The organism is Adhaeribacter sp., assembly GCF_057359045.1.
In genome coordinates this window covers 57,672-115,342 of the sequence record NZ_JBMQUD010000128.1, presented here as the reverse complement: position 1 = coordinate 115,342, position 57,671 = coordinate 57,672, and the positions used below count along the sequence as shown (strand labels likewise).

The following is a 57,671-nucleotide window of genomic DNA, read 5'->3' as shown; positions in this document are numbered from 1 at the left end:
GAGTTTATTGGCTGGGTTACAGCCGCCGAAGGCTTTGTTTTTGTATCTGGTTTAACCGCCGGCATTGTATACTCTCGCAAGTTGGTAGAAAAAGGTGAAACCTTTATTTCTATAGCCGCCAAGAAAAGAACCTGGACCATTTATAAGTATCATTTGGGTTTGTTTATCCTGGTTACGCTCCTCTTTTTCTCGCATTCAGCCATGAAAGCGTATTGGTTTACAAACTACGCCGATTATAAATTGCTTTATCAGAAACCGGGCCTATCGGTAATATTGGGTAGTTTTTTACTTTACCAACCCATTTACATGGATATTTTGCCCATGTACGCGCTCTTTATTCTGCTCCTGCCGGTTTGTTTAAAATATTTCCAACAGGGTAAGCACCTAATTATTCTAACCTGCTCCTTTCTGGTGTATTTTGTAGGCACTTTAGATGTGGTACCCAGCATACTCGAATTATTAACAGTTATGCGCAAGGTAGATACTGGGTTCTTTAACTTGCTTAGCTGGCAAATATTGTTTATTGGGGGCTTATACCTGGGTTATTTAACTTACCAGAATAAAACAGGATCCATTTTGCACAACAGAAAGTTGTTTTATGCCGCTGTAGCTATTAGCCTGCTTTTGTTCTGCGGCCGACGAGTATACACCCATGTAGATTATTTCTCCATCGATTGGGTTTACTGGACAAGCAAAGACAACTTAGGTCCGCTCCGGCTTCTTAATTTTGCGGCACTTTTAATGGTAATTAGTAATCTGGCAGCCCGCTACAAGCGCTGGTTTTCGTTTGAGCCCCTTTGCTATTTAGGGAAATACTCTTTAGAGGTGTTTTCGCTGCATATTTTGCTTATTATTATTTTTAAACCCGTAAAAGAAATGCTGAACGATCATCATACCATTAAGTTAATGGATGGTGTGCACTTTTCGCCCTGGGCTACGTTTATGCTGCTGTTTATCCTTATTCCGGCTTTGTTTTTAGCCCCCTACTTTAAAAAACGCTTTACCCAGCCTAAGGTAAACTTTAAAGCGCCCCTTTAAAGTAAAAGTAGTAGCATAATATTTTTACTTCAGCCAAATTTAATCTTGGCAATCATTCAATATTTTAAAATTGGTGTTTAATATTATAACGTTAGCTGTGGTAGAATTTACCGCAACTCTCCCCTTTCTTAAGGCTAACTAAGATGGCTCGCTATTTAACATAATATGCAATATTTGAAAAATAGCCTCTACCTCAAGCATAAAAAAGCTTAGTAGCAGCGTTTTAAAAAGAATGCTGCTCATTTTGCAACTTCTAAATGTGCTGTCTTTAAAATTTTATTCCAGGAAGATTATTTTATTAAGGTTAATTTTGCGCTGCCTTTCTAAATTGTCAGGCTAAATACAAACAAATTTAAATACCTAAGCCCATTTTTCCGTTTAGGAAAATAACCAACAGCCGTTCTAAATTTGCTCCATGGAAGTAATTGTAATATTAATATTAACCTTGTTAAATGGTTTTTTTGCCCTTTCCGAAATTTCCATTATATCGGTTAGGCGCAACCGCATCGAACAAAAAGCTAATCAGGGTAACAAAAACGCGCAAACCTTACTACAGCTAATTAAAGAACCCGAAGGATTTTTATCGGCGGTGCAAGTAGGTATTACCTTAATTGGCATTGTGGCGGGTGCTTATGGTGGGGCCGCCCTCTCCGACGATGTAAAAGGGTTACTAGTGCAAGTTCCGTTCCTAGCCGACTACGCCGATACCTTGGCCATTATTCTGGTAATTGGCTCTATTACGTATTTTTCTATTGTTATCGGCGAATTGATTCCTAAAACGCTGGCCATGGGCAATGCCGAAACAATTGCGCTTTTTGTAGCGCCTATTATTAAAGGGTTTACTTCACTTACTATGCCTTTGGTAAAAGTACTTTCCTTTTCAACCAATGCCATTATCAAGCTTTTTGGTATTAAAGAAGCCCCCGAAGAAACCATTTCGGAAGAAGAGTTGCGCCAAATTATTAAAACCGCCGGCAAACAAGGCGTGTTGGCCAAAGAAGAAACCGAACTCCACCAGAATATATTTCGGTATTCGCAACAGCGGGCCAAACACCTTTTAACCCACCGCAACCAGGTAGAATGGCTTAACATAAACGACACTACAGAAAATATTAAGGCTAAAATTAAAAGCAGCGCCCATTCTAAATTTCCGGTAGCCGATGGCCAATTTGATAAAATTATAGGAATTTTAAATACCAAAGACTTTTACGAAATCATGGTTGGCCAGCACCAGACGCTGGAAACGGTGCTTAAACCGGCTATTTATGTTTCGGAGACCATGTATGCCCATGCTATTTTAAACCTGTTTAAAAAGAACAAACAGTATATGGGCATTGTGGTAGATGAGTTTGGCTCGCCGCAAGGCGTAATTACGCTTCACGATATTCTGGAAGCCATTGTGGGCGATTTGCCGGATGTAGATGAAAGCGATGAACCTGAAATTATTAAAAGAGAAAACAACTCTTACCTGGTTAACGGCTCCATTAATATTTACGACTTAAACAAAGAACTGAAGCAGGAGTTCATTAAAAGAGATGTAGAAGATTATTCTACTTTAGCAGGTTTTATTATTTATTACCTGAACCGGCTACCGGCCACCGGCGAAAAATTTGAGCATCGCGGTTTTGAAATTGAAATTGTAGATATGGACGGAATAAAAATTGACAAAGTCCTGCTGAAGAAGATAGCAACTACCCGTAGCCTGCTTTAAAAAATAGCCATTTAGGTTCAGGTTAAAAGTATTGCTCCTATTTATATAGGTGCAATACTTACTATATTTCCGAATAAATAACGATATAAATGATGTCATCTTGAGCTTTTCGAAACATCTAAGTACTACCTGATTAAGAATACTCGAGAACCTCTAAATAACTAAATTATATACTTACTTTATACCCTGTACTTAGTTTAACAGCCAATACTCATTTGGCATTTAGCTATCTAATTTCAAAATATTTGGATCTACTGGGTTTTACTTCTGCAGGCGCAAAACTGCGGGGCTACTTTTTCTCTGTTTGGCTAAGGGCCAATGTACTTTTGGTTGGCTGTTAATTCTGCTTTTTTTCCGGCGCCCCCACCATATTAAGAAACCGGTTACGGGCATACTGGCGGCCAGCAAGCTGGCTAAAAAAGCAATTATTTTACCGGTTAAACCGGCAATTGCTCCCACGTGAATATCGTAGTTCATGCGATAAAGTTTATCGGCGGCACCGGCATTCGCGAACTTACCATATTGGTGCTTTACTTCTATTTCTTTAAAGGTGTACTGGTCGTAATACCGGTAATCAGTTTTCCAATAAGTATCGGTGTCGGGGTTAAGCGCTACTTCAATAGCAGCTTTTGGGCTGTCGGGCACATGTACATCTAAACTGCCGGTAAACCCCGGATTGGCAGCCCGCGCCCGGCGCCAAAGCAAATCCATGGCGGGCTGGTTTGTATTGGCTTGTTGGGTAAGAGTAGTATCGGAAAAAGTTTCTTCAAAAACAGTTAACGTTTTGCCGCCGGAAGCCACCCAATAAGCCGATTGGGCAAACCACTGAAAGCCCCAAACCAAACCGGTAAACGCGATAAATATAATTACCCAGGTCATGTAAAAACCTAATACACCGTGTAAATCATAATTAACGCGGCGCCATTTGGCATTCCATTTTATAGCAAATCGCTGTTTACGCGCCGCTTTATTTCTGGGCCACCAAAGCACCAACCCCGATAGTAACAACACTACAAATATTAAAGTACCGGTGGCTACTATGGGTTGACCTATGGTCGGCGGCAGCCACAAATAATAATGCCCCATTACGATAATCCGGAAAAAATCTTTATCCATATTTTTAACCCGCAGTACTTTACCGGTATATGGGTTTAAAAATATGCTGTAATAATACGCGGGCTCTTCGCTAAAATATACCACTTGCGCCGATTTGCCGGGCTCGTAACTAACACTGTGGGCGTGCTTGCCCGGCAAAGCCTGGTCGGCAATATGTTTTAAAACTGAGGGCGGCAATAAGGGGTTTTGCTGCACCGCCGAGAATTGGTACGGTTGGGTAATATCTTTTATTTCCCGTTCAAAAGCGAGAATACAGCCGGTAATACCCAGAAAAAGAACTAGCAATCCCGATGCCAGGCCCAGCCACAAATGCAGTTGTCTTACCCAATATTTAAATTTTCTTTTCTCTGGTTGCATAAGTTTTAAAAGATAAAAACGGCACCTGGTGTTACAAACCAGGAACCGTTTAATTTTTGCCTGACTAAAATTTATAAGATATACTGCCTACCACGCTTCTTAACTTCTGCGGATTCATGGTGGTATAGCCTATCCAGTAGCGTTGGTTTGTTAAATTATCTACTTTTAAGCCTACCCGATACTTGGGCTGTTCGTAAAAGGCGGTGGCATTTAATATGGTGTAGGCCGGCAAAACAAATTCACCCATCGATACACTGTTCAATATTTTATTATCGCTGGCGTAATTTCCGCCAAAACCCAGGCCTAAACCTTTAACAGCCGTTTCGGGTAGCCGGTAACTTAACCAGAAATTAGCCAGGTACGGCGATGACGCGGTGGTAGGCCTGCGCCCGTTTACATCGGCATCGGCTTTATCTAATTCTGAGTGGTTATAACTAAAACCCGCAATAGCATTAAAACCTTTAAACGGATTCGAAATTAATTCTAGTTCTACGCCTTTGCTTAATTGCGTTCCGTCCTGGATTTGTGCCACGGCCGGGGCGCGCTGGTCGGTGCGTAAAATATTTTTTACCCGGATATTGTAATAACTAATAGTGCTGCTGAGCTTACCGGCTAGTAAATCTAATTTTATCCCGCTTTCTAGTTGGTTGGCTTGTTCCAGTTCGGCCATTTGGGCTAATCCTTTGCTTGGTTCGGCGGCATTGTAAGCGTTATAGGTACCCTGGTTGTTAAAGCTGTTTTGGTAATTGGCAAATAAGGCCACCCGGTCTTGCAGTGGCTGGTAAACAATGCCAAATTTGGGCGAAAAAGCCGTTTGTTTATACCCCTCCGTGGTTAGGCTGCCGGTTTTTCCCCCTTTATTATCAAACCGGTCGAGGCGCAGCGCGGCCAATACACTCAGATTATCGGTTACGTTTAAAACATCTGATACAAAAGCACTGTAAGTATTGGTTTTATTTACCAGCGGATAGGTAAAATCGGGCGGAGCAGCCGCATATTTAGCCGCCAGATTGGTACCGTTAAAAGTACTGTAGTCGAAGTCCGGTACATTTAAAGGGGCCGTATCGTAAACGCTGCCAAAGAAATTCTGGTCCGAATCGGTTTTTAAAAAATCGAACCCGACAACTACCCGGTTGCGCAAACGACCTAACCTAAAATCGCCATTAAAATTTTGTTGTATTTCCAGGGTTTTGCTCTTGCTGTTACCGGTAGATTGATCGGCACGGGTAATGTAATTAGCCTGACCGGCATCGGCTTCGTTTTGCGTTACCACGTTATCGGGTACTAAATAATAGTAGGCGCCAAATCCATCGGAGAAGCTCTGGCCGGCGGTAATATTGGTAGAAGAGGTAAATTGTTCCGAAAGTTTATAGTTAACCTGCCCAAAGAAATTGGTACTTCTTGATTTTTGGGTAAGCCCTTTGCCACGGTAAGAATTTTTATAATCTACTTTTAATTCGTCGGCGCGGGTGGCACCCAAGGCGCTGGCCGGAAAGTAAAAGAAAAGGGCTTGTTTACCGGTATTGCGACTATTAAAGATCTCAGCATCTAAATGTACCGATAAGCGCTCGGTGGGTTTGTATAACAAACTGGGTGCAACGGCTACATTGCGGGCAAAAGTATTTTCCTGGAAGCTGCCTTCGTAATGATAAGCGGTATTTATCCGGAATAATAATTTCCGGGCAGCATCTAAAGGCGTGTTTACATCGGCACTTACCCGCTTTAAATCGTAACTACCACCCGATACGGCCACTTCGCCTCCAAATTTCTCGAAAGGCTTTTTGGTTACCCGGTTTAGTAAGCCACCATAAGAGGTAAGCGAACTGCCAAACAGCGTGGCCGACGGGCCTTTTATTACTTCCAGCCTTTCCAGGTTAACGGCATCGGTTTCGCTGCTAACAATACCGGCAATACCGTTGCGTAAGTTGCTTTGTAAAATAAAGCCGCGCGCGTTGTAATAGCTGCCGCCATCGCCACTCCGGCCGGTCGCTTCCCACATTTTTTGTATGCCCGGGGCATTACGCACGGCCTCATCGGCGGTAAAAAGTAACTGCTCGTTTAATAAATCTTTTGTAACCACGCTATAAACCTGCGGGTTTTCCAAGCTCTTTAAAGGCATTTTCGAAACAAACGGGCTTTCGGTTTTAGCAAATTTGTTTGGTTTGCTGCCCTCCACAATTACCTCCTGCAACTGAGCAGCATTTTCCTGCAAAGTAAAATCTACAGTTAAGATTTGGCCAGCAGTTAAAGTAACTGAATTTTCCTGCGCTTCGAGTCCAATGGCACTTACCCGTAAGGTGTAATTACCGGCTTTTACCCGGTTAATCCGATAATTACCATTCTCATCAGAAATAGTACCTAGTGCCAAGCCTTTAAGTCCTACAGACACAAAGCTCGCGGGTTTACCATCGGCAGTATAAATTTGGCCCCTAATAGCCCCATTTTGCTGTGCTTGCACTGTGGTACTAAAAAATAAAGTAAGAAATAAAGAAAGTAGTAGATGGTGTTTTATTTTCATAGCTTATTTAGATTTATTCTAAACTGCTACAAACATAAAACTTAAATTTTAATATCAAAAAATTTATTTAGAATTAATCTAAATAGAAACGAAGCACATTTCACTCCTACTATATTAAATTCTAAATTTTAACTTGGATTAAACAAACACAATTTAAGCTTGAATACCATAATAAATGGACAGAAATCCCCAATAGAAAGAGTTGAGGATATTATCTAGTTATACTAGAATTGATAGCAATTGTAAAAATTTAAATATTACAGTGTAATAAAAGAGTTTAAGGCAAGTAAATTTAAGACTATATTAGTTTAGTATTTTAAACTTAAGGCACTTACTATGTTTTTTACCGGCTGGATATATTACTTTCTTAGTCTTACACGTGCTATCTGCTTCAAAAATAAAAAAGGCCGGTTTATAAGCATGAGCTCATAAACAGGCCTTACAAAAATCAGCTTAAACTTTTAAATTAAAAGTGGGTCCAGCCTTGGGCTTGTACCGGGAAAGTATTGCCGCTGGGCGTTACCAACCGCACGCCTTCCGAAGCTTCGGTCATTTTACCGATAATGGTTATATCGGGATGATTCCGGATTTTGTCGTAATCGTTTAGGTTAACGGTAAACAGCAGTTCGTAATCTTCGCCGCCGTTCAGAATGCACATGACCGGGTCTAGTTGAAATTCTTCGGCGGTGTTCAGTACTTGCTGGTCGGCGGGCAGTTTGTCCTGGTAAATGGCCGCCCCGGTTTTAGATTGCGAACAAATATGCAGTAACTCCGAGGCCAAACCATCCGAAATATCGATCATGGCGGTTGGCTTAACCTGCAGTTCTTTTAGTTCGTGAATAAAATCCATCCGGGCTTCGGGTTTAAGCTGCCGCTGCACCAAATATTCTTTATCTTGTAAATCAGGCTGCATTTCGGGATTGTCCAAAAAAACTTGCTTTTCCCGTTCCAGCACTTGTAAACCCAAATAAGCAGCGCCTAAATCGCCGGTTACACAAATTAAATCGTTGGGTTTGGCGGTGCTCCGCAACACCGCTTCACCGGGCGCTACTTCGCCAATGGCGGTAATGCTAATAATTAAACCCGATTTAGATGACGTGGTATCGCCGCCAACTAAATCTACTTTATAATTTTCGCAGGCGAACCGGATTCCTTCGTACAAATCGTCGATGGCTTCTACGGTGTAGCGGGCGCTAATGCCTAAACTAACGGTAATTTGCGTGGGTATGGCATTCATGGCCGCAATATCCGATACGTTTACCGCTACCGCTTTATAACCCAGGTGCCGCATGGGGCAAAAAGATAAATCGAAATGCACGCCCTCTACAAGCATATCCGTAGAAACAACCATATTTTTTTGGCCGGGATGCAGCACGGCGGCATCATCACCAATGCCCACCAGGGTAGATGCATTTTGGAGGGTAATTGTTTCTTTTATTTTACGAATCAGGCCAAACTCCCCTAACTTATCTAAAGATGTAAATTCACTCATCGGTATTTTCTTTCCGGTTAAAACTACCTAAGCTTTAGGTTTAGTACGGCAAAGTTACTATTTAATCTTAGCGTTAACACAACTCCCGCAGGGTTTATCAATTCCAACTTTACTAAAACCTAAATAACGTTTAACTAACGGACATTATACTTCAATCATTTATCAGCCTTTAAAAGTTTGGCCGCACCCTAAACCGATGTTTAATAAGCCAACATCAGCTAACAACAAACATTTAATTACCAATATCAAATAGCTAAAAATCAGATAATGATTATACCAACTACAGCTTTTCCATCTCGGCTTTTACAAAATCGGTAAGGGTTTTAATGTAATCAGCCGAAAAATCGAATTTAATATTAGCAGCGGCGTAAACTTCAGCAATGGATTTGGTGTAACCCAGGCTTAAAGCGTTTTTATAACCTTGTAAAGCAGCTGCCGGATCTTGCTTATAGTTTTTCCAGACCGCAATAGCGCCCAATTGGGCCATAGCGTACTCAATGTAATAAAAAGGCACTTCGTACAGGTGCAATTGTTTTTGCCAGATATACGGCTTGTATTTTTCCAGCCCGGTCCAGTCTACTTCTTGCTGGTTAAATTGATTAAATATTTGCAGCCAGTTCTTTTCGCGTTCTTCTAAAGTATGTTCCGGATTTTCGTACACCCAATGCTGAAAACGATCGATGGTGGCTACCCACGGAAATGTTTCCAGTACGCTCTCCAGATGGGTTTTCTTCGCGCGCCGTAATTCTTCGGCATCGGTAAAAAACAAATCCCAGTGGTCCATACTAATGAGTTCCATCGACATGGAAGCCAGTTCTGCTACTTCGGAGGGAGTATGTTTAAAAGCACCTAAGGGCAATTCGTGGGTCAGAAAATTATGCACCGCATGGCCGCCTTCGTGCAGCATGGTTACCACATCGCGCAGCGAAGAGGTGGCATTCATAAAAATAAAAGGAACCCCGGTTTCATCGAGCGGGTAATTATAGCCGCCCGGCGCTTTGCCTTTCCGCGATTCTAAATCTAATCGGCCCATGTTTTTCATGGTTACCAGGCAATCGCCCAAGAACGGGTCGAGGCGGTAAAAAACTTCGGTGGTTTTTTGCAGCAACTCTTCGCCGGTTTTAAATGGCTCCAGGGGTGGCTTTCCGGTATCGTCTACGTCTAAATCCCAGGGCTTTAGTTCGGCTAAACCTAAATTCTGTTTGCGTTCCCGGTCCAAAGTATTAATTAAAGGCACCACGTGGGTTATAATGGCTTCATGAAAATTAAAGCAATCCTGCACGGTATAATCAAAGCGGCCCAGCGCGGCAAACATATAATCACGGAAATTGGCAAAGCCGGCATTTTGCGCTACCTGGTGGCGCAGGCGAATCAGTTGGGTAAATAAATTATTTAATTCGTCTTTGTCTTGCAAGCGCCGGTCCTGCACGGCTAAGTAAGCCTCTTGCCGAATAGCGCGATCCAGATTTTTCAGCCGGTCGGCGGCGCGGGGCAAGGTCATTTCTTCGCCGTCGAGGGTTACAGTCATGGCGCCGGTTATGGCGGCATAATGCTGCTGTTTGGTGGTTATTTCGGTGTTGAGCGGAATATTTTCTTCCCGAAATATTTCAATAGCTTTTTTTACCGACCGCAGGTAAATGCGATATTTCTCGGCATCTAATTCCGGCAAATAAGGCGAACTAACCAATTTTTGATTTAAAGCGTGGTCATAAGGCGCAATATTGGGTTCAATTTCATTTACAAAATACTGAAAAGCTTCGGTTGCGGCTTCGTCCTGGGTGTCTATCGTCATCCGGATATAGCGCCAACCCATATCTTCGGCCAGTACACTTTCCAGCTCACTGCGGTCGAGGAGCCATTGCTCTAATTCTCTGGCCGATTTAATTTCCCGGTTCTTCAGATTCTCGAGGTAAGGAGCCAAAGTTTCCCAATTGGTAATGGTAAAATCGGTGGGTAAAAAAGTACGGGGTTTAGGTTCTAAAACGGCAGTATTGGCAGCCATATATTTATTAATTTTCTCGTTAAACACTATTTTTAATTATTTATCCTTTAAAGATTTAACTTGCCAGAAACCGACAAGCTAATATTTATAATAAAGGCCCCAATTATGCTTGCAGCCAGGCGCTTCTGAATTTATCCGATTTCTATAACCACATCGTTGGTTACCGGGTGACCTACGCAATTGAGCACGTAACCTTCGGCAATTTCCGCATCCGACAAGCCTTCCCTTTCATCGAGGTGTACCTTACCCGATAAACATTTACCCCGGCAGGCAGTACATAAACCTGCCTGGCAGGAATAAGGCAAATCAATGTCGTGCACCAGGCCGGCTTCCAGAATGGTTTGCCCGGTTTTTACGGGTACTTTGTATTCGGTGCCTTCGTAAAGCAGGGTTACTACGTAGCAATCGGCTTCGGTAGTGGCGGGCGAGCCGGAATCTACCTGGCCGGTAGCCGGCGTCGGGTCGGTTTGGGTAACGACAAAACTTTCTTTGTGAATTCTCTCGGGACTTACTTTTAATATCTTTAAAGCTTCGCGGGCTTCGTCCATTAACCCTACCGGCCCGCACAAATAAAATTCCGTGTCCAGGTAATCGGCTAAACTGTATTCTTGTAAAATATTCAACAACATGGTCCGGTTTAGCCGCCCTACGTGCTTTAATTCCGGCAAGGGTTTTACTTCCGGGTTGGCTACCGGGCTAGCGGGCTGACCAATCAGGGCCTTAAGCCGGTCTTTAAAAGAAAGCTTAGCGGGTTGTTTTGCCACGGTCTGGCCATCAGAATTAAATTTGGGCTGGCTCAGCACATGCTCAACCGTTAAACGGCCAGGGTATTGCACCGCCAGTTTTGCCAGCTCTTCCCGGAAAATAATGGTACCCTCGTGCCGGTTGCCGTAAATTAAGGTTATGCGGCTTTTTGGTTCGTCGTGTAAAACAGCTTTGGCCATAGCTATGAGCGGGGTAATACCGCTGCCGGCACCAATTAGCACCATGTTGCGTGCCTGATTGGGGTTGGTTTCTACTTTAAAATTACCGGTAGGAGCCATTACCTCCATCAGGGTTCCTTCCCGGCATTCGTCTACTAAATAATTAGAGACTACGCCTTTGGGTACCCGCTTTACCGTTACAGCTAACCGAGGCGCCTCGTAAGGCGCGCTGCTCAAAGAATAAGAACGCCTTTCCTTTTTACCGTTTACCGGAATAATAAGGGTTAAAAACTGACCGGCCAGGCTGGAAATGTTTTTTTTCTCCGGGTGTTCAAAATGGATGGTAACAGCATCCGGAGTTTCGCGGGTAACAGATACTACTTTTAACTGATGGTAAGTACTACTCATGTATGTATAAACGACAGACGCGCGCTAAATTTCTTTTACCTTTATTAACGGCCAAAGTTACGACTTAATTTTTTTGAGCGACATCCTTTTAACCTCCTTACTTTTGCAGGTAAACTTATTTGCCTAAAATGTCTAACCATTCGCTCGCTGCTCTTTTAACTGCCCAGGCCTCCTTTATTGGCCCGGTGGTACCCGTAGATTTAAACGGCCCCACGGTTTGCCGCCTGGATTTTACCCGGCAAAACCCCATCATAGCCAACACCAATTTAGAAGATACGACCCACTTTGCGGCATTGGTAAACCAAATGCTGGCCAGGCAAAATGCCACGGTTGGGATTGGCGGCTATTTAGAAAACCGCGATATTTACCGGCGTAGCTCTCATTTTTACGCCGCCGAAGCGCCCCGTAGTATTCATTTAGGAGTTGATATCTGGATGCCGGCACTTACCCCGGTTATGGCGCCGCTGCCCGGCCGGGTGCATAGTTTTGCCGATAACCGTAATTTTGGTGATTATGGCCCCACCATTATTTTAGAACACCAGCTTAACCAGTACATTTTTTATACCCTATACGGCCACTTAACCCTTAGATCTTTGGCAGATTTACACGTAGGGAAATTAATTAACAAAGGCGAAGTGTTTACCCAACTGGGCCCTTACCCCGAAAATGGCGATTGGCCGCCGCACCTGCACCTGCAGCTTATTACCGATTTACTGGGCCAGTCCGGTGATTTCCCGGGCGTGTGCACCGCGTTGCAACAGGATAAATTTGCCAAAATTTGCCTGGATCCTAACCTGTTATTAAAGTGTAAGTATTTAGAGGAAGATTTTTCGCCTAAATTTAATGCCCTGATAACCTAAGTTATTTAAGCTACTTGCGTATGCATCCAACCCAAATGCTAACAAAAAAGCTAATAATCAAGCAAGTAGACAAATATTAAATGAAACAATCCGCCCGAATTCTGCCAAAAGATTCAGGTGAATATTACCTACAAGTAAATCAGAAGATTCTTATCAGAATGACGGAATTGGATGATTTAGGCAAAAACTTAAACAGGCTCTAACAACTAAACACTAACAACTAACAACTAATTACTAATTACTAATTACTAATTACTAAACACTAACAACTAAACACTAACAACTGCATTATGCTCGATTTTAGCCGCTACCGCGAATTAGTAACTACCTTTTTTGTGACGTATGGCGCCCGCCTGATTGTGGCCATTATTATATTTTTTATTGGCCTCTGGATTATACAACGGGTGGTGCGGTTTATTGATAACCTCATGAAAAGCCACCAGGTAGACCCCTCGTTGCGACCTTTTCTGCGCAATATTTTAAATGTCTCGCTCCGGATTTTGCTGGTTATAGCAGTGGTAGCGCAACTGGGTATGGAAATGACGTCGGTGTTTGCCGTACTAGGCTCGGCGGGGTTAGCTATTGGTTTAGCTTTACAAGGCAGTTTATCTAATTTTGCCGGTGGGGTTTTAATTCTAGCCATTAAACCTTTCCGGGTAAACGATTACATTGAAGCCCAAGGCGTGGGCGGGCGCGTGTCGGTTATTAATATTTTAAATACCGTTATTGTTACCCCTGATAATAAAACCATTTACCTACCCAATGGTCCGCTGGCCAACAGCACCATTACCAACCACGATGTAGAAGCCAACCGCCGCACCGAGGTTAGGCTGGTTCTGCAACACGGCAACGATATAGAACTGGCCAAAAAATTAATCCGGGATATTATTAGCATCGACGACCGGATTTTACCAACCCCGGCACCCCAGATAGTTTCTGAAAACATTGATGCCGGTATAGCCCTGATTACCCGTACCTGGACCCTACGCGAAAATATTGGCAGCCTTTCCAACGATTTGCACGACCGCATCCGGTCCGCTTTTGAACGCGAAAATATTACGCTCAACGGTCCGCGAAAAGCCGTTTAAACTAAAAACAGAAATCTACCCGGGCTAAATATTTTGTTTGTTATTAACTTAAAGCAAAATAGGCAGCTCGGTAATAAAAATATTAGGTATGTACACCAAAGAACAAGCCTCTTCGCTGCGGCAGGCATTCTGGACCGCATTTGGCAATTACATGACCCCGGTTCCTTCGGCCGAAGGTTTAAAAACCAATTGGATAAACTACAACACCGGGCTTAAAAATGTATACTTCCGGCTAAAAGCCGATAAGCAGGTTGCCTCTATTGGAATTGAAATTACCCATCCGGATGCGGGCATTCAGGAATTATTTTTTGAGCAGTTTCTGGAGTTACGCACCTTTTTACACGAACAATTAGGCGAAACCTGGGAGTGGGCTTTACACACCACCGATGAAAACGGCAAAACCATTAGCCGGATTTACAAAGACCTGAGCCCGGTTAGTATTTTTAACCAAAACGATTGGCCGGCACTTATTTCATTTTTTAAACCCCGCTTAATTGCCCTCGACGAGTTCTGGAGCACCGCCCAGTACAGCTTCGATGATTTGCGGTAAAAGCCTGAAAACACCCATAATCCCTGATCATCTCAGCGCACCTAATCGAACAAGGATAACCTTTATTTAGCACAAAGGGTAAAAAAAGCTGCCGGAGGCCATTATAAGTGCAAGCCGGTAACTTAAATTACATTTAAGAAAAAAATAGTATGGCAGAACCTTTGCGCTTAAGTATATTGGATCAGTCGCCGGTCCGGAAGAACGGCAACGCCCGGCAAGCCCTGCAGGAAACCACCGAACTGGCCCGATTAGCCGATAAACTGGGATATACCCGCTTTTGGGTGTCGGAGCACCATAACACAGCCTCTTTGGCTGGTTCGGCGCCCGAAGTATTGCTGGCGCACTTAGGCAATCATACCCAACGTATCCGGCTGGGTTCGGGTGGGGTTATGCTGCCGCACTACAGCGCTTTAAAAGTGGCCGAAAATTTCCGGTTACTCGAAGCGTTGCAGCCGGGCCGGATTGATTTGGGCATTGGCCGGGCACCCGGCGGCGATCGCTTAACGGCCGCATTGCTGAACCCGCATAATAACTTTAGCCCCGAAGAATTTATCCAACAACTCTCTGATCTGCAAAACTACTTAACCGATGCCCATGAACCCGGCACTGTACAAGCTAAGGTAAAAGCCACCCCTGCCGCCGATACTGTTCCCCCAATTTGGGTATTAAGCTCCAGCGGCGAAAGCGGTATATATGCGGCCCATTTTGGCATGGCATTTTCGTTTGCCCAGTTTATCAGCCCAGTTGGTGCGGCCCAGTCTATCCAGATGTACAAAGAACGGTTTTCGCCATCTGGCCAGTTAACTTCTCCGGAAGCCAACCTGGCTATATTTGTTTTGTGCGCCGAAACTGAAGAAAAAGCCCTGCAATTGCAAGCGGTTATGGATGTGCAATTACTCCGTCTGGAGCAAGGCATGCGGGAAGGATTTGTTACCTACGACGAAATTAAGGATTACCAGTTTACCGAAGGCGAACTGGAACGGGTACGCTTTAACCGCCGCCGCAGCTTATTTGGCACGCCCGACCAGTTAAAACTTAAAATTACTGATTTGGCTAAAAGTTGCGGCGTACAAGAAGTAGTAGTCGTTACCATTACCCACGATTTTGCCGATCGCATTCGTTCGTATGAACTACTGGCCGAAGCCTTCGATCTTAATCCCGCTTAAGTTGGTTGTCGTTAATGTCCTATGCAAAGGTTAGTTTTTAATTCTTTCTATTTCAGAATTTTTTCTTAAATCTGTCATTTCTGAATTTTCTACTTCCTTTTGTATGATTACCCAACCTGAATCAAATTTTGTAGGAGCAGAAGCAGTTTTCCAAGTAAATACAAATAAAGTATCACTTTTTGCTTTGTACAAAAATGGTTCTAATCCATAATAAACATACTCCTCTGTCGGATCAGGTTCAAATTCTTTATCTTCATTTAAAGAAATCACTGTAATTTGGTGGTCATCAGTTAGACCCCAATTTTTAGTTTTTATAAAAATTTTTGAGTTCTCCCGGTAGGATTTCAATTCAATTTTTGAAAAGGTCGGCTGTAAGGAATTTGTTAGCTGGTTTATTATAAAGAAAAAGAACAACCCGCCAATGGCCAAAAGCACACAAATTATTATTAATAAGGCTTTAAACGCTTCTTTCATTTATGCTAAAATCCCTTTAATTAAATAATATACAAAACCTCAGTCTTTCTTACGCTATCTTTAGAAAATATCCCACGCTTGGCACCTGCTGCCACCATTAACGCCAGTACTTATGTATAATTTCTGCGTGTTACTGCCTAAAAATATTTCCCGGCAAAACCATTAAAAATTTACTTTAGAGCATAAATATAGCTATTTTGCCCTCTGCTATATTTATTTTACCTGGTCCGGCTAAGCCGATAACGCAAAATAATAGTAGGAATTACCCGGATAATATAGCTACTTTGTTACCGTTATTTTTTAAATTTTAAGTAAGAAAACTATTTATGAAGAGGCAATTTTTAGCTTTAGCCTTTACTTTAGCCGTAACCGGCTCCGGTTTTATAAGCAGCTGCAACCAGAAAAAACCAGCCGACACCAAAACCGCCGCTAACTCCTCCGCGGCCGATTCGCTCAATGCCCCTACTCCGGCATTGGCCACCGATACTCCAGCCACGGCAACTACCACCGAAACAGCGGCCACTACCGCCCCGGCCGCTACTGCTCCCGCTGCGGGCCAGAAATTTGGCTACATTAACTCGGCCGATTTGCTCAAAATTATGCCCGAAACTAAAAGAGCCGAAGCAAATCTGGAAGCTTTTGTTAAAAACTTGGAGAAGCAGTTTGGTGGTTTACAAACCGAGTACCAGACTAAAATAAACGAATTTCAGTCGCAGGAAAAAACCATGGTAGATGCAGTAAAAGAAACCCGGATCAGAGCCATTCAGGAATTAGAACAGCGCATGCAGCAGTCGCAGGTTTCTGGTCAGCAACAGGTTGCCGCCAAACGCGAACAATTATTTAAACCCATTCTGGACAAAGCCGAAAAAGCCATTAAAGACGTAGGTAAAGAAAACGGCTACGACTATATTTTTGATACCAACACCCGCTCTTTTGTTTATGCCAAAGAAAGCCACAATGTTATAAATCTGGTAAAAGCCAAATTAAACATCAAATAACACGGCGCTTAAAAACACCCGGCACCGGCAAAGTCTTTACAGATTTTTGGTACCCAATTATGCTTATCTGCGTAAACTAATTTAAGTATGGCGCAAGCTGTAAATGTTTCACTTAAATTTAGTACAATGAAAGATAAGGAAAATAAAAACCAGGTAGATGCCAAAAAATTAGTTGAAGATATTAATTCAGTACCCAAAGCGGCTACTAACCAAGGCAATGAATTTGTAGACGATCCCAAACGACCAGCCAAAAGCGGTCGGCACGATGCCAATTCGGTGCAAGATGGTGGTCAGGACTTAGGTTCTTCGGCTGGTAGTCATTAGAATATCATATTAGTTATAAACAAGAAACCCGGTTGTTACAGCAACCGGGTTTCTTGTTTATAACTTCATTAATTTAGACTAGCGGTAGTATTAATTTACCTGATGCATCCAGACGAAAAAGAAATAACCCGCTTAAGTAAATTTTTAAGCCTTGTGTTGCGGCATCAGCCGGAAAAAATTGGCCTTACTTTAGATAATCAGGGCTGGACCGATGTAAACAGCTTAATGGAAAAGGCGGAGCAAGCCGGTGTACACCTTCATTTAACGCTGCTACAGCATATTGTGGCTACCAACGCCAAAAAACGATTCAGCTTCGACGAAACCGGCACCCGTATTCGGGCCAATCAGGGGCATTCGGTTGCCGTAGAACTGGGTTATTTGCCGGCAGTACCGCCCGCTATTTTGTACCACGGAACTGCCCTGGCGTTTTTAGAACCCATTTTAAACCACGGTTTACAAAAACAAAAGCGTCATCATGTGCATTTAAGCCCTGAATTTAACACGGCCCGGCAAGTGGGGCAACGCCACGGCAAGCCCGTGGTACTGACCGTACAAGCAACAACTATGCACCAGCAAGGTTATTCTTTTTTCCGGGCGGCTAATGGCGTTTGGCTCACCGACCAGGTTCCCGCCAAATACCTGCAGGTCCTGAACGAATCAGAATAATTATAATAGCGGTGTTTACAGATTGTTCTTTATCTTTTCTTCAACTTTAAAACCATATACAAATAGATTTAAAATTCTGTTTTACACTATTAGAAAAAGTTATTTTTAAACACCCTTTTTAAACAAGAGTAAAGTGGAATAAATAATATTTACAAGCTTAGGAAAAATGGCATTTTTACCTAGTTTTGCTTACAGGAAAGTAAATTAATTATTTAAACAGGAGAATACATGAAGAAAGATTTTCGCCGATTGGCCCTGGTAGTTTTGGGTTTATTTTTTTTAAATTTAATAACCTGGGCTTTACCGGCCAATAGTGCCCCGGCCCGCGAATTTTACGAATTAAAAGTTTACTCACTTAAAACCCAGGAACAGGAAAACCGGGTAGACGCTTATTTAAAAAATGCTTACTTACCTGCTTTGCACCGGGCCGGGATTAGTAAAGTAGGCGTTTTTAAATTAATTGGTAACGATACCGCCCGTACCAAAAAAGTATACGTGATGGTGCCCATGAAAACCCTGGACCAACTCGTTAAACTGCCGCAAACTTTAGCCAAAGACAAACAATATACCCAGGCCGGTGCCGATTACATTAATGCGCCGTACACCAATCCGCCGTATACCCGCATGGAAAGCATTATTATTCAGGCTTTTGAAATGATGCCCCAAATGGCGGTACCAAACCTGAAAGGCCCCAAAGCCGACCGGGTTTACGAATTGCGCAGCTACGAAGGCCACACTGAAAAAATTTACCAGAACAAAGTACAAATGTTTAACCAGGGCGGCGAAGTAGATATTTTTAAAAGACTAGGTTTTAACGCAGTATTTTACGGCGAAGTAGTAGCCGGCAGCACCATGCCCAACCTCATGTACCTGACCACTTTCGAAAACCGCCCCACCCGCGATGAGAAATGGAAATCTTTCAGCGCCGACCCGGCCTGGAAAACTTTATCGGCCAAGCCTGAATACAAAAACAATGTTTCTAAAAACGTAACGTTATTCTTACGTCCGGCCGATTATTCTGACATTTAATTTCTCCGGAAAATATGAATACCAACGGCCCGCTTTTCTAAGGCGGGCCGTTTTTGTTGTAGCCATCATCAAAAATTATCTTAAACAACTAACCAGGCAAAAGAATCTTACCCGGTTACTCTCAATAGAAATAACCTTCTACCTACTTTTGTGCACTTAGTATGGTCATCTGGCAAATACCTAATGGTTAAAAAATATTACAGGCAAGTTTAGTATTCTCTTTCTTTTCCTACTTTCCTTTCTAAACAATAATTCCTTACAGCATGACAGCAGGAGCGCCCTCTGGTAAAAAGAAAGTTGATATAATTCAGCCAAATTTATGCAAGCAGCCAAGTATCAATACACTAAAACTTATCACTTAAAACTACTCTCTTCCTTATTCCGGGTTAAAAGAACCAGGTGCAGCAATTGGTAAATGCCCGTCCCGGCTTATCTTTGCCCTCCCAAAACTAAACAACGCCTGCCATGCTGGTAACTTCCGAAGTAAGATTAGAATCTATTGTGCTGCACAAAATTGGTAATAAAAGCCGCGAAGAAGATATCCGGTTCTCGAAAGCGCCTTTACAACTAGATGGTTTTGTAAAAGAACTGTTGCTTAAATATTTTTTATCGCCGTTTAAATCCGAAGAATATTTTAACCTGCACCACGAATCGGATATTAACCTGAACGAAGTCTTCAGCTTTGTTTCTAAAATATTTGCCGACCCCGAAACCCTTTATGAGCAATCGGTAAACCTGGCGCGGCACTTGTACGAGCAAAGCACCCATCCCAAAGTAAAAGAAGGCGAATTTTACGTTACCTACCTGGCCGATTGCGTACTGGATGGCGAAGCCGTAGATGCCGTAGGTTTGTTTAAATCAGAATCGCGGGAAACTTATTTAAAGGTATTTCCGAACGGCGACACCTTTGACATTGATGGCGAAGACGGAGTAAATATTAACAAACTCGATAAAGGCTGCCTTATTTTTAATACCGACCAGGAACAAGGTTACTTGGTGGCAACCGTAGATAACCTGAGCAAAGGCAACGAGGCCCAATACTGGAAAGATGAATTTTTAAAAGTAAAATTCCGGCCCGATAGTTATTTCCATACCCAGAAAATAATGAATCTGTGCAAAACCTTTGTAGAAGAACGCATGCCCGAAGAATTTGAAGTAAGCCGCGCCGATCAGGCCAATCTGCTCCATAAATCGCTGGGCTACTTACAGGAAAAAGAAGTTTTTGATTTGCAGAATTTTCAGGAAGAAGTGATTCAGCAACCCGACTTAATTGAGAGCTTCCAGAACTACAAAACCCAGTACGAAACCGAAAGAAATATTGAATTAAAACCCGAGTTTGATATTCATGATACGGCGGTAAAAAAGCAAACCCGCTTCATGAAAAGCATTATTAAACTAGATAAAAACTTTCATATTTACGTACACGGCAATAGCCAGAACATTGAGAAAGGCTTCGACGAAGAACGCGGCATGCATTATTATCAACTCTTTTTTAAAGAAGAAAGCTGATTTTGTCCCGCGCTTAGATTTAAATCTAAAGTTTTCTGGCCAATTTATCAGCTAAATAATTTAAGCTAAATAAACTGCCACAAACTATAACGCAAATTAATAGCAAACCCTATGGACCAGCTTACCCCCACCAAATTTAAAGAAAAAGCCAGCGAACTTGTAACTCAGGGCAAATATTGCCGGGTACAATATTTTTCGGCTTTACACGAGTTTTTCACGGTGCGGGCGGTTTTAAAAGCAATCCAGACCGAAGCCAAAGAAGATGTTTTGGTCTTAAGCTCCGGCGAAAATATTCCGCTCAGCCGCATTTACCGCCTCGACGACTACGTAAACCCGGCTTATCAGGATTATTACAACGCCTCATGCGATATTTAAAGCTCGGTTAATCAATCTATTGTGGGCTGGCCGATTTATATTATTTAACAAGTACTTTACCGCTTACTTTATACATTTCCGGCGTCAGCCAGCGGATGCCGCTTGCTTATGGTTATAGCTTAACCTGACCCAATTTAGGCCTACCCGCAAATAAAAAGGATTTAGACCTGTGATGGAAATCGTTTTTTTATAATTTTACGCATCTGAAATTATTCACCAACACTAAATTAAATATATACAGCATGAAAGTAACCGTAGTGGGAGCAGGTAATGTGGGTGCCACGTGTGCCGACGTATTGGCTTATCGCGAAGTAGCGAACGAAGTAGTATTATTAGATATCCGGGAAGGTTTTGCCGAAGGTAAAGCATTGGATATCTGGCAGAAAGCCCCCATAAATTTATACGATACGCGTACCGTGGGCGTAACCAACGATTACTCTCGCACGGCCAATTCTGATATTGTGGTAATTACCTCTGGTTTGCCCCGTAAACCCGGCATGACCCGCGACGACCTTATTTCAACGAATGCGGGCATTGTACAATCGGTAACGCAAAATATAGTACAGCACTCGCCCAACGCCATTATTATTGTGGTTTCTAACCCCTTAGATGTAATGACGTATGCGGCCCATATTACATCTAAACTGCCGCGTACCCGCGTAATGGGTATGGCGGGTATTCTGGATACGGCCCGTTACCGTGCGTTCCTGGCCGAAGCCTTAAACGTATCGCCAAAAGATATTCAGGCGGTATTGCTGGGCGGCCACGGCGACACCATGGTGCCTTTGCCGCGTTACACCACCGTAGGCGGTATTCCGGTTACCGAATTAATCGACGAAGAACCTTTAAATGCCATTATTGAGCGTACCAAAAATGGTGGCGGCGAATTGGTAAAACTGATGGGAACTTCGGCCTGGTATGCACCGGGTTCGGCGGCCGCGCAAATGGTAGAAGCCATTGCCCGTGACCAAAAACGTGTTTTCCCGGTTTGCGTGAAACTAGAAGGCGAATACGGTATTGAAGGTACTTACCTGGGAGTGCCGGTAGTATTAGGCAAAGATGGCGTAGAAAAAGTACTGGAACTTAAGCTTAACGACGAGGAAATGGAACTGCTCCGCTTATCGGATAAGCATGTGAGAGAAGTTATGGCCGTATTAGACAATATGCAGTCGGGTAGCTAGTTATTAACTGCTTAACAGATAAACAAAAAAGCACTGCTACAGCAGTGCTTTTTTGTTTATCTGTTAAGCAAAAAGGCCTAAATTCCCTCTGCAGGCCAGATTTTTCCTCTTCACTATCTCTTATAACTAACCTCTAATTACTAATAACCAACAACTAACTACTCCTTCTGGCTGGCGCGGAAAAGCTTTTGCTTTTCTTCTTTGCTTAAACTTTCATATCCCGATTTAGAAATTTTATCCAGGATTAAATCTATTTCGTTTTGGCTGGGTTTGCCGGCCGATGTCGCGTACGAAGTAGCCGGAGTCGGATTCTTGTAACTTACTTTCATGCGGGGCCGGCGGTTAAACAAGCCCGTAATAAAATCCCAGAAACTATGCAGAGGCCTACCCAAATCGGTACCGTTTTTTAATTGCCGGATAAAAATATACCCGAGCAACGCACCGCCCAAGTGGGCCACATTACCGCCGGCATTGTCGCCGACAGCACCCGAAACCGAAAGGATTACCAAAAACCAGGCAATCCATTTGATCTTTACCGGGCCCAGTAAAAGCAGGTTAAAGGTAAAATCGGGTAGTAAAGTAGCCGCCGCTACAATAACCGCTAAAACACTCGCCGAGGCACCAATCATTTCGGCACTACCCCGCAAAATAAAGTAAGGCACAAAATTATAAAACAACAGGTACAGCACCGCTCCGGTTAATCCGCCCAGAATATAAAGGCTTACTAATTTTTTACTGCCTAAATATTCCCGGATTAACACCCCAAACCAATAAAGGTTAAGCATGTTAAATATGATATGCAAAAAGCCCCGGTGCGTTAAAAAATAAGTAAATACAGTCCAGGGCCGCCGTATAAATACGGCGGGGTTAGATGGCAGCGCCAGGTTGCTCACAATCCGTTCGTATAACCCCGAATTCTGGGTAATCGTCAGGATAACGTTCAGGAATATAAGTACCACAAAAACCAAAATATTAATTAATATCAATTGGTTCAGGGCATTGTCGCGCCGGTTAAAGGCGCCACGAATATCATCGAAAATACTATTCATCTTTAGTAAAACTGATTTTTATCTTTTTCCCACACTTTTATCAGGATATAGGCAAACAGCATACCGCCTAAGTGGGCGTAGTGGGCAACGTTGTCGCCGGGCATACGTTGTATGCCGGCGTAAATTTCGTAAGCGCCGTAGAGCATTACAAAATATTTAGCCTTTATTGGAAAAGGGAAAAACAGCAACATGAGTTCCGTGTTTGGGAACAACATACCAAAAGCCATTAATATGCCAAACACCGCCCCCGATGCACCCAGCATTGGCACATCTATCATTTTATTGTAAAAGCTCTTAACCGATTGTACCGTACCCTGTATAATGGCTGGGTCCTCGGGGTTGCGGCGAAATTGCTCTACAATAGCTTCGTTGCCTTCTAAACTAAGGTGTTCTTCAATATAATTCCGGAAATTTATGGGTGTTGGGGCATTAATGTATTGTACCGTATCTTCGCGTAATTGGTTAAATTCGTAAGACCGGACAGCCGTAAATAAAACGCTGGCGCCAAACCCGGTAATGAGGTAAAACATCAGAAAACGCTGCGGCCCCCAGTGGTACTCGAGCATGGGCCCAAAAATAAATAAACTAAACATGTTGCTGAACAAATGGCCCCAGCCACCGTGCATAAACATGTGTGTCAGGAACTGGAAAGGCCTAAAGTTCGCGGAACGGAAATCGTACAGCGCAAACATATTACCGCTACCGAAATAATTAAAAGCCAGAAAAGTAACTAAGTTTATGATCAGGATATTCCGGACCATAGGGGTTATATTCATCATAAATTAATCGCAAATAGGTAATCAGTTTTTCAGAAATAATTCCTGCAACTGGTTTAAATCTAGCATTACCAGGGTTTTCTGACCCGAAGGCGTATAGTTAGGCACCTGCGTGGCAAAAAGTTTATCTACCAGGGCATTTATTTCGGCTTCGGTCATGCGGGCTACCAGGCGGCTGGCCACCCGTTTGGCCATTGCCCGGGCCATTATTTCTTTTTTATCCAACGCCAACTCGTCGCGGTTGTTATGGTATTGTTCTATTAATCCTTCAAAAAGATCTTTCTCGCGGCTGGGCGGTACCTCGGCTGGTATGCCGTTTACCACAATGGCATTTACCCCAAAATCACTAAAAACAAACCCTAATGCCTGGAGTTCGCCGGCCATGTCCTGTACCGTGTTATAATCGGCAGCCGAAAACTGCAGCACTTCGGGGAACAGCAAGGTTTGGGTGGTACCGGCATTTTTTTGCAAAGCCGCCGTAAACTTTTCGTATAAAATACGCTCTTGCGCGGCCTGCTGGTCTACAACCATTACCCCCGATTTCACCTGCACCACCAAATATTTCTGGTGAATTTGCATGGCTTTACTACCGGCCGTAGACACGGACTGCAACGATTCCGGAAAAAAATCATCAAAAGACGCACTTCCCAAATGGGTCCGGAGCGGGGCCGACCAAGGTTTTTCGGTTTTGCTGCCGGTAGATACCGACGACCGGGCGCTGCTGCTATGGTTAAAAGAAGCCGGAATAGTTTCGGTCCGGAAAACCGGTGCGGCTGTAGCTAACGGCGTTTTAAAATCGGTTTCGATGGGCCGGAGTGGGGCAAAATTTACATCGCCTTCAAAATCGAGCGAAGGGGCAATATTGTGCAAACCCAACGATTGTTTAACAGCCGCCCGCACAATGGCATAAACGGTTTTCTCGTCTTCGAATTTTATTTCGGTTTTAGTGGGATGTACGTTTATATCTATTTGCTCCGGGTTTAACTCCAGAAACAAAACGTAAAACGGAAAACTATCTTTGGGCAGCAGGCCTTCGTAAGCCGTTAGCACCGCATGATTTAAATAAGCATTCCGGATAAAGCGATTATTCACGAAAAAGAACTGCTCGCCCCGCGATTTTTTGGCAAACTCAGGTTTACCAATATAGCCGCTTATTTTTACCAGAGGTGTATTTTCTTCGCAAGGTGCCAGTTGTTCTTTGTAAGTTTTTCCAAAAATGGCCACAATCCGCTGGCTTAACTTAGCGGCTGGTAATTGAAAAACTTCCAAGTCGTTTTGGTACAACGAAAAACCAATGTGTGGGTGGGCCAAAGCAATCCGGATAAACTCATCGAGAATGTGGCGCATTTCCACGGCATTGCTTTTAAGAAAATTACGCCGGGCCGGCACATTATAAAAAAGATTTTTAACGCAAAGGTTGGTACCGTCGGGCATAGCTACGGGCTCCTGCACCAGCACCTCCGAGCCTTCAATCACAATTTTAGTACCGGTATCGGCCGCCGGCTTTTTGGTTTTTAGTTCTACCTGGGCTACAGCTGCAATAGAGGCCAAAGCTTCGCCCCGGAAACCCATGGTCCGGATGCGGAACAAATCGTCGGTTGATTTTATTTTGGATGTGGCATGCCGCTCAAAACTCATACGGGCATCGGTTTCAGACATGCCTATCCCGTTATCCACTACCTGAATTAATGTTTTACCCGCTTCTTTTACAATTAACTGAATGCTGCTGCTACCGGCATCCACGGCATTTTCCATCAGCTCTTTTACTACCGATGCCGGCCGCTGTACCACCTCGCCCGCGGCAATTTGGTTGGCCAGGTACTCCGGTAATAAATTAATTATATCGGTCATGCAAATTTTAGCTTACTGCTCTGGTAATTCATCTGGGTTTACAATTGGCCCGCCCGTTGGTTATTTACCGCGCTATGCGATTAGCCGCTTTCAGAACCACGGTCTTACAAAAATTATGCGTATTATTGCAAACAAATAAAACAGGCAAGGACTTTGCAAATATTAAACTGCTCCCAGCCGGTTAGCAGCCTTAAACTTTAAGGCACATTTTGTTGTTTTAAAAGCACATCAGGTATAAAATTCATTTGCCTGGTTAAACAAAAAATGTTTAATTTTCGAAGGCAATGGCAGCCGCAACGGATGGACCAATGGAATAACCTACCGGATTAACCGGTTTTAGCCGGTTTTGGTTACGCCCCGCAAAATTAAGTTTTATTCCGAGGTATTCAAATTAAGATAAGCAGTTAAGTTAACATGCTCAAAGGCTTTAATATATTTTTATTATTCATGCTAATACTCGGAGCAGGTTTAATTACCTCCTCCGCCCCGCCCGACGAAAAGGTAGTTTCGGTTCAGGAAAGGCAGTGGGTAGACAGTGTTTTTGCTACTTTAACCCCCGACCAGCGGATAGGCCAGCTTTTTATGGTTACGGCTTATTCTAATAAAGATGCGGCCCACGTAAAACAAACCGAGCGGTTAATTGCCCAGTATGGCATTGGGGGGCTCATGTTTATGCAAGGCGGTCCTAAGCGGCAGGTAAACTTAACCAACTTTTACCAGACCAAAGCCAAAGTACCTTTATTTATTGCCATGGATGCCGAGTGGGGCCTGAGTATGCGCCTCGATAGCACCATGCACTTTGCCAAGCAAATGACCTTGGGCGCCATTGACGAAGACAAGTACGTGTACCTGATGGGCCGGGAAATTGCCTTAAAATTAAAGCGGATGGGAGTACACGTAAGCTTTTCGCCGGTGCTGGATGTAAACAGCAACCCCCGTAACCCGGTAATCGGCAACCGCTCTTTCGGCGAATTAAAAGAAAAAGTTTCGAGCCGGGGAATTGCTTACATTAAAGGATTGCAAGACCACGGCATTATGGCCGTAGCCAAACATTTTCCGGGCCACGGCGATACCGACAAAGATTCCCATAAAACTTTACCCATTGTCCGGAGCGACCTGAATCGTTTACAGGATATTGATTTGTACCCGTTTAAAAAATCTTTTGATGCCGGGGTTATGGGGGTAATGGTAGCTCACCTGCACCTGCCCGTTTTCGATACTACCGCCAATACGGCCGCTACGCTCTCGCACAACTTAGTAACGGGTTTATTAAAAGAGAAAATGAACTACAAGGGCCTGATTTTTACCGATGCCCTGAACATGCGCAGTGTTACCCGTTTTTACAAACCCGGCGAAGTAGATGCCCTGGCTTTAATTGCTGGTAACGATATTTTGCTTTACTCCGAAGATGTACCCATAGCTGTTGGCAAAATAAAAGAAGCGGTAGTGGCCGGTAAAATATCGCAGGAAGAAGTAGATTACCGGGTAAAAAAAGTACTCCACGCGAAATATTGGGCGGGCCTGAACACCTACAAACCCGTAGAAATAAGCAATTTAACGGAGGACCTGAACCGGCCGGTGAGCAGCATCGTGAAACAGCAATTATACGAACACGCCGTAACCATTGTCTCGAACAAAGATAATCTATTGCCCTTCCGGACGCTGGATACTGTAAATTACGCCGTAGTGGCCCTGGGCGCCAAAGACCAGAATAATTTTACCCGGACCATGCAAAAATACGCGCCAGTAACGGTATTTAATGTGCCGGGTAAATCGGCCAACGACTCGGTTTATGCCCGTTTACACCGCAACTTACAAGAATTTAATGTAGTTGTGGTCAGCATTCATGGTATTAACAACACGCCAGCCAACCACTACGGTATTTCGGAGGCTAACCGCAACTTTATTCGCAAGCTACAAGAAAACCCGAAGCAAAAAGTAGTGTTAGTAGCTATGGGCAACGCCTATAGCTTACAATATTTCCAGAATAGCAATTGGCTGGTTTGCGGCTACGAAGACAATGAGATTTCGCAGTTGGTAGTACCACAAATATTATTCGGGGCTTTGCCGGCGCGCGGCACCTTACCCGTATCGCCATCGCCGGCGCTACAGGCCGGCCGCGGTTTTAATACCCAAGCTTTAAACCGGCTGCGCTTTTCCTTACCCGAAAGTGTCGGCCTGGATTCTAAAGTATTAAACCAAATCGATAATGTGGCCCGCGAAGCTATTGCTTATGCCGCCATACCGGGGTGCCAGATTTTAGTAGCCAAAGATGGCGCAGTGGTTTTCGAGAAAGCCTACGGCCATTATACCTACGATAAAAAGCTGCCGGTAACCACCAACACCATCTACGACATAGCCTCTATTACCAAAGTAGCCGGTACGTTGCAAGCTATTATGTATTTAAAAGACCGGGGCCGTTTAAACCTGGATGCTAAAGTAAGTCTGTATTTACCCGAACTAAAAGGCACGAACAAGCAAAACATAGTTCTCCGGGAGGTTCTGGCCCACCAGGCCGGCCTGCAACCCGGCTTGCCTTTTTACCAGCGCACCATCGACCCCAAAGTAAAAGACCGCTATTATTCTACGGTGCAGAGCCTGGAATTTCCGCACGAGGTAGTGCCGGGCATGTATGCTGCCAAAGACATAGAGGACGTTATGTGGAAGTGGATTATCGACTCGCCGCTTTTAATAAAGAAAAAAGGCGCTACCACTTACGAGTTTAAGTACTCCGACCTTAGTTTCTATATATTGCGGCGGGTTGCCGAAAAACTGCTTAACCAGAATATCAGCGATTTCCTGGATCAAAACTTTTACCTGCCTTTGGGCCTTAATTCGCTTACATACCATCCGTTAAGCAAATTTACCCGCGAGCAAATTGTGCCTACCGAAAACGATATTTATTTCCGGAAAAGCTTGGTTTGGGGTACTGTGCACGACCAGGGCGCGGCCATGATGGGGGGCATTGCGGGCCACGCAGGCTTGTTCTCGAATGCCTTTGATTTGGCAACTTTAATGCAAATGAACCTGCAAAACGGTAACTACGGCGGGCGCAGGTATTTTAATTCAGAGGTGGTTACTGAATTTGCCCAAAGACCATACCCGGGTAACCGACGCGGACTGGGCTGGGATATGGCCAACCCCGATGGTACGGGCGCAACCTCTACCCTGGCTTCTTTAAGTACCTTTGGCCATACCGGCTTTACCGGCACCTGCGCCTGGGTAGATCCCGAAACCAAGCTGGTGTATATATTCCTGTCGAACCGGGTAAACCCGGATGCTACTAATAATAAACTTATCAGTTACAACATCCGCACCCGTATCCACGATATAATTTACAAAGCCATCCAAACCAAGTCTTAATAGCAGTAACTAAGCCCAAACCAACTAAATATTATTTCCTGCTAAATAATCTGCCTGCTTCACGCAAAAACCTAAATGTTGGCGTTAGCCCGTTGCTGGTAGCTGCATTGGAGGCACCGGTCAGGTTTGGCGTGCTAAATTAATTTTACATAGCTTTGCCGGCAATAATTGTATGCGTAAAACCTTTTAATAATTTTAAGCTTTTAAGTAAGTAGCCCTGCGCCCCAGTTATTAACCTAAAACTTTTCATGCGCCCAGTAGTATTTAAAATATTAGGTGTAAATAATTTCTGGTTGGCGTAGGTACTCCGGTAGCGGAGATTATTTAGATAATTTTATTTCCCAATTAGCTCTTAAACAAATCAGCAGATTAGCATTTCATGAATATAGGTATCGTTTGTTACCCCACCTTTGGTGGCAGCGGTGTGGTAGCCACTGAATTAGGTTTAGCTTTGGCCCTGAAAGGGCATCGTATTCATTTTATTACTTACAGCCAGCCCGCCCGACTCGATTTTTTTAATGAAAACCTGTTCTACCACGAAGTAATTGTACCGTCTTACCCCCTGTTCCAGTACGACCCGTACGAACTGGCCCTGGCAAGTAAAATGGTAGATATTGTGCAGTTCGAGAAATTAGATGTTTTGCACGTACATTACGCTATACCACACGCATCGGCGGCCTACATGGCCAAACAGATATTAAAAACCAAAGGCATTCAGATTCCGATAATTACTACTTTGCATGGCACCGATATTACCCTGGTGGGCAAAGACGCTTCTTTTGAGCCGGTAGTTACTTTTAGCATTAACCAATCCGATGGTGTTACGGCCGTTTCCGCGGATCTGCGCACCGAAACTTATAACCATTTCCGGATCGAAAAAGAAATAGAAGTAATTCCGAATTTTATTAACCTCGAGCGGTTTCAGCGGCAGCGCAAAGAACATTTCCGGGCCGCTATCAGCCCCGCCGGCGAAAAATTACTGGTGCATACGTCTAACTTCCGGAGCGTTAAACGGGTGCAGGATGTAATTAAAATATTCTACAACGTGCGCAAACACATACCTTGTAAGCTCCTGATGGTGGGCGATGGCCCTGACCGGATAAAAGCCGAAAAGCTTTGCCGCAAGCTGGATGTTTGCAACGATGTCCGGTTTTTAGGTAAAATGGATGCTGTGGAAGAAGTTTTATCGGTAGCCGATTTATTTTTAATGCCTTCCGAGAAAGAAAGTTTTGGTTTAGCGGCCTTAGAAGCCATGGCTTGCCAGGTACCGGTTATTTCGTCGAATGCCGGCGGTATTCCCGAATTAAATATTAATGGCGTAACCGGTTTTGTGAGCCCCGTAGGCGATGTAGATGCCATGGTTAAAAACGCCCTCTTTGTGCTCGACGATGCCAACCTGCCCCAATTTAAAGCCAATGCCCTGGCCCGGGCCAAAGATTTTGAAACGAGCAAAATAGTGCCATTGTACGAGCAGTTTTACCAGAAAGTAAAAGATGCGCAACTAGCCGAATTATAATCCTGTTCAGGTATTCTATCAGAATTAAAAAATCCTGCCCCTTTCCGGAGCAGGATTTTTTTTGTTCAACCAGGCAGAATATTTTAATCGCCGGTAAAGCTGTCAGGCTAATTTTTTCTATAAACCTGTAATTATTAACTTAAAAAATACTGATAATTCAGTATTGTAATTATGCTTTTGATTCCAAAAATTGCATTTACTTAATCCCCAATAAACCTGGTTACATTTAGTAATCAAAGGTTTATATAAGCAAGCGCCTCTTGTCATTTAATAATAACCACTAGTTACCGGAAACATGAAAATTAAAAATAATTTATTGTTCCACAACGACAACGAACAAGTAAATTTCCTGGCTACGCCCAACAAAGGCGGCCGCTACACGCCCAGGTTTCTGGTCATTCATTATACCGCTGCTACTACGGCCCCATCGGCTATTAATTGGCTCACTAACCCAGTTGCCCAAGCCTCGGCGCATTTGGTTATAGATCGTGCCGGCGGTGTTACGCAACTGGCTCCATTTAATATTGTTACCTGGCACGCCGGCAAAAGCCGCTGGAACGGCCTAGATGGCTTAAACAGTTTTGCCATAGGTATAGAATTGGTAAATGCCGGGCGCTTATCTAAAATTGGCGAGAAGTGCATTTGTCCTGTCGATAAACAGCATATTGCCGACGACGATATTGTAATTGCCACCCACAAAAACGAAAACAAAGAATCTATCTGGCAAGAATATACCGATAAACAAGTTGAGGTAGCCTTAGAAATTTCGGCGTTGCTGGTCCGGGATTATAAACTCGAAGATGTGCTGGGCCACGAAGATATTGCGCCCATCCGGAAATCGGATCCCGGCCCAGCTTTCCCGATGAAAAGCTTCCGGGCCCGCGCGCTGGGCCGCAAAGACGAAACCCAGGATGAGTACGTTACCTCTACAGCCGTAAATATCCGGGCTGGGGCCGGCACGCCCTTCCCTACCTTAACCGAGCCTCTACCGCCCAACACCCGCGTTTTGGTATTACTCACCGAAGGCAACTGGAGTTTTGTGGAAGTACAAGACACGGTACACAACCTTATGGATTTAGAAGGCTGGGTATTTAGTAAATTTCTACAGAAAGCCTAAGCAATGTTTTTTCAGGCGTTACTTAACTAGCAAGATAAACATTGTAGCATTTTATAAACTGCGGCAACTGTTGGCCTGGCTGCGGAAGTACCAGTCAGTAATCTGGCAAAAGCTTTAGAATTACTGGTGATAACACCACCCATGGCACAAATTCTATTCAAAACAAAAATGCTAATCGGCTTATTATTTAAAATATTTATTTAGCTGCTACGGAAGGCATAAATAAAAAATATAGCCCTATTCTTTTGAGAAAAGCCCCGATTACTTTTTATAAAGCCAATTAACCAATTACCCGGTGGTTTATCCCGAAAGGTATCTATTAAATATTGCTCACAGCTTCCCAATTTCCACTATTAATCCTTCTCTTTAATTGTTCTTCTGTTAGGCAGATGACTTAAGTCATGCTGGTGCATGATTTAGATCATACCGGCAAAACTACTGACCGCCTACCTTGCACCTGTCCGGAAAGCTAAACTTTATGCTATGGGTTTGCCGCAGTAAAATAGCCACGTTAAAGCACAATAGCTTTAGCTGTTCCGGTTAGTAACACTTCTAAAACAAGCTAATAATTTATTTTAGAATCACTTACGGCTATACTATTTAAATAAATATTGGTGCAGATTATTACCAGGTAATCTGTACAACACTTTTACCCTTATAACATGCCTGATATTGCTTTACACGCCTTTCACATTCCAGTAATGGGATTGGCTTTTTCCATCGATTCGCCGCTTAAAGTAGCCCGTTACGGCATTTCTTCGGTCATTTCGCTCAGCGACGATGCTTTAATTGAAGAAATGCGAGCTTATTACAGTCGGCTAAACGAAGAACCTTTTACCCCGATAACCACCCACCAGGAAGATTACCGGGCGCAACGCATTACGGCCTACTTAAATTTGCTACATAAATTAGTACACCGGCAAACCGAGGCTTTGCGTGCCCAACCTTTTACCCCGGAGTCTGACCTGACCAAATATTTCGAAATGCTCCCGGAAAGTTCGCCGGCCAAAACGCAATATTTACATATGTTGCAACTTCGTGATATTGGTGAAGTAGAGGTATTGCAAAACCAATTACGACAATTGGTACGGCCGGGCAGCATTGATGTAAATATTATGACAAAGCTGGATAAAACCAATTACCAGAAAAACGGGGAAGCTTTGCCCGCCATTTACTCCGATGCTTTGGCCGCCTTGCGCGGATTTGCGCAAAGCCAGGTAGCCGCAGCCGTTATTTTCTCGGCCGGTATGAACATGCGCCTGTACGCCTACTTAGAGCAATTCCCCGACTTTTTGCCCGATGCCCAGGGTCAGTTCCGCAAGAAAGTAATAATTAAGGTAAGCGACTACCGCTCGGCGTTGGTGCAAGGTAAAATATTAGCTAAAAAAGGCATTTGGGTATCAGAGTTCCGGATTGAGTCGGGATTAAACTGCGGCGGTCATGCTTTTGCCACCGATGGTTATTTACTAGGCCCTATTCTGGAAGAGTTTAAACAAAACCGCCAGCAATTACAAGCCGAATTATTTGGTCTGTACGGCGCGGCCTTAACCGCTAAAGGGTTTTCCGTGGCCGCTCCTCCGGCTATGCGCATTACGGTACAGGGTGGCATTGGCACGGCGGCCGAACAAAACTTTTTACAAGAACATTACCAGGTAGATGCCACCGGTTGGGGAACGCCTTTTCTACTGGTGCCCGGAGCCACTACCGTAGACACCGAAACCTTATTAAAGTTAGCCCAGGCCAAATCCGATGATTTATATTTGAGCCCAATTTCGCCGTTGGGCGTACCTTTTAACGCTTTGCGGGGCACCAGCTCCGAAACCCTTAAATTCAGCCGTATTGAACGCGACCAACCCGGCAGCCCTTGTTCTAAAAAGCACCTGGTTTCAAATACCGAATTTACCGCAGTACCCATTTGTACGGCTTCGCGCAAATACCAGAAGTTGAAACTGGCCCAGTTACAAACCGCCGATTTACCGCCGGCCCAGTATCAGGCCGAAAAAACTAAAGTATTGGCAAAAGAATGCCTCTGCGACGGATTGGCCAACACGGCTTTGCAATTATTTCAGTTGGGGCGTAACCCAGCCAGTCGCCCCGTTACCATTTGTCCGGGTCCTAACCTCGCGTATTTCTCCGGCATATTTTCGCTCCGCCAAATGGTAGATCATATTTATGGCCGCACCAACTTGCTAAACCAAACGTACCGGCCGCACATGTTTATCAACGAACTAAAAATGTACGTCGATTATTGGTTTAATTTATTTACCGACCAATCCGAAGCCATACCGGAAAAACAACAGAAATATATCCAGAACTTTCAGGCCAACCTGCTCCAGGGCATTGCTTATTACCAGGCGTTAGCGTCTAAAATATTCTCCGACCCAACGGCTCAAAATATTTTTCAGACTGAATTAACCCAGTTAAAAGACCGATTGCAAAACGTATAACTCAAATAAAAACCAGGCAGAATCTTTTATTTTAAAACTTTAACCTTGCTAATAAATCAATTTTTATAGTCTTAAGACTCTGATAAAATAATTATTGTAGACTTCATTTACGGCCGGTTTTAACCGGCCGTAAGTATTTAAGCAGCTTTATAAATTATTTAAATGTAAATAGCTGATTTCCTGCCGTATTCATTTGCTTATACCGCGGCAAATGATAAATTTACCCGGGCTAATTTCCCTTTTAAAATTATGGGATATAAAATCTTGTCGTTAGATGGCGGCGGCTCCTGGGCTTTAATTCAGGCCCGGATTTTACAGGATATATACGGCGATATACAGGGCCATGCGTTGTTACGCCAGTTCGATCTGGTTATTTCTAATTCGGGCGGCAGCCTGGTTTTAGCGGCTTTATGTACTAACCTGAAAATTAGCGAAATAACCGATTTATTTTTATTAGCAGAAAACCGGGAAAAGGTATTTTCGTCGTTAACCTTACCCGAGAAGTTAAAGAAAAGAAACTTTTTGAGTTTGTTCCGGCAATGGCTGGAGCTGGGACCCAAATACAGCACCGAACGCAAACTTGCGGGCTTAGTAGAAGTACTTACCAGCTACGACGAATATTTTAAAACCGGCAAAATTGCCCAACCAATTGTAAATACACCTTTACCCGAACTGCCTGCCATTATTGGCAAACCCGAACTGCAATTAATTATTGTGGGCTTTGATTATTTTCGGGAGCGGGTAAGCTTTTTCCGGTCTAACCCCGGCAGCAATACCGACCGCTTTAGCCAGAACGGCCATTACCAAATTTCTTTGGCGCACGCCATCCACGCCTCCAGCAATGCCCCGGTTAATTATTTCGATGCCCCGGCCGAAGTAGAGATTACCCATGTACCTAGCCAGGAATCCCGGCGAACTTTGTATTGGGACGGCGCCGTAGCCGGATTTAACAACCCGGTATTGGCCGGCTTAACCGAAGCCATCACGAACAATGCCGGGCTGTTGCTGTCCGAATACCATATTTTAACGCTAGGCACGGGTTTGGTCCGGAAAGCCATTATTGCCAATTATGCCAGTTCCAACAATCCCAGCTTAAAAGAAATATTCCGTCTCAACCAAGATAAATATTATACCCTCAGCGATTATTCGTCGCGTTTTTTTAATGATTTAAGCAAAATGGCCCAGAGTATTCTCAGCGACCCGCCCGATTCGGCTACCTTTATCGCTTATGCCATGCTGGATCCCACCCTTACCTGTTTGGCCAATATTATCCGGATTAATCCTTGCGTCGCGCCCGAGCTAAACCCGGCTACGCTGCACTACGAACTACCCGCTGCCTATGCTACTGATCCGCAGGGCGACACAAAATTCCGGCAATTATTAAACCTCGAAATGGACGCGGTAACTGAAACGGAAGTAAATTTAATCAATGATTTATGCGATAAATTTATCGGGGTTTCTGGCCCGGCGGTGCCTAACCAATTAATTCGCGGCGAAAAAGATACGCCGCATCTGGGCCAGTTTAGTTACCAGCAAGCCAAAGAAAAGTGGCTTAGGTTAATTAACCCGGTCTAATATGAGCCGTGTTTTTGTAATAACTATCAGCTTTTAAAAAAGAGGTTAGCTACTTATTCCCTTTTGGTTAACCCATTAACAAATTATTCTCAGGGAACCGCCTGGCCACTACCACTATTAAGTAAATTGTAGGCTTTTGCCCTTCCGGGATAAAAAAATGCAAATAAACTGCCGGGTACTTGTAATTAATTAATAAAATTCCAGAACTTAGCGACTGCATAAATACCCCAAGCACATTTATTTATGAGCAAAGACAAATATTTTATTATAGATTTCGACAGTACCTTTACCCAGGTAGAAGCCTTGGATGAGTTAGGCGAAATATCGCTGCACGACGAAGAACAACGCGCGCAAATTCTGCAGGAAATCAAAGATATTACCAATAGTGCCATGAACGGCAACAGTTCGTTTACCGAAGGTTTGTCGAAGCGCCTGGCTTTACTTAAAGCAAATAAAAAGCATTTAGGGCCTTTAATTTCCCGCCTCGAAACAAAAGTTTCGGAATCGGTAAAACGTAACAAAGAATTTTTTAACCAATATGCCGATCACATTTTTATTGTTTCGAGCGGGTTTAAAGAATTTATAACCCCTATTGTTACACCTTTCGGCATTAAAGAAGAAAATATTTACGCCAACACCTTTGAGTACGATGCTAACGGCAATATCATTGGCTTTGATACCACTAACGTTTTGTGTTTAGACAAAGGCAAAATCAAACTCCTGGAAAACCTGGCCCTACAGGGCGATGTTTACGTGCTGGGCGATGGCTACACCGATTACGAAATAAAAGAAGCCGGCCTGGCAAATAAATTTTACGCTTTTACCGAAAATATTTCGCGCGATAATGTAATTGCCAAAGCCGAACACATTGCCCCCAGCCTCGACGAATTTTTGTACCAGAACAAGCTACCAATGGCTATCTCTTACCCCAAAAACCGGATAAGTGTGCTGTTGCTGGAAAATATTCACCCCAAAGCCGTAGAGTTGTTTAAGCGCGAAGGTTACCAGGTAGAAACCATGACCGGCGCCCTGAACGAAGACGAACTGTGCGAGCGCATTAAAAACGTCTCGATATTAGGTATCCGTTCTAAAACGCAGGTTACCAAACGGGTATTGGCCAACGCCAATAAATTAATGAGTGTGGGTGCTTTCTGCATTGGCACCAACCAGATAGATTTAACTACTTGTCTGCAGTCGGGTATAGCGGTATTTAATGCCCCTTACAGCAACACCCGCAGCGTGGTAGAGTTGGCCATTGGCCAGATTATTATGCTGGCCCGCAATATTTTACCGAAAAGTGAAAAAATGCACCGCGGTATCTGGGACAAATCGGCGGCCGGAAGTTTTGAAGTGCGCGGCAAAAAGCTGGGTATTGTGGGCTACGGCAGCATTGGTTCGCAGTTATCGGTGCTGGCTGAAGCCTTGGGTATGGAGGTTTACTATTACGATGTAGTAGAAAAACTGCAACTAGGCAACGCCCGCAAATGCCGTACCCTAAAAGAATTGTTGGGCCTGGCCGATTTTGTAACGCTGCACATTGATGGCCGCGCCAGCAACCGCAATTTGTTTGGCCCTGCCGAGTTTGAAGCTATGAAAGACGGCGCTATTTTCCTGAACCTGAGCCGCGGCCACATTGTAGATATTCCGAGCCTGGTACAAAGCATTAAATCGGGCAAAATAAAAGGTGCCGCCGTAGATGTGTTCCCGTACGAGCCGGTAAATAACGCCGAAGAATTTTTAAACGAATTGCGCGGTTTGCCCAACGTCATTTTAACGCCGCACATTGGGGGTAGCACCAGCGAAGCCCAGGAAAATATTGCCAACTTTGTACCAAACCGCATTATGGAGTACATAAATACCGGCAATACCTACCAAAGCGTTAACTTCCCGAATATTCAGTTGCCCGAGCTGAACAATGCCCATCGGCTTATTCACCTGCACGCCAACGTGCCGGGCGTATTAGCCAATATTAACAATGTTCTGGCCGGCAACCACGTAAATATTCTGGGCCAGTACCTCAAAACCAATGAGCACATTGGCTACGTTATCACCGACATCGACAAAGCCTACGAAAAAACTGTAATTGAAGACCTGAAGCAGGTACCCCACACCATTAAGTTCCGGATTCTTTATTAACAATAAGTAGAAGGATAAAGGCAGAAAGAGTTTTAGAATTGCATAATCCAAATTTCTATTACATTTTCCAACATCTTTTATCCTTCTACCTTTTTCCCTTAAACATGAACAACAAAATATACTTTACGCCGGGGCCATCGGAGTTGTACCCAACGGTACCGCAGCACATGCAGGCGGCCATGGCAAATAAAATTGGCAGTATATCGCACCGCAGCCAGCAGTTTAAAGATATTTACGCCCATACCGAGCAGGGCTTGCGGGCCTTGTTAAACTTACCCGATAATTTCCAGATTTTGTTTTTGTCGTCGGCAAATGAGATTTGGGAACGGGCCATTCAGAACTGCGTGGAGCACGAAAGTTTCCATTTGGTAAACGGCTCTTTTTCAAAACGTTTTTTCCAGATTTCCAACGAACTGGGCCGCAAAGCTACCAAACACGAAGTTTCTTTCGGGCAAGGCTTTTGGGCTGATGATGTGCAAATTCCGGATACCGCCGAATTGGTAGCTTTGGTGCAAAACGAAACCAGCTCGGGTGCCACCTTACCCGTAGCCGAGATAAATAAAATAAAAGCCAAGGCTAATACCGATGCTTTAATATTTGTAGATGCGGTGTCGTCGATGCCGCACCCGGCTTTTGATTACAGCCAGGTAGATTCGGTTTATTTTTCGGTGCAGAAATGCTTTGGCTTACCGGCCGGCTTGGGTGTGTGGCTCGTAAATGAGCGGTGCATTGCCAAAGCCGAAGCGCTCAGTGTTAAAGGTTTATCTATTGGTTCTTACCACAGCCTGCCATCTTTGTTAAGCAAAGCCCAAACGTACCAAAACCCCGAAACGCCCAACGTTCTGAATATTTATTTACTGGGACAAGTGGCAGAAGAAATGCATAAAAAAGGCATCCAAACCATCCGCCAGGAAACTCAAACCAAAGCCCAACTGATTTACGATTATATTGCGCAAAGCCAGAACTTTTCGGTAGCCGTGGCAGAGCCGGCGCACCAATCGGCCACTACCATTGTAGCCAACACCCAAATATCTTCGGCCGAGGTAATTAAAAAACTTGCCCCTTTTGATATGGTAATAGGCAGCGGCTACGGCAACTACAAAGATTCCCAAATCCGGATTGCCAACTTTCCCGCGCACTCAGTTAGCCAAGTGCAAGCCCTGATTTACAAGTTGCAGGAGTTTTTTGGATAATCTTTATTCGTTAATGGTTAATCGTTGTTCGTTAATCCTTGTTCGTTAATCCTTGTTAAACCGGTAATATCTACTCTAAATCCGGTTACTTTGAGCACTGTGTATTTTTCCAAAAATCAATAAAACCCAAACAACGATTAACAAACAACGAATAACGTTCTTACTTGCTTTTCAGCAAATAACTTTTCTGGTTAAAGCTGTAATTTAAACCTAAAACCAGGCGGCCCGCGCTGGTGGGATGCTCGGTTGTGGCTTCATACACCGGAAACTGCGCCCCCATATTCACCGAGAAGTTTTTATAAAATATATCTAGTCCGGGCCCCAGTAAAGCATTGTTCATGCGGTGCTCGCCGGTGTGTTCCCCGTTCAGGGTTTCGCCGGGGGTATATTCGTAAAAAAATTGCGCCGACGGGATTATTTGCCAGTTCAGGTTAGGCATATAGCGGTAAAACAGGTTAGCAAAATGCGCCGAACTGTTGGCAATGCCTTCGTGGTAATAATTTTGCCCGTTTATTTTGTAGCTGGAGTTAAGGCTAAGGCCTAGTTTGCGGTAACCAATAATATAGTTTAAATAGCCAAAATAATCTACACTACCGGTACCGGTTTGTAAAAGCAAAGGATAGCGGGTCCCGGCGGCATCTTTCCGGTAATAATGCCCGGTGGGCAGTTTTAAACCGCCCCCCACAATTAACCGTTGTTGCGCACCGGCTACTTCAATCTGACGCAACAAATGAAATCCGGCAAATAAGTTTACATCGCCTATGCCGGAAACCGAAGAAGTACTGCCCTCGGTGCGGCTGCTATTCATATTTAAAGGCACATAAGCATTTAGCTCCAGCCGCTTATGAATAAAATATTTACCCCGTAGTTCTACTACCCGAAAAGCTTCGTAATCCTGCGGATTATCGCCGTGGGTATGCGGCCCGGTACCCGGCTGGTGGGTATGTCCGGCACCAGTTTCCTGCCAGGGCGAAGGATAAAACACCCGCACGCCATCCGGGAAAAATTTTTTTTTTTGATTTAGGCCCTGGTACCCGTTAAAAATGCGGTAGCGGTGCATTATCCCCAGGGTGCTTTGGTTGTCGTAAGGCGTAATGCCCATAAAGCAGCCACAAATATCGCAAGCAAAGCTACGCAGCGGACTAATTAGGGCAATAATGCCGAAAAGAAATATTAAAGTTACTTTTTTATTTAGGTTCTGAAAACGCTGCATTGTTTAAGAATTTATGATCGGTGAGGGTATGTAAAAAGGAAATAATGGCTTCTTTTTCCTGGTCGTTTAACCAGATGCCCAAGCTTCCGTCGGGCTGAATGAGCGTGGCATCTAAAGTAGTTGATGATTTTACCCCGTTGCGGTAATGCTCAAGCACCTGGGCTAAATTCCGGAAGCGGCCATCGTGCATGTAAGGTGCTGTTACCCCAACATTGCGCAACGAAGGCACTTTAAACTTTCCGGCATCGGCCGGCAAAAAAGTTATAAGGCTGCGCCCGGCATCAGTGGTAAAAGTTGCATCCAGGCCGTTGTTGCGGTATGTATGGTCAGTAAGCAAATCGGTAGCGTGGCAAGAGGTACAGTGCTGTTGAAAAAGTTTAAATCCTTTTTCTTCTGTTGCGCTAAATATTTCTTTCTCTTGCCGGCGATAGCGGTCGTAGCGGGAATCGGCCGACACCAGTGCGCCCATAAATTGCGCCATGGCCCTAAAAAGCTGCTGACTTGTTATTTGCTCCTGGCCAAATACCTTTTTAAACTTTTGCGGGTACTCCGGGTGTTTGTTCAGCTTGTTTATCACATTTGCCAAGGTTTCGTCCATTTCTACCGGGTTGGTTAGCGGCGCTAAGGGCACCAGTTCCAGGTGATTTACGCCTCCATCCCAGAAAAATTCCGGCTGCCAGGCCAGGTTGGCCAGTCCGGGTGTATTGCGGGTACCCAGTTTATCTTCGATACCATGACTTACCGGGTGGCCTAAATCGGCAAAGCCTGCAAATTGCCGGTGACAACTGCCGCACGAAACCGAGTTGTTGCGGGATAAAACCGGATCGTAGAAAAGGGCCCGCCCCAATTCAAAGCCTTCTTTTGTGACCGGATTATTCTTAAAAATATCGGGCAGTGGCGGGAAATTGGCTGGTTCGGGAACGGCAAAACGGCTTGGCTTATCTATATCAGATTCGCAAGCGACCAAAAACCAGGGCAAAAGCAACCAGCAACCCAAGTTCCGGAGTAATTTAAAAACCAGCATAACCTAAACGGCTAATGAATATGGTCTACAGAAAACATGTCGCGGTAATTATCGGCTATGGCTACGGCCGCCGGTCCGCCCATGGCTTTGTTTAGTTCCGAAAACCTAACCGTGGTAGGCGTCTTAAACATTTCTAAAATATCGACTTTCAGGTGTACTTCGGGCGTGCGGGTACCAGTAATATTTAGCCGGTTGCCGCCTAATGAAGGGCTTACCGTCCGGATGGTGTTGGTAGGTTGCTTAAAGCCGCCTACATGAAACACCAAACCACCGTTCGTCTCGGTAGATTGTGCCGAATATCCTTCGAGCTTCAAAAATATATAGCCGGTGCTCCAGGACCAGAACATGCCATTGAGGGGGTCTAGGGCACCGGTTTGGGCACCGCTGGTGTTGCGTAAACTATCTACCCCTATGGTAAAGGTAAGGCCGGTATACTCCCCTACCGGTACTTCCGGAATGGTTATAATGCGGGATTCAGAATTTTCGTGGTCAATTAAATAATAACTTTCCGGTTGTTTGTACTCGGTACCATCGGCTTTTTGGAGCACAATATTACTGATGTAGTAGGTAAAAGTGGTAACCTGAAACGGATCCTGGTTGGCGTTGCGGTAAGTTTTAGAAGCCAATACCAGGGGCTCTGTACCTACCACATTATCAAATTCGAGCTTTAAAGCGCCGGTACCTATCAATTCGTCGGGGTCTTTTTTGCACCCACTAATATTTATAAGTAAAAAGAAAGAAAAAAGAATTAAAGTATAACGTAGTAAGATCATAATTTTTGAAGCTTTATATAAACAAAGGATTAGGGGCAAACTAAAGTCAGCCCTAAGTAAATAAGCCCGAATATGGCCGGGTTTCTGCACCCGTCAGGCATTGAAAAACAGGAATAAATAAGCGGTAATAACCAGCCGTAGATACTTAATGGGCGCGATAAATATTTCTGGTGAAAAGCAGTGCTCCTCACAGGCAATAATTTGAGCTTAAGGCTCAAACCTGGAAATATCAAGACAATTGTAAATTGGATAAGCGATGGACTCCCGTGTTGTGTAAAGTTTTACAAACTTTACACAACAGAAACTAAAGCCTAAAGTATACCCGCGCCTAAGCTCTGGCGATAACCACAAGGTTAGTTTACCGGTAAAAAATTAGCAGGTAAATTGGGGTGGATGAAAAATAGCCGCGTTGGCCGCATAAAAATAAATGGGTGGGTTAACTTTGGGATAAGCTACCGGAAAATACATGGGCCGCGCTAAATGGGCTTTAACTACCGTATGGCAAAATAGCAAATCAAATTTTTCTTTAACCTGGTTGGGTGCTTGCTTCTCGGCTTTATCGGTGGCTTTTAGTTGTTTTTGCAGGTAGCATTTGCCATGGCAAGCCATTTCGGGCTCCTGGCGGTTTTCGCACAAAACGGCTGCAATATAAGCCTTATCGAGGTGGTAATTGGCTACCACCACTATTTTACTCAAAGCCTGAACCATAATCAGCCCAGCTAAAAATAAAACAAAGACTTTTTTCAAGGAGTTATTTTTTTGGTAAAAGTATTCCGCTCATTCGTAAAAACAAAAATTTAATAATTATTAAAATTTAAATTTTTCGCTTACCGGATGGTTATTTCGGAAAAACGTTTGTCTTCTACAAAAGCAGCATCGGTAAGGGTGTGCAAAAATTTAATTATTTTGTCTTTTTCGAGGGGCGTTAAAGCCAAAGATTTTCCTTTTACTTCGTTAGAGGCTTCCAGAATTAAAGGGTCGATATTGGGGCTATTCAGGTTAATATGCTCGTTGTAGTGGTCCAGCACTTCTTCTAAAGTTTTAAAACGGCCGTCGTGCATGTACGGTGCGGTTAAGGCAATATTCCGGAGCGAAGGCGCTTTAAATTTACCCATATCGGTGGGTTTACCGGTTAGGGCACCTACACCTTGGTCCTGCGGAACGGCATCGAGGCCGTTGTTATGAAATTTCTCTAAGGTTAATAAAGGTCCGTTGTGGCAATCGCCGCAGTTACCCCCGCGTAAACTTATTTCGGGAACCGGGTGCGTCAGGAAAAGCTGATAACCTTCGCGCTCATCTTTGGTAAATACCGCCGGGTCCTGCAAAAATTTATCAAATTTAGAACCCGATGAAACAAGCGTACGCTGAAACTGGGCTAAGGCTTTTAGAATATTATCGGAGGTAATGGTAGGCGAGCCAAAAGCGGCCGCGAATAACTTAGGATAAGCCGGCGTATTTTGTAATTTGTCTACGCTTTGCGCCAGCGGCTGGTTCATTTCCAGGTGATCTTCTAACGGAATGCGGGCTTGTGCTTCTAAGGTTTTGGCCACACCATCCCAGTTAAAAGAAGTTTGCCAGGCCAAGTTGGCCAGCATCATGGCATTGCGGGTGCCCGGTTTACCATCAGTACCTATACTTAGCGCGGTGCCATTGGTAAACGCAAACTGCTGCTGGTGGCAAGAGCCGCAAGAAATATTGTTATTAGCCGATAACTTTTTCTCGTAAAACAAGGCCCGGCCCAAATAAATACCTTCTTCGGTTAAAGGATTATCAGCCGGAATTACCGGTTCCCGGAAGTTAAACGGCACGGCCAAATTATAAGGCTTGGGCTGGGGAGTATTATCGTTAAGTTCTTTATCGGGTTTACCGCAAGCTGCCAACCCCAGCACCACCCAATGGCAGCAGAACCTTATAAGTGGTTTTAAGAAATAATGCCGGGTGTAAAGTGCTGGCTTACCCATTTTGTACCTTTGGTTTATTTTCTATAAAACAAACTACCCACCCCGTTTATTATTTAATAATTACCTAAGCTTTAAAAAACCTGGTTTATTTCTTGCTTCAGGAAACTAATGGCCTGGCCGGTCGGTTCAGCCTGGGCAGTTAAAATATTTTCGAGCACCTTCTTGGCCAGATCGGTTCCGCGGGCATCTTCGGGCAACTCGTGGTAAACCCGGTTAATAAGCGTTACAATATCTTCTTTGGTCCGTTTTACCAATTGCCAGGCCTGGTCGGTCATGTACATTTGCTGCGATATGTTGTGGTTAAATTCTTCCCGGATTTCAGTAAGCAATACCCGCTGGTACTCGGCCGCCGATTGGCCCGCACTGCTTACCCGCACCAGTAAATTACTGGGGGTAATACGTTCCAGGAGCAAACAAACCCGCTCGTAGGCTTGTAACCGGATGGGCAATACCACTGCCGAGTTTTTCATCCGGAGTTCTAATATCCGTTTCTGGTATTCTTTCGTTAAATACGAATTAACCACTGAGTACATGCCGTACAACACCAAAGCCGCCGGTAAAATAACCTTGAGTAAATCAAAAATATAGTCGGTCATAAACAATAGAATTAAACGTAATTGCGTAAAAATAGAAAATTTGCCCGTGAATTTTTAAGCCCAATATCCTGTTCTAAGATTATAAGCCCTTAAACGGAACAAAATAGGTAAATATTAATTAATTTTGTGAAGTTAAATTCTAAACCATGGAAACAGCAACTATAAATAAAATTGCCCCGATTAGCCTTACCCCCCGGGCCATTGAAGAAGTAAAAATAATTATAAAAGACAAAAACGTACCGGCCGAATACGGGTTACGCATTGGCGTACAAGGGGGCGGCTGTTCTGGTATGTCTTATTTGTTGGGTTTTGATAAAAAGAAAGACAACGACGAAACCTATAACATTGAAGGTATTGAGCTAATTATGGATAAAAAACACGGCATGTACGTAATGGGCATGCAAGTTGATTTTCAGGATGGTCTGAACGCCCGGGGCTTTACCTTTAACAATCCGCAGGCCAAAAGTACCTGTGGCTGCGGCAGTTCTTTTTCGGCTTAAGGCTAAAAATTATTTAGTTATTACGTTTATTCTGTTTTGTAAAAAGCAAAAGCCACCTGCGGGTGGCTTTTGCTTTTTATATGCTTTTATTCTTACATCAGTAACTCTCCCACGTGTTTCCGGATGTTGGTACAAATCTGGTCGATGGGTAAGTCGTTGGCATCGGTCCCGAACGGGTTTTCAATTTCTTCGGCAATTAATTCTAAACTGGCCAGGGCGTATAAAATGAGCGCAACCACCGGCACTATGTAATACCCCAGGCTAAACACCCAGCCAAAGGGCAAAGTCATGACGTAAAAGAAGATAAACTTTTTAATAAACACACTGTAGGTAAACGGTATAGGCGTATTTTTAATCCTTTCGCAAGCGCCACAATGGTCGGTTAACGCTTTTACTTCTTCGTTTAAAATTAAAAGCTGGGCATGCGATATTTTTTCTTTTGTATACAACCCATTCACCCGGTTGTATATGGCCGATGCAATTTGGTTGGGCACATGCTTGCCCGGTTTTAAATCCAAAATCGGATCAAACTCGTGAAAATCTTCGTTTTCGCGGAGCAAATGTTTTAGGGCAAAGGCATAATTCGGAATCATTTTCCGGAAATATTGCTTGTCGCGCTCATCCGAGACAAAAGCCTCTATTTTAATGGCCAGGTTGCGTGAGGTGTTGGTTAAGCCACCCCATATTTTGCGTCCCTCCCACCAGCGGTCGTAAGCGGTATTGGTCCGGAAAACCAGCAAAAGCGAAATAACAAAGCCCAGTACATTGTGCATCATGCCTACATTGCGGAGGTTTTGCGAATCGTTAACGCTAATATAATTTAATTCGAGGTAAGCAATCAGGGCCGAATACAAACTTACAGCCACCATTAGCGGTAATAGCTTGCGGAAAGTATCGGCCCGGGTAATCCGGAAAATAAAGGTAAACCAATCTTTAGGGTTATAATTTATCACGGGTAATCAGAGACTTAAATTAAATATTGCCGAAATATTTAAATGGTTAAAAAATTAGAGAGGTAGTGGGCGTATAGTCTAAGCAGCTATCAGGCTTTGTAAAAAAGCCACTTAGATAATTCCTGGTAAGTTATTTTTTTGCCGTACATTAAAATACCCACGCGGTAAATGCGGGCAGCAATCCAGGTAGTCGCAATAAAGCCCAGCACCAGCAAACCCATCGACAAAAGCAACTCCGGCACAGGTACGCCAAACGGTAAGCGCAGCATCATGGCAATAGGCGACGTAAACGGAATAATCGACATCCAGAAAGCTACAGCCCCATCGGGGTTACGGATAATAACGGTTTGGGCAATTACAAAAGTCATAATCAGCGGAATGGTAATTGGGAGCATAAACTGCTGCGTATCGGTTTCGTTGTCTACGGCGGCTCCTACAGCCCCAAATAATGCCCCGTACAATAAATATCCGCCTAAAAAATAAAATACAAAGCAGCCCAGCAGTAAAGGAATATTCAGGTTTTTACTGGCTGCAAAAATATCGGCGGCGGCGTTGGTTTGCATAGTAGCCGGACTGGCATTGGGCGTTGAAAAGCTGGTTGGCGCCGGCGGTGGGGCTAGTTCGTCTTTAAAGCTGGCCGCCACCGCCGAGGTTACTACCGTAGATAAAATTACCCACAGCAAAAACTGGGTGAGGCCCACGGCGGCAATGCCTAATATTTTGCCCATCATGAGCTGAAAAGGCTTCACCGACGAAATAATTACTTCTACAATCCGGTTGGTTTTTTCTTCAATAACGCCCCGCATAATTTGCACCCCGTAAATAAAAATAAACATATAAATCAGGAAGGCCCCTGCATAACCAACGCCGGTGGTTAAAAAAGCATTATTATCTTTTTCGCCTTCTTTGCTCAGGTTGGTGGTAGCAATGGCCACATTGGTTTTAATTTTATCCAGCACCGCCTGGTCTATGCCGGATTGACGATATTTCACGGTTTCAATTTCTTTTTCCAGGCTATTTTCTATTGCCAGCTTGTTATCGAGGCTAATATTGGTTTTAGAATAAAGCCGGATTCCGGCCGGATTATTTAAATCGAGTTTAGGAATATACAGCAAGGCAGTATGATCGCTCTCTAAAAAAGCTGCTTTTAAGGTCTCTAAATCTCCTTGTACCGGTAAATACTGGCGTTTATCGGTGCTTTTAAACTTGTCGGCGAAAAGGCCGCTTTGGTCTAATACCTGTATGGTAGTGGTTTTATCGGATACAGTGGTTAACAGGACCGGCACCACCAGGAGGGTCGCCAATAAAATCGGGGCCAGTAAAGTCATGATAATAAAGCTTTTTTTGCGCACCCGTACCAGGTATTCGCGCTGAAAAATTAACCAGATTTTATGCATAAAGAATAGGTAAGTCGGCTGCTTTGCTCAAAACAAATATAAGGGTTAAAACAAAAACTCTTCCTTTTCCTATGCAAGGATATATTTAGAAGTACCGGATATATTGGGTTACTGCAATAAAATTTAACTCCATGGCCATTGATAAACCCTACCTGAATAAATTTATACCCCAAAATAAACACTGCGGCCCCGCTCAGTAAAGCGGGGCCGCAGTAGAAGTAAATATTAGAGATAAATATTTGTGCTGTATTATTTGGCTATGGAAATGCGCCTGGTAGTAATACCTACTTCAGTTTGGAGTTTAAGTAGGTATACGCCTTTGGCTAAGCCGGAAACTTCCATATCTACCGTTATGTTTTCTCCAGCGCTGGCCCTTCCGGCCGCAACGGTTTTCAGTTTGGACCCTCTAATATCATACAGGTCTAAGATGTAGTCGCCTTTAGTAGCTAAACTTAGTTTTACCGTGGCATTCGTGTTGGCCGGATTGGGATAAACCGTTAAGGCAGAGGCTAACCCAAATGTCTCAGTTGGCGACGACTTTCGGCTGGCAGTTAAGCTACCGGGTGATAGTATCTGTACGGTTATAGTGGCTGTTTGCCCAAATGCATCGCTTACGGTTAAGGTGTAAGTCCCGGCCCCTAAGTTAATTAAATCTTCGTTTGCTGCGCCGTTGCTCCAACGGTACCGGAAAGGGGCTACCCCTCCTATTACACTTACATCAATCGAACCAGTATTGCTGCCGGTGGCCGTTACATGGGTATGTGATTCAGCTAAACTGATAGCGCCATTCTTCCGCCCTACGGTTATAACCGTTCTGGCCTGACAGCCTTTGGCATCGGTGAGGTTAACCGTATATACGCCCGGTGCCGCAACGGCTATATCTTCGGTAGTAGCGCCGGTACTCCAGCTATACGTGTAAGGCGCCGTACCGCCGCTGGGGGTTAAATCTATAGCACCGGCGCCGGTAACTGCTCCCCACATGCCGTACCACGACTCCGCCGGGGTAACTTTGCTGGTGGCTACCAGGGTGCAAACGGTAGTGGTGGCGCTCTTTACCGTAAAACTCTTATCTGTTGCAGCCGGGTGATAGTTGCTGTTGCCGGTTTGGCTGGCTCTGACGGTTACGGTGCCTACTCCGGCTAAAGTAACGGTATTACCTACTACGGTAGCAGGGCCGGTAACCAAACTGTAGGTAACGGCTAAACCCGAAGAAGCCGTGGCACTCAAGGTAAAAGGCGCATCGCCGAAGGTTTTATCCGGTATGGCCGCCATACTGATACTCTGGTTCGCTTTGGCTACTGTAAAACTACGGTCAACTGGTGTAGCCGCTGAATAGTTGCTGTTACCACTCTGGGTGGCACGCACGGTTACTGTTCCGGCACCGGTGATTGTAAGAATATTGCCTGCAATAGTAGCTGGTCCGGAGAGAATACTAAAGCTGACCGGCAAACCTGAACTGGTTGTAGCAGTTAATTGAATAGGTCCATCGCCATAGGTTTTGTCGGGTAAAGCAGCAAAAGTAATGCTTTGCCACCCCTGTACCACGCTAAAACTCTGGTCTACGGGTGGCGCGGGTGCAAATAAGTCATTACCGGCCTGAGTAGCTCGTACGGTTACCTGTCCCACGCCCGTTAGAGTAATAATATTCCCCGAGATAGTAGCTGGCCCCGAGAGAATACTAAAGCTGACCGTTAAACCAGAAGAGGCGGTAGCGCTAACTACAATAGGCGGCTCATTAAAAGTTACTTTGGGCAGGGCCGGGAAAGAAATGCTCTGGTTTTGTTTTACAGTAGCAGATAGCACATTAAAACTAACATCTACCGGCGTAGCGGCCAGGTATTGATCATTACCGGGGTGAAAAGCGCGCACTGTTACTTTGCCAGTGCCCGTAATGGTTAAGATTTTGCCCGATACTGTTGCCGGCCCCGACATGATCCGGTAAGAAACCGACAAGCCGGAACTAGAAGTCGCATTTAAAGCAAAAGGTAGATCGCCATATACTTTATCCGTTATGGGTGGGAAGGTAATGGTTTGCATTTTCAATCCCGAGGTATTTACGGTAATGGTAACAGTAGCCGTGCCGACACAACCATTCGCATCGGTACCGATAACCGTGTAAGTAGTGGTAGCAGCAGGTTTAGCGATTACCGAAGCCCCAGTAGTACTACTTAAGCCCGTAGCCGGCGACCAGATGTAAGAGTTTGCCCCGGAAGCTGCTAAATTAGCCGAACCACCGCTGGTAATGGTAGAAACATTGGTACTAACAGCTACTTTAGGCAGCGGGTTAACCGTTGCGGTAACTGGCACCCGGACACTTTCGCAGGAGCCATTTACCACTGAAACGTAATAAGTAGTGGTAGTAGTAAGTACTGGCGTGGTGAAGATTGCAGTGGTTGCAATAGGTGTGCCCCCTGACTTGCTGGTGTACCAGCGGTATAAACCTGTTGCTGGTGCGCCGGATGCAGTTAGAGTAACCTGGCCTGGGCCACAGATAGATGCATCATAAACTATTGGTGAGGATGGTTTAGCACTTGTCTGAATAGTAAGATTGCTAATAACATCATTACCACATGGGCTATTGCTCCTGACAGAAACAGTCCCTCCAGATTGCCCTACAGCAACTGTTATATAAGGGGTTCCTTGCCCCGAAGTAATGGTCCATCCACTTGGTACAGACCAGAAGAAATTTGTGTATCCATTAGTGTAGGAAACCATATAATAACCATTTCCGGCCTGACAGGGAGAATAAGTACCTTCAATATTTATAGGTGGGCTGGAATTAGTATTAGAAATTGCTACATCGCCCCTACTTTCAGTACCTATTATTACTGGATTGGAGGAAGAAACTACCCTGATTTTATATTTTGCGCTTGCTATGGAATTTGCTGGTATAGTGGCCATAATAGGACTGGAGGTACCACTTCCAATAATAACAGGCGAAACAAAAGAACTAGTTGCACTTGAAAGCTGTACATGAAATACTTCGCCTAAAGCGAAAGTACCAGTGGTTGTAAAATATATAGGCAGTGAACTGCCAGCACAAAAAGCTGAAGTTGATAAATTAGTTGTGCTGATGGTAGGCGGGGGAACTGGTGGAAACCATAATTTTATAACCCAGTAATCACTACCGCCTCTACTATCCTCACTCTTGTCACCATTTGCATTAGAACCTGAAGAATTTCCCAAGAAAAAACCACCATCGGCTGTCTGGTCTAAAGCAGAAAAAGAACTTCCGCCACTTACAATTTTCTCCCATTCTATATTACCAGAAGTATTAAACTTTAATAGCGATTTATTGCTGCCGCTCAAAACAAAGCCTCCATCGGTAGTCTGGTGCAGAGCGCTCAAATAATCATCGTTAGATCCCCCAATGGTTTTATCCCACACCTTTGTGCCAGTAGCGTTCAGTTTAACTAACCAGAAATCTCTACCGCCTTTCGAATTTTCACTTTTATCGCCACTTATATTGGAAAAAGACTCTCCTCCCACAATATAACCGCCATCTTTGGTTTGTATAACATGCCGGAAATCATCAAGGTCATTACCGCCTAAGGTTTTATCCCATTCTTTAATTCCTGAAGCATTTATCTTTACAACCCAATAATCAAAAACACCATTAACTTTATTTGGGTCATCGCCTCTATTATTTTCGCTCTTATCCCCACTTGCATTAGAATACGACAATCCCCCCAATATATACCCTCCATCAGAGGTTTGGTCTAAAGAACGCAGTACATCATATTCGCTCCCACCTATAACTTTATCCCATTCTTTGTTACCGGCAGCACTTATTTTTACGACCCAAAAGTCATACCCTCCTTTAGTCTTATCAGTTTTATCTCCACCTACCATTCCCTGGGTTTGGCCACCTAAAATACAGCCGCCATCTTTAGTTGGCTTTAAAGACCATAATAAATCATCGGAAGGGCTGCCAATAGTTTTATCCCATAATTTATTGCCCCGAGCATCCAGTTTAATAATCCAATAATCATTTATACCTTTTGAGTCATGGGTTTTGTCCCGGCCAGCATTTGCCCAGGATTGTCCACCCACTATATAGCCGCCATCAGTCGTTTGGCAAACAGCAGTAAAATTATTTACTTCAATAGTACCTAATGTTTTATCCCATTCCTTAACTCCGGCCGCATTCAGCTTTACTATCCAAAAATCCCCATAAAAACTTAACCGGGAGTCTTCGGTCTTATCGCCACTAGCCTTAGATTGAGAATTCCCACCTAGAATATAACCACCGTCAGCTGTTTGCTGAACAGATTTTAATTCATCATTACCACTTCCACCAATAGTTTTATCCCACTGCTTAGTAGGTTGAGCCATCAGGTTGGTGACTGATATACCATACCATAAGAGAAATATCATTAGGACGAAAGAGGCTCGGTTAAATGATTGTAGTATTTGGCCTGGTAAAACCCTTTGTTGCGTAATTTTTTTAATCATAGAAATCTATTTAAAATGAGTAAACAGGAGAAGGCAAATAGCTTTACAGAATTCTATTCTGATTTATTAAATATATTTCGCTCGCGACTTACCCAAATGGTAACTTGTTTTTATAAATACAAAAACCGGGTAAACCAAATGGATTGCTGTATTTAAGCGGCCTGGTAGATTTATATCCCTGAGAAAATGTTTTGCGATAGACAAAGAATAGTAAAAAGGAGCTTAACCACCAACTCTAAATCTTTACTCTACTTAAATATTAAGGTAAACAATTTTGATACAGACCGGCAATACATTAGTGCTACAATATATAAAATAGATTTAATTTTTTAGAAAAATATTTATATTTTAAGGTAAAATTATTCCAAAATTTTAACACGTAGCTTTACCATATTCACGACCTATTTTACTATTTCTAATATTCCTTTGAGCCGGTCTTCATTGACTTCATATTTAATGGTCTCCATGCACACACTACCCGGGTTAAATCCTAAGGCTGATTAGTGTTTGTTGCTTTTCTTCTTTGTGCCTTTTCTTGTATCCACAGTAGTAGTGTAAGTTTTTCAATTTTAGATTCTGCAAGTGGTCGGCTATAAAATACAACTGCCCCACCTTAATAGACAGGGCAGTTGTATGCTGGTTCATGCGTGATTATAGCCGTAGCTTTAAAATTTACCTGGCTACTGATAAGCGTTTAGTCGAGACACCCTTATCAGATTGGAGTTTAAGCAGGTATACGCCTTCGGCCAAACTGTTCAGGTTCAACTCCAGGGTTTGGACTTTATTTGCTTGGGCCTGACCAGTAGCTAATGTTTTTACTTTCGCGCCTCTAATGTCAAACAGGTCTAAGGTGTAGTTACCGGTTGCGGCTAAGTTCAAGTTAATCTTGGTTTGTTCTTTAGCCGGATTGGGGTAAACTGTAAAACCAGTTTCTTTATCGATAAATACTTCTTTTTCATTAGGCTTTCTGGCAGCAGCTGTTCCACCGGCCCCCTGTACCTGCACCGAAAGGGTTGCGGTCCGGCCAAATGCATCGGTTACGGTAACCGAGTAAGTACCCGCGGCTAAGTTGGTTAAATCTTCGGTAGTGGCACCATTGTTCCAGCGGTATTTAAAAGGACCAGTGCCGCCCACCACACTTACATCAATGGAGCCATTGTTAGTGCCACCAGTCGTTACATTGGAATGGGATTTAGCTAATGTAAGCGCGGCATTTTTACGGGCAATTGTAACGGTGGTGCGGGTGGTGCAAGCCTGGGCATCGGTAATGGTTACGGTATAAACGCCCGGAGGGGCAACGGCTAAATCTTCGGTAGTAGCCCCGGTGTTCCAGCGGTAGGTGTAGGGGGCAGTGCCGCCGCTGGGGGTTACATCAATGGCACCGGCCCCGCTGGTTGGCCCCCACATACCGTACCAGGGTTCGGCTGGCGTAGTTTTGCTGGTGGCTACTAAATTGCACACTACCGGCGTAGGATTACGTGGATTAACGATAGTAACGGAAGTGCTAAGTTTTCGGCCAAAAGCATCGGTAACCGTAACCGCGTAAGTACCTACGGCCAAACCCGTTAAATCTTCAGAAGTAGCCCCGTTGCTCCACAGGTATTTATAAGGACCGGTACCCCCTACTACCGTTAAATCAATGGAGCCAGTTGGGTCGCCGGTGGTGATAACATTCGTGTGGGTAGTTTGTAAACGCATGGGGTCATTTTTCTTACCCACTTCTATGGTGGTCCGGAGCATACAACCTTGGGCATCCGTTACTACTACGGTATGTACCGTAGGATTGGCAAAAGGATAATCTTCGTAGGGGCCCGGACTCCAAGTATTCCACCGATACGTGTAAGGAGGCGTGCCTCCCGTAACGGTTATATCAATGGAACCTTCGCCTCCCGGATACATGCCGTACCAAGGTTCGGCCTGGACAACTTTGCTCGTAAGTGCCAACTGACAAAGGTCCTTTGGCGGGGAGGTAGTCTCACCAGCTAGCTTCACGGCATAATAATCCCAGCCGGCGCCCGTAAGTCCGCCCAAGATAAAGCCACCATCTGCGGTTTGCTCTAAGTAGCGCAATTGGTCATTATCATATGGAAGTCCTATGGTTTTATCCCATACCCGGTTACCGGCCGCATCTAATTTTATTACCCAAAAATCTGAATTGTAACAAAAATCGACATTACAGTCACCTAGGTTACCTTCCGTTTTATCACCTCCTGCGTCGGAATAAGACTCTCCGCCCAGAATGTAGCCACCATCCGCAGTTTGCCGTAAGGCGCGTAACTCATCTCTGCCGGTCCCCCCAAAGGTTTTTTCCCATTCTTTAACACCCGCCGTATTTAGCTTAATTATCTGATAATCGTCAGAACTACCAACATTTCCTGCAAGATAGCCACCATCAGCAGTTTGCTGGGTTACCATATTTACTGACAAGGGCTGCTCCCATTCGGTTACCCCAACTGCATTCAGTTTAACCGCCAACCAAGGTCTAAAGACCAAAAAACCATTATCGGCGGTTTGTTGTACGGTGCCATCAGCTCTTTCCCATAGTATGCTTCCCGAGGAATTTAGCTTCAAGACACTACCACCTCCAGACAAAACATATCCCCCATCCGGGGTTTGTTCTATAATCTCACCTCCTTTTTCTAATGTTTTATCCCATTGTTTATTACCGGCGGCATCTAGCTTCACTATCCAGGTACCCACAATATTATCGCTTTTATCCCCGCTAGCTTTAGAATCGGACCTGCCAGCCACAATATAGCCGCCATCAGCGGTTGGATCAATTGATGTTAAAGTTTCCCAATCATTTCCGCCCAAGGTATTGTCCCATTGTTTCTCGCCGGCCGCATTTAATTTTACAATCCAATAATCAGGGTTACGCGTACCTCCTACCGGATTCTCCGTCTTATCGTATTCCGCCGGAGAAATCGAAGTACCGCCCAGTATATAACCACCATCGGCCGTTTGCTTTACCATGGCAAACAATTCCGGTTCAGACCCTACAATTCTTTTATCCCATTCTACAGCCGGTTGGGCCAGTATAGTAGTTAATGGAAAAAGAAAGAAGTAGAGCAAGAATAAACCAGGCCGATAAGTTTGCCCAGAAAACTTTAGAAATCGGCTTGTTTTAGCCAAATGGGTTAGAAAAAATCTTTTCATTTTAATTAATTTGTTGGTGGGAGATTGAGTTTTTATGTGCCTTGTATGTGCCCATTTGCATGCTTAAAGTTGCACCAATGGTTACCGGAGAGTTAAACTTTGAAATACTAACTACACGTAGGATAAATAGTAGTAATACTCAATTCCTTAAAGTGGAGCTTGAAGAATTGCAGGTAAAAATTAGGTAATTAAATATTGTTGTTTGTTTTCCTTAAAGAAGAATTGTAGCACGGGAAGTTCTAATATTAAGTATTATCTATTGATACTTAATACCACCGCTTAATATACGTTTATTATAAATATAAGTTAAAATAATTATATAAAGTAATAACTAAAATAATTTTATCTCAGTTAACCGGCATACTTTGCTTCTTTTTGTTTTCTGGTAGATATGGCAGTTCTTTGTTAGATAATTTAGCTATAAGCGATTTTAAGTATGCTTTTACAATTTTGTGTAACCCTGCTGATTTTAGGAAGCGGCATGTACTTTAGCGTAAAAGCGGGTAAACTCACCGAAACCGGGGCCTTAACTGGTGGTTTGCTGGGGCTGGCCATATTCTTAGGAGCAGGTTTTACCGGCCTAACCATGCTGGCCTTGTTTTTTATAATTGGTAGTGGGGTTACTGGCTGGCAGCTACAATATAAAGCAAACCTGGGCCTGGCCGAAGAAAACAAAGGACGCCGAACGGCTGGTCAGGCATTTGCCAATGCGGGCGTTGCGGGTATTTTGGGTTTATTAGCGTGGTTAGCTGGTAGCCACTCCGAATTATTTACGGTAATGTTAGCGGCGTCTTTTGCCTCGGCTACGGCCGATACCGTTTCGTCGGAGTTAGGCAATGTATACGGCAAGCGCTTTTACAATATCCTTACTCTAAAACCCGACACCCGCGGCCTGAATGGCGTTGTTAGCCTGGAAGGAACGGCTTTGGGTGCATTGGGCAGTTTACTCATGGCCATTGTGTATAGCCTGGGTTTTGGCTGGAACGAAAACCTGGTGTACATCCTTATGGGTGGCACACTGGGCAACCTAACCGATTCGGTTCTAGGCGCAACTTTAGAACGACAAAATTATCTATCGAATAATGCCGTTAATTTTCTAAACACGTTGGTAGGCGCCATAGCCGCAGGCCTTTGCTATATTAGTTTCTACTAAAATGGCTATCTGCAGGTAATTATTTTACACAACTCGTAAGGCCTAACCTTTATGCTGGCTCAAACCCGGCAGGTTTTAAATCTTGCCGGGTTTATACTGCTAATATTGATTTTTGGAACTTATTATAGCAGCAACTCAATAGCAGGTGGTATTATTAGGATTTTGGCTTTTCCAGGTTAGGTAAAAAACCGGTAAGTAAGCCTATCAGGGGCAGAAAAGCACATACCCGGAACACATATTCAATACTGGTTTGGTCAGCCAGTTTGCCCAAAACTGCCGAGCCAATGCCGGCAATACCAAAAGCAAAGCCAAAAAACAATCCGGCAATCAGGCCAATTTTACCCGGTACCAGTTCCTGGGCGTAAACCAGAATTGCCGAAAAAGCCGACGACAAGATTACCCCAATAAAAACAATAATTACCCCGGTCCAGAATAAATTAGCAAAAGGCAACAACAACGTAAATGGCGCTACGCCCAAAATAGAGCCCCAAATTACGTATTTCCGCCCAAACTTATCGCCGATAGGCCCACCAATAAAAGTGCCGGCAGCTACCGAAAATAAAAATACAAATAAGTACAATTGGGAGCTTTGCACCGATACCCCAAATTTCTCGATCAGGTAAAACGTAAAATAGCTGGTCATGCTGGCCAGGTACACGTGTTTCGAGAATATTAAAATTAGCAGGATTACCAACGAAAATATTACCTTTTGCCGCGATAAGCCGGGGTGCATTTCGGGTAACGCCACCGTTACTTTCTTCTGGATATTGGCCGTATGATTTTTTTGCCAGTTACCTACCCACCATAAAACCAAAATGGCCACTAAAGCTACCAACGAAAACCATCCTAAATTGCCTTGTCCATACGGTACAATAATTAAAGCGGCCAGTATGGGCCCCAACGAGCTACCGGCATTGCCGCCTAACTGAAACAAAGATTGCGCCATGCCCCGCCGGCCACCCGATGCGAGGTGCGCCATACGCGAGGCCTCCGGGTGAAATACCGCTGACCCTATACCTACCAAACCCACTGAAAAAAGTAAAAACGAAAAATTATGCGCATTGGCCAGCAGCAATAAACCAATTAAGGTAAAGCTCATGCCCAACACCAGCGCGTAAGGTTGCGGCTTTTTATCGGTGTAAAAACCCACAAAAGGTTGCAATATAGAAGCGGTAAGCTGGTAGGTTAAGGTTATTAAACCAATCTGGGTAAAATCTAGTTTAAAGCCATCTTTTATCAGGGGGTAAATAGAAGGAATCAGCGACTGCAAGGTGTCGTTGAGTAAATGCGAGAAACTGATGGCAAACAGAATTGGAAAAACAGCTTGCTGGGCTACCTGGCGGGTTATGGTTTGCTCCGGCGTAAGCGAATTGTTCATAGCAAAAAATATTAATAAATATCCGCTCCTGTTAAGTATACCGGGCAGAATGGCAAAGTTAAAACCTATCTGGGCGGGTTCCTAATTTATACTTCTATTAACAAGTGTTTAAGTGGCTTTGCGGGTATTAAATTCTTATTAAAAACACGTTTTGGGGCTGCTGGTAAGGCTAGTAGTATAGCTCACGTCGGCAAAGCGCCTGCCACTATCTCTATTTTTAACCAACTAAAATTCAACCATTTATTTTACCAACGCGTTGATTTACCTAAGTTCTTAACCTCTTACAACTATGCTAAAGAAAATA

43 protein-coding genes (2 of these 43 cut by a window edge) are annotated in these 57,671 nt (G+C 44.0%); 23 read left to right on the top strand and 20 right to left on the bottom strand.

The window, feature by feature from the left end; all coding sequences use genetic code 11:
• Together ACO1R6_RS20545 and ACO1R6_RS20540 are read left to right on the top strand one after the other, a co-directional pair.
• On the top strand, positions 1 to 1,038 hold the 3' portion of the coding sequence (locus ACO1R6_RS20545; RefSeq protein WP_486266985.1) for an OpgC family protein. Its footprint begins 105 nt before the window's first position; only the last 1,038 of its 1,143 coding nucleotides appear in the window; its start codon lies beyond the left edge, outside the window; the stop codon is at positions 1,036 to 1,038.
• A 415-nt stretch (positions 1,039 to 1,453) separates the two neighbouring features.
• Positions 1,454 to 2,749: a hemolysin family protein gene (locus ACO1R6_RS20540; RefSeq protein ID WP_486266984.1), complete on the top strand. Its 1,296-nt coding sequence runs from the start codon at positions 1,454 to 1,456 to the stop codon at positions 2,747 to 2,749.
• Between the two features lie 261 nt (positions 2,750 to 3,010).
• Here ACO1R6_RS20540 and ACO1R6_RS20535 read toward each other — a convergent pair whose 3' ends face one another.
• From ACO1R6_RS20535 to ACO1R6_RS20515, 5 genes are all read right to left on the bottom strand, one after another.
• Entirely contained in the window at positions 3,011 to 4,222 is a 1,212-nt protein-coding gene (locus ACO1R6_RS20535) for a PepSY-associated TM helix domain-containing protein (RefSeq protein ID WP_486266983.1), read from the bottom strand.
• A gap of 64 nt (positions 4,223 to 4,286) precedes the next feature.
• Complete coding sequence (locus ACO1R6_RS20530; protein WP_486266982.1) at positions 4,287 to 6,740, bottom strand: TonB-dependent receptor domain-containing protein; 2,454 nt, start codon at positions 6,738 to 6,740, stop codon at positions 4,287 to 4,289.
• 466 nt (positions 6,741 to 7,206) lie between these two features.
• A complete protein-coding gene (gene thiL / locus ACO1R6_RS20525) occupies positions 7,207 to 8,232 on the bottom strand; it encodes a thiamine-phosphate kinase (RefSeq protein ID WP_486266981.1) in 1,026 nt (341 codons plus the stop codon).
• Positions 8,233 to 8,512: 280 nt separating this feature from the next.
• The gene (locus ACO1R6_RS20520) at positions 8,513 to 10,234 is read right to left on the bottom strand and encodes a M3 family oligoendopeptidase (RefSeq protein WP_486266980.1); all 1,722 of its coding nucleotides are present in this window, start codon (positions 10,232 to 10,234) and stop codon (positions 8,513 to 8,515) included.
• 131 nt (positions 10,235 to 10,365) lie between these two features.
• Positions 10,366 to 11,565 carry a 2Fe-2S iron-sulfur cluster-binding protein gene (locus ACO1R6_RS20515; protein ID WP_486266979.1) on the bottom strand — a complete coding sequence of 400 codons (1,200 nt, stop codon included), beginning with the start codon at positions 11,563 to 11,565 and terminating at the stop codon, positions 10,366 to 10,368.
• 128 nt (positions 11,566 to 11,693) lie between these two features.
• On the opposite strand from ACO1R6_RS20515, the gene ACO1R6_RS20510 reads away from it, so the two are divergent.
• From ACO1R6_RS20510 to ACO1R6_RS20495, 4 genes are all read left to right on the top strand, one after another.
• Positions 11,694 to 12,425: a peptidoglycan DD-metalloendopeptidase family protein gene (locus ACO1R6_RS20510; protein WP_486266978.1), complete on the top strand. Its 732-nt coding sequence runs from the start codon at positions 11,694 to 11,696 to the stop codon at positions 12,423 to 12,425.
• A gap of 290 nt (positions 12,426 to 12,715) precedes the next feature.
• The gene (locus ACO1R6_RS20505) at positions 12,716 to 13,513 is read left to right on the top strand and encodes a mechanosensitive ion channel family protein (protein ID WP_486266977.1); all 798 of its coding nucleotides are present in this window, start codon (positions 12,716 to 12,718) and stop codon (positions 13,511 to 13,513) included.
• A gap of 88 nt (positions 13,514 to 13,601) precedes the next feature.
• Complete coding sequence (locus ACO1R6_RS20500) at positions 13,602 to 14,063, top strand: DUF4268 domain-containing protein (RefSeq protein ID WP_486266976.1); 462 nt, start codon at positions 13,602 to 13,604, stop codon at positions 14,061 to 14,063.
• A gap of 149 nt (positions 14,064 to 14,212) precedes the next feature.
• Positions 14,213 to 15,229: an LLM class flavin-dependent oxidoreductase gene (locus ACO1R6_RS20495; RefSeq protein WP_486266975.1), complete on the top strand. Its 1,017-nt coding sequence runs from the start codon at positions 14,213 to 14,215 to the stop codon at positions 15,227 to 15,229.
• Between the two features lie 30 nt (positions 15,230 to 15,259).
• On the opposite strand, the gene ACO1R6_RS20490 is transcribed toward ACO1R6_RS20495, so the two are convergent.
• On the bottom strand, positions 15,260 to 15,703 hold the full coding sequence (locus ACO1R6_RS20490; RefSeq protein WP_486266974.1) for a hypothetical protein: 444 nt from the start codon (positions 15,701 to 15,703) through the stop codon (positions 15,260 to 15,262).
• A 326-nt stretch (positions 15,704 to 16,029) separates the two neighbouring features.
• Here ACO1R6_RS20490 and ACO1R6_RS20485 point away from each other — a divergent pair, with 326 nt between their 5' ends.
• The 7 genes from ACO1R6_RS20485 to mdh all read left to right on the top strand — a co-directional run bounded on the left by ACO1R6_RS20485 (position 16,030) and on the right by mdh (position 21,785).
• Positions 16,030 to 16,701 (top strand): OmpH/Skp family outer membrane protein, encoded by a 672-nt coding sequence (locus ACO1R6_RS20485; protein ID WP_486266973.1) that lies wholly within the window; start codon positions 16,030 to 16,032, stop codon positions 16,699 to 16,701.
• A gap of 126 nt (positions 16,702 to 16,827) precedes the next feature.
• Positions 16,828 to 17,025: a hypothetical protein gene (locus tag ACO1R6_RS20480; RefSeq protein WP_486266972.1), complete on the top strand. Its 198-nt coding sequence runs from the start codon at positions 16,828 to 16,830 to the stop codon at positions 17,023 to 17,025.
• Positions 17,026 to 17,127: 102 nt separating this feature from the next.
• Positions 17,128 to 17,691, top strand: coding sequence for an RNA 2'-phosphotransferase (locus tag ACO1R6_RS20475; RefSeq protein WP_486266971.1), 564 nt, complete (start codon positions 17,128 to 17,130; stop codon positions 17,689 to 17,691).
• Between the two features lie 228 nt (positions 17,692 to 17,919).
• Complete coding sequence (locus ACO1R6_RS20470) at positions 17,920 to 18,720, top strand: NIPSNAP family protein (RefSeq protein WP_486266970.1); 801 nt, start codon at positions 17,920 to 17,922, stop codon at positions 18,718 to 18,720.
• 465 nt (positions 18,721 to 19,185) lie between these two features.
• Complete coding sequence (locus ACO1R6_RS20465; RefSeq protein ID WP_486266969.1) at positions 19,186 to 20,229, top strand: nucleoid-associated protein; 1,044 nt, start codon at positions 19,186 to 19,188, stop codon at positions 20,227 to 20,229.
• Between the two features lie 111 nt (positions 20,230 to 20,340).
• Entirely contained in the window at positions 20,341 to 20,604 is a 264-nt protein-coding gene (locus ACO1R6_RS20460; protein WP_486266968.1) for a hypothetical protein, read from the top strand.
• Positions 20,605 to 20,846: 242 nt separating this feature from the next.
• The gene (gene mdh / locus ACO1R6_RS20455; protein WP_486266967.1) at positions 20,847 to 21,785 is read left to right on the top strand and encodes a malate dehydrogenase; all 939 of its coding nucleotides are present in this window, start codon (positions 20,847 to 20,849) and stop codon (positions 21,783 to 21,785) included.
• A gap of 158 nt (positions 21,786 to 21,943) precedes the next feature.
• On the opposite strand, the gene ACO1R6_RS20450 is transcribed toward mdh, so the two are convergent.
• The 3 genes from ACO1R6_RS20450 to mutL are packed head-to-tail and all read right to left on the bottom strand — an operon-like array spanning position 21,944 to position 25,461.
• A complete protein-coding gene (locus ACO1R6_RS20450) occupies positions 21,944 to 22,834 on the bottom strand; it encodes a rhomboid family intramembrane serine protease (RefSeq protein ID WP_486266966.1) in 891 nt (296 codons plus the stop codon).
• A gap of 2 nt (positions 22,835 to 22,836) precedes the next feature.
• Positions 22,837 to 23,613 carry a rhomboid family intramembrane serine protease gene (locus ACO1R6_RS20445; protein ID WP_486266965.1) on the bottom strand — a complete coding sequence of 259 codons (777 nt, stop codon included), beginning with the start codon at positions 23,611 to 23,613 and terminating at the stop codon, positions 22,837 to 22,839.
• A 21-nt stretch (positions 23,614 to 23,634) separates the two neighbouring features.
• Positions 23,635 to 25,461: a DNA mismatch repair endonuclease MutL gene (gene mutL / locus ACO1R6_RS20440; protein ID WP_486266964.1), complete on the bottom strand. Its 1,827-nt coding sequence runs from the start codon at positions 25,459 to 25,461 to the stop codon at positions 23,635 to 23,637.
• Positions 25,462 to 25,908: 447 nt separating this feature from the next.
• On the opposite strand from mutL, the gene ACO1R6_RS20435 reads away from it, so the two are divergent.
• The 7 genes from ACO1R6_RS20435 (at position 25,909) to ACO1R6_RS20405 (ending at position 38,808) form a co-directional block, all read left to right on the top strand.
• Entirely contained in the window at positions 25,909 to 28,824 is a 2,916-nt protein-coding gene (locus tag ACO1R6_RS20435; protein WP_486266963.1) for a serine hydrolase domain-containing protein, read from the top strand.
• Between the two features lie 379 nt (positions 28,825 to 29,203).
• Complete coding sequence (gene bshA, locus ACO1R6_RS20430; protein ID WP_486266962.1) at positions 29,204 to 30,340, top strand: N-acetyl-alpha-D-glucosaminyl L-malate synthase BshA; 1,137 nt, start codon at positions 29,204 to 29,206, stop codon at positions 30,338 to 30,340.
• A gap of 295 nt (positions 30,341 to 30,635) precedes the next feature.
• Complete coding sequence (locus ACO1R6_RS20425) at positions 30,636 to 31,457, top strand: N-acetylmuramoyl-L-alanine amidase (RefSeq protein ID WP_486266961.1); 822 nt, start codon at positions 30,636 to 30,638, stop codon at positions 31,455 to 31,457.
• A gap of 662 nt (positions 31,458 to 32,119) precedes the next feature.
• Positions 32,120 to 33,904, top strand: a complete 1,785-nt coding sequence (locus ACO1R6_RS20420; RefSeq protein ID WP_486266960.1) for a hypothetical protein — start codon at positions 32,120 to 32,122, stop codon at positions 33,902 to 33,904.
• Between the two features lie 249 nt (positions 33,905 to 34,153).
• Complete coding sequence (locus ACO1R6_RS20415; protein ID WP_486266959.1) at positions 34,154 to 35,479, top strand: patatin-like phospholipase family protein; 1,326 nt, start codon at positions 34,154 to 34,156, stop codon at positions 35,477 to 35,479.
• Positions 35,480 to 35,722: 243 nt separating this feature from the next.
• Entirely contained in the window at positions 35,723 to 37,615 is a 1,893-nt protein-coding gene (gene serA / locus ACO1R6_RS20410; protein WP_486266958.1) for a phosphoglycerate dehydrogenase, read from the top strand.
• 104 nt (positions 37,616 to 37,719) lie between these two features.
• Positions 37,720 to 38,808: an aminotransferase class V-fold PLP-dependent enzyme gene (locus ACO1R6_RS20405; protein ID WP_486266957.1), complete on the top strand. Its 1,089-nt coding sequence runs from the start codon at positions 37,720 to 37,722 to the stop codon at positions 38,806 to 38,808.
• Between the two features lie 160 nt (positions 38,809 to 38,968).
• Here the strand turns inward: ACO1R6_RS20405 and ACO1R6_RS20400 are convergent, their stop codons facing one another.
• From ACO1R6_RS20400 to ACO1R6_RS20375, 6 genes are all read right to left on the bottom strand, one after another.
• On the bottom strand, positions 38,969 to 40,021 hold the full coding sequence (locus tag ACO1R6_RS20400) for a hypothetical protein (RefSeq protein ID WP_486266956.1): 1,053 nt from the start codon (positions 40,019 to 40,021) through the stop codon (positions 38,969 to 38,971).
• A complete protein-coding gene (locus ACO1R6_RS20395) occupies positions 39,996 to 41,045 on the bottom strand; it encodes a cytochrome-c peroxidase (protein WP_486266955.1) in 1,050 nt (349 codons plus the stop codon). The genes ACO1R6_RS20400 and ACO1R6_RS20395 overlap by 26 nt, the downstream gene beginning before the upstream one ends.
• 11 nt (positions 41,046 to 41,056) lie before the next feature.
• Entirely contained in the window at positions 41,057 to 41,818 is a 762-nt protein-coding gene (locus ACO1R6_RS20390; protein WP_486266954.1) for an MbnP family protein, read from the bottom strand.
• Positions 41,819 to 42,190: 372 nt separating this feature from the next.
• The gene (locus ACO1R6_RS20385; protein WP_486266953.1) at positions 42,191 to 42,565 is read right to left on the bottom strand and encodes a hypothetical protein; all 375 of its coding nucleotides are present in this window, start codon (positions 42,563 to 42,565) and stop codon (positions 42,191 to 42,193) included.
• Positions 42,566 to 42,645: 80 nt separating this feature from the next.
• Positions 42,646 to 43,779 (bottom strand): cytochrome-c peroxidase, encoded by a 1,134-nt coding sequence (locus ACO1R6_RS20380; protein WP_486266952.1) that lies wholly within the window; start codon positions 43,777 to 43,779, stop codon positions 42,646 to 42,648.
• 71 nt (positions 43,780 to 43,850) lie between these two features.
• Complete coding sequence (locus tag ACO1R6_RS20375) at positions 43,851 to 44,375, bottom strand: DUF7935 family protein (RefSeq protein WP_486266951.1); 525 nt, start codon at positions 44,373 to 44,375, stop codon at positions 43,851 to 43,853.
• A gap of 146 nt (positions 44,376 to 44,521) precedes the next feature.
• Here ACO1R6_RS20375 and ACO1R6_RS20370 point away from each other — a divergent pair, with 146 nt between their 5' ends.
• Positions 44,522 to 44,875 (top strand): HesB/IscA family protein, encoded by a 354-nt coding sequence (locus ACO1R6_RS20370; RefSeq protein ID WP_486266950.1) that lies wholly within the window; start codon positions 44,522 to 44,524, stop codon positions 44,873 to 44,875.
• Positions 44,876 to 44,967: 92 nt separating this feature from the next.
• On the opposite strand, the gene ACO1R6_RS20365 is transcribed toward ACO1R6_RS20370, so the two are convergent.
• From ACO1R6_RS20365 to ACO1R6_RS20350, 4 genes are all read right to left on the bottom strand, one after another.
• Positions 44,968 to 45,828 carry a bestrophin family protein gene (locus tag ACO1R6_RS20365; protein WP_486266949.1) on the bottom strand — a complete coding sequence of 287 codons (861 nt, stop codon included), beginning with the start codon at positions 45,826 to 45,828 and terminating at the stop codon, positions 44,968 to 44,970.
• Positions 45,829 to 45,917: 89 nt separating this feature from the next.
• A complete protein-coding gene (locus tag ACO1R6_RS20360; protein ID WP_486266948.1) occupies positions 45,918 to 47,225 on the bottom strand; it encodes an ABC transporter permease in 1,308 nt (435 codons plus the stop codon).
• A 249-nt stretch (positions 47,226 to 47,474) separates the two neighbouring features.
• On the bottom strand, positions 47,475 to 51,560 hold the full coding sequence (locus ACO1R6_RS20355; protein ID WP_486266947.1) for an Ig-like domain-containing protein: 4,086 nt from the start codon (positions 51,558 to 51,560) through the stop codon (positions 47,475 to 47,477).
• 792 nt (positions 51,561 to 52,352) lie between these two features.
• Positions 52,353 to 54,752 (bottom strand): T9SS type A sorting domain-containing protein, encoded by a 2,400-nt coding sequence (locus ACO1R6_RS20350; RefSeq protein ID WP_486266946.1) that lies wholly within the window; start codon positions 54,750 to 54,752, stop codon positions 52,353 to 52,355.
• Between the two features lie 520 nt (positions 54,753 to 55,272).
• Between ACO1R6_RS20350 and ACO1R6_RS20345 the strand changes: the two genes are divergently transcribed.
• Entirely contained in the window at positions 55,273 to 55,989 is a 717-nt protein-coding gene (locus tag ACO1R6_RS20345) for a DUF92 domain-containing protein (protein ID WP_486266945.1), read from the top strand.
• Positions 55,990 to 56,143: 154 nt separating this feature from the next.
• On the opposite strand, the gene ACO1R6_RS20340 is transcribed toward ACO1R6_RS20345, so the two are convergent.
• A complete protein-coding gene (locus ACO1R6_RS20340; protein WP_486266944.1) occupies positions 56,144 to 57,367 on the bottom strand; it encodes an MFS transporter in 1,224 nt (407 codons plus the stop codon).
• A gap of 289 nt (positions 57,368 to 57,656) precedes the next feature.
• Between ACO1R6_RS20340 and ACO1R6_RS20335 the strand changes: the two genes are divergently transcribed.
• On the top strand, positions 57,657 to 57,671 hold the beginning of the coding sequence (locus tag ACO1R6_RS20335) for an SMP-30/gluconolactonase/LRE family protein (protein ID WP_486266943.1). Its footprint extends 921 nt past the window's final position; 15 of the gene's 936 nt are visible here — the first part of the coding sequence; it begins with the start codon at positions 57,657 to 57,659; its stop codon lies beyond the right edge, outside the window.

Excerpts from the sequence above, each read along its gene's own strand:
- ACO1R6_RS20470 (WP_486266970.1), top strand. The coding sequence starts at position 17,920 with ATGAAGAAAGATTTTCGCCGATTGGCCCTGGTAGTTTTGGGTTTATTT.
- mdh (WP_486266967.1), top strand. The coding sequence starts at position 20,847 with ATGAAAGTAACCGTAGTGGGAGCAGGTAATGTGGGTGCCACGTGTGCC.
- ACO1R6_RS20400 (WP_486266956.1), bottom strand. The coding sequence starts at position 40,021 with ATGCAGCGTTTTCAGAACCTAAATAAAAAAGTAACTTTAATATTTCTT.
- thiL (WP_486266981.1), bottom strand. The coding sequence starts at position 8,232 with ATGAGTGAATTTACATCTTTAGATAAGTTAGGGGAGTTTGGCCTGATT.
- ACO1R6_RS20395 (WP_486266955.1), bottom strand. The coding sequence starts at position 41,045 with ATGCTGGTTTTTAAATTACTCCGGAACTTGGGTTGCTGGTTGCTTTTG.
- ACO1R6_RS20515 (WP_486266979.1), bottom strand. The coding sequence starts at position 11,565 with ATGAGTAGTACTTACCATCAGTTAAAAGTAGTATCTGTTACCCGCGAA.
- ACO1R6_RS20485 (WP_486266973.1), top strand. The coding sequence starts at position 16,030 with ATGAAGAGGCAATTTTTAGCTTTAGCCTTTACTTTAGCCGTAACCGGC.
- ACO1R6_RS20505 (WP_486266977.1), top strand. The coding sequence starts at position 12,716 with ATGCTCGATTTTAGCCGCTACCGCGAATTAGTAACTACCTTTTTTGTG.
- ACO1R6_RS20405 (WP_486266957.1), top strand. The coding sequence starts at position 37,720 with ATGAACAACAAAATATACTTTACGCCGGGGCCATCGGAGTTGTACCCA.
- ACO1R6_RS20345 (WP_486266945.1), top strand. The coding sequence starts at position 55,273 with ATGCTTTTACAATTTTGTGTAACCCTGCTGATTTTAGGAAGCGGCATG.
- ACO1R6_RS20420 (WP_486266960.1), top strand. The coding sequence starts at position 32,120 with ATGCCTGATATTGCTTTACACGCCTTTCACATTCCAGTAATGGGATTG.
- ACO1R6_RS20435 (WP_486266963.1), top strand. The coding sequence starts at position 25,909 with ATGCTAATACTCGGAGCAGGTTTAATTACCTCCTCCGCCCCGCCCGAC.
- mutL (WP_486266964.1), bottom strand. The coding sequence starts at position 25,461 with ATGACCGATATAATTAATTTATTACCGGAGTACCTGGCCAACCAAATT.
- ACO1R6_RS20450 (WP_486266966.1), bottom strand. The coding sequence starts at position 22,834 with ATGAATAGTATTTTCGATGATATTCGTGGCGCCTTTAACCGGCGCGAC.
- ACO1R6_RS20465 (WP_486266969.1), top strand. The coding sequence starts at position 19,186 with ATGCTGGTAACTTCCGAAGTAAGATTAGAATCTATTGTGCTGCACAAA.
- ACO1R6_RS20340 (WP_486266944.1), bottom strand. The coding sequence starts at position 57,367 with ATGAACAATTCGCTTACGCCGGAGCAAACCATAACCCGCCAGGTAGCC.
- serA (WP_486266958.1), top strand. The coding sequence starts at position 35,723 with ATGAGCAAAGACAAATATTTTATTATAGATTTCGACAGTACCTTTACC.
- ACO1R6_RS20530 (WP_486266982.1), bottom strand. The coding sequence starts at position 6,740 with ATGAAAATAAAACACCATCTACTACTTTCTTTATTTCTTACTTTATTT.
- ACO1R6_RS20500 (WP_486266976.1), top strand. The coding sequence starts at position 13,602 with ATGTACACCAAAGAACAAGCCTCTTCGCTGCGGCAGGCATTCTGGACC.
- ACO1R6_RS20425 (WP_486266961.1), top strand. The coding sequence starts at position 30,636 with ATGAAAATTAAAAATAATTTATTGTTCCACAACGACAACGAACAAGTA.
- ACO1R6_RS20460 (WP_486266968.1), top strand. The coding sequence starts at position 20,341 with ATGGACCAGCTTACCCCCACCAAATTTAAAGAAAAAGCCAGCGAACTT.
- ACO1R6_RS20475 (WP_486266971.1), top strand. The coding sequence starts at position 17,128 with ATGCATCCAGACGAAAAAGAAATAACCCGCTTAAGTAAATTTTTAAGC.
- ACO1R6_RS20375 (WP_486266951.1), bottom strand. The coding sequence starts at position 44,375 with ATGACCGACTATATTTTTGATTTACTCAAGGTTATTTTACCGGCGGCT.
- ACO1R6_RS20520 (WP_486266980.1), bottom strand. The coding sequence starts at position 10,234 with ATGGCTGCCAATACTGCCGTTTTAGAACCTAAACCCCGTACTTTTTTA.
- ACO1R6_RS20380 (WP_486266952.1), bottom strand. The coding sequence starts at position 43,779 with ATGGGTAAGCCAGCACTTTACACCCGGCATTATTTCTTAAAACCACTT.
- ACO1R6_RS20480 (WP_486266972.1), top strand. The coding sequence starts at position 16,828 with ATGAAAGATAAGGAAAATAAAAACCAGGTAGATGCCAAAAAATTAGTT.
- ACO1R6_RS20370 (WP_486266950.1), top strand. The coding sequence starts at position 44,522 with ATGGAAACAGCAACTATAAATAAAATTGCCCCGATTAGCCTTACCCCC.
- ACO1R6_RS20495 (WP_486266975.1), top strand. The coding sequence starts at position 14,213 with ATGGCAGAACCTTTGCGCTTAAGTATATTGGATCAGTCGCCGGTCCGG.
- ACO1R6_RS20415 (WP_486266959.1), top strand. The coding sequence starts at position 34,154 with ATGGGATATAAAATCTTGTCGTTAGATGGCGGCGGCTCCTGGGCTTTA.
- ACO1R6_RS20535 (WP_486266983.1), bottom strand. The coding sequence starts at position 4,222 with ATGCAACCAGAGAAAAGAAAATTTAAATATTGGGTAAGACAACTGCAT.
- ACO1R6_RS20510 (WP_486266978.1), top strand. The coding sequence starts at position 11,694 with ATGTCTAACCATTCGCTCGCTGCTCTTTTAACTGCCCAGGCCTCCTTT.
- ACO1R6_RS20540 (WP_486266984.1), top strand. The coding sequence starts at position 1,454 with ATGGAAGTAATTGTAATATTAATATTAACCTTGTTAAATGGTTTTTTT.
- ACO1R6_RS20490 (WP_486266974.1), bottom strand. The coding sequence starts at position 15,703 with ATGAAAGAAGCGTTTAAAGCCTTATTAATAATAATTTGTGTGCTTTTG.
- ACO1R6_RS20445 (WP_486266965.1), bottom strand. The coding sequence starts at position 23,613 with ATGATGAATATAACCCCTATGGTCCGGAATATCCTGATCATAAACTTA.
- ACO1R6_RS20390 (WP_486266954.1), bottom strand. The coding sequence starts at position 41,818 with ATGATCTTACTACGTTATACTTTAATTCTTTTTTCTTTCTTTTTACTT.
- ACO1R6_RS20355 (WP_486266947.1), bottom strand. The coding sequence starts at position 51,560 with ATGGCTCAACCTACTAAGCAGTGGGATAAAACTATTGGTGGAAGTGGT.
- ACO1R6_RS20360 (WP_486266948.1), bottom strand. The coding sequence starts at position 47,225 with ATGCATAAAATCTGGTTAATTTTTCAGCGCGAATACCTGGTACGGGTG.
- bshA (WP_486266962.1), top strand. The coding sequence starts at position 29,204 with ATGAATATAGGTATCGTTTGTTACCCCACCTTTGGTGGCAGCGGTGTG.